We start from the raw sequence: 57671 nt of genomic DNA on the forward strand, positions 1-57671 counted from the left end.
TTTACTATAAGCTCCAGCTCCACGATGTCGTAGCAGCCTGTAGCGTTGTTGGTTACTTTTATGTATACTGTGCCGCTTGCGCTGGTGTGGTTGGCCGGGTTAGGTATCGGCCCACTGCCGCTTACCGCTGCATCAAAGCTGGTAAAGTAGCTTACGCTGTACAACGCAGGGCTGTTAGCACCAAGTACTTCTTCGGCATACGTGGTAAGGTCGAATACGGCCTGCCCATCGGTATCGCTTGCGCCATTGTCGCAAAGCTGGTAAGGCACTGCAGGGGTTACTGCAACAGGGGTTGGGTGTACGATCAATTGCAGCTCGGCAATGTCGAAACATTCAGTTCCTGCCCCTTCTACACGGATGTAAAGGGTTTGTACACCGTTGGTGGTAAAGGCAAATACGTTGGTATAAGCTGCTATTTGGGCTGCTGTAAGTGCATTGGCCTCGTAGGTAGCATCGTTCAGGGTTTCGTGTACGGTAAGTGTTACTGATCCGCCCATGTACGACAGGATATAATCAAGTGCTGTGTTGATGTTGAAGACAGCTACCTGGTCGTTATTAGCATCGCATTCTTCTAATGCCGGTACTACCGGGGCTATTGGCGCAGGAAGCACCTGAAGCTCTGCTGTGGTTATTGATGCACATCCGGTAAGGTCGTTAATTACCCTTACATAGATAGTAGCATTTGGCGAAAGGTATGGCGTTACAAGGCCTGTACCACCTGCTATGGCGGCTGCCTCGGTAGCGTAGTACGATGCTGTAAAGCCTGCTGCACCGCCGGTTACTACCGGCTCTATAGCATCAAGGTCAAACAGGGCCTGGCCCGGTGTTTCTTCGCATGCAAGGAAAGGGTCGGCCGGGGTAATGATTACAGGTAGCGGGTTTACCACAAGGGTAAACGATGATGTCCTGAAACACCCAAAGGTGCTCTCTACCCTTACATAAACGGTTTGTTCTCCGTTTGCTGCCGTTTCGCTTGGATAAGCAGTTGGCGTCTGTATGGCGTTTACACCGGCTACGGCATCGGCCTGCGTGGTGTAATACGTAACTGTGTTATTTAGTTCCGGGTTTACATCGGCTTCGATATCCTTAGTTGTAAGGTCAAAAAGCTCGGTTCCGTCCGGTGAGTTTACATAGTCGCACTGTACAAAATCTGTTATTACAGGGATTACAGGGGTTGGGTGCACTATTAGCTGTAATGGCACTACGGTGGCACAGTTAGTGGCTCCCGTTGATGATACTACCCTTATGTATAACGGTTCGGCCGGTGTTACAGGGGTACTCTCTGTATAATAGCTTACTGCCTCGGCTGCTGTTATTAAGCCAACATTACTGCCGCTTAATGCGCCTGCCTGAGAGGTATAGTACGTTACCGTTAAACCGGTCTGATTACCTATTACCTGCGCACCTGCCTGGGTAAGATCAAATGCTGCGCTAAAATCGTTTACAGGGTTGGCATCGCCTACAGCATAATCACATGCTTCTAATGGAATAGCATCGGCTACTACCGGTGGATTTTCTATAATAATTTCAAATGCATATTCATCAGAACATATTATGGTATTGGCGTCGCCGCTTTGGGCATATATATATAGTGTAACCGATTCTTCAATTACAGTTTCGGCAGGTATCAGTGTACCTGTACCATTTTGGCCGGTATAATAGTTACCAACATTTAAAACAGGCAATACATAACCTCCACATACCTGAACCGGCTCCGGAGTGTCAACTACCGGTTTTTCTAAAATAGTTACTGTAAAATTTTCCTCATCGGTACAGTTATTAGGAGTAGTTCCTGACTCTGCATATATATATATAATTTGAGTTTCTGTAATAGGGTCTCCGGCAGCCAATTGCTGTCCGCCGCCATTTGTTGCAGTAAAGTAATTACCTACAGCAATTTCAGGAAGCAAATAAGGCTCATTGCTACATGCAAAAACATCGGCAGGATCTACAACTACAGGCTGTGGTGTTACCGTTATCTGGAAACTTGAAGTACCGTAGCAATTTACATCGTCTATACTTGTTAAACGTACATATATTGTCTGCGTACCGCTCACAAAACTATCGGCAGGGTTTATTGCTCCTGTATTTGCAGCAGCAGCAGCCGCAGATGTATGGTATGTTACTGTAAACTGAGTAGGGCTCTGAGTTCCGTAAACGGCAGCATCCTGATCGGTTAGATCAAACACCTCGGTACCATTATTATCCGTATCACAAACCTGAATGTTACCCGGTGTACCGGCTACCGGTGCAGGGTTAGCAATAAGGTTAAAAGTTCTTGTATCATAACAACCGGTGTTATAATCTTCTATCCTTACATATATAATTTGATTACCCATAGATTGATAAGCACCCGCAGGTACTAACATAGGAAATCCTTCATCTGCATCAAGCTGTGTTGCATAAAAAGTTACGGTATAATCCTGAGCATTAAGACCCGCCAATATAATAGGCTTATTTAAGTTAAGGTTAAAAGTATATGGACCCGGACCTACCGCACATATTTCAAGATCTATAGGATTACTGATTGGCATTGGCTCGGGGTTAGACACCACAACATCATCTGTTGTATCGGGCAAACATCCGGGATTATTAAAAATAACCGCGTAAGTACCGGGAGCACTTACTGTTAAAGTAGAAGAAGTTGCATCTGGAATAATCTCTCCATTTAAAGTCCACGCATAGGTAGACTGGCTGGTATCTACATCGCCCTCCATTATAGGAGATATAATAGAACTGGTGTTGGGGCAAATAACAAAATCGCCACCTAACGTAAGGGGGCATAAAATATCGCAGGTTGTAGAACCGGCGCCAACTTCGTCTTCGTTATCCTGTACCAAACTAATTGTACCGGGGCTATTATTAAAGTTAGTAATCAAAATAACATAATACTGACCGGCCACTGCATTAGGAATATTTAAATTCTCTGTTGCAGATGCAGAGTAACTACATCCTACTGTGGTAGCGTCATTAAGACTGGCAGGGCCATAAATGGGAGGCGGCCCAAAAAACGGACCCCATGCAATGTAATCTACATCTATAGGTGTACCATTAAATGTTTCCTGATAGATTGTAAATTCAAGCGGGCCTGAATTACCTACCTGAAAATAAAACCATGCAGGGTTAGGTTCGCTACCAAGACATCCATATCCGGCCGCAGACAAAGGGTCTGCAGTGCCCGAGTTAAATGTGTTGTTAAACACAAATGCCCCATCGGCACAAATAGGATCCATTTCGGGAGCCGTATCAGGAACACTTTGTCCCAATACATTAAAGGTTATTAAACCAAGCAATAATAAAAAGTAGAGCTTCTTCATATTAATTAGGGTACAATTTTAAAACGCGAAATTTACAATAAATTGGTTCAAACTGGGTAAAAAAAAATAATTTTTTTTATAAAACAGCCCAACCTTGATTTTCCCTAACAAAAAATGCAAATATTTTTAATTATTTTTATATTACCATTTTTTACATATAATAAGGAGCCCAAAACGACTTTAAAATTCGAATAGCTGCTTAATTCTTAAAATCAACTTTTATAACTATCTTTGCCACCTGATTTTTTTACAGTAAACTTATAAACTGATGATCCATAGCGACGATAACAGAGACGAAATTGGAGAAAACCATATTGCTACAAGCGCAAAAACACCACTTAGGGAAGATGCTTTTGAAAAAAGCGACGACGATAAAATAGCATCTATTAAAAAAGATGTAGAAAACATACTGCTTACTTTAGGTATGGACCTTACAGACGACAGCCTGAAAGGTACTCCTAACCGTGTTGCAAAAATGTTTGTAAAAGAAATTTTTGGCGGCCTTAACCCTGCTAAAAAGCCAAGCTCTTCTACTTTTGACAATAAATATAAGTATGGCGAAATGCTGGTAGAAAAAAACATTACCGTTTATTCTACCTGCGAGCACCACCTGCTGCCTATTGTGGGCCGCGCCCATGTTGCTTACATTTCTAACGGCACCGTTGTGGGGCTGTCTAAAATGAACCGTATTGTTGATTATTTTGCAAAAAGGCCGCAAGTGCAGGAAAGGCTTACCATACAAATTGTACAGGAGCTTAAAAATGTGCTGGGTACCGAAGATGTTGCCTGCGTTATAGATGCAAAGCACCTTTGTGTAAACAGCCGCGGCATTCGCGATATTGAAAGTAGTACGGTTACCTCTGAATTTGGCGGAAAATTTAAAAACGAAAATGTAAGGAGGGAATTTTTGGACTACATTAAACTGGATACCCAGTTTTAGCATTCATTTAAATACCTATATTTTTATATGCACCTATACCAAAACCAGCCTTTAAAGATTTATAATTCGCTTAGCGGAGAAAAAGAAACTTTTACCTCTTTGCACCTCGGTGCTGTTGGCATGTATGTATGCGGGCCTACCGTTTACAGCAATGTGCACCTTGGCAACTGCCGCACCTTTATATCTTTCGACCTGGTTTACCGCTACCTGAAACATCTTGGGTATAAGGTACGTTATGTGCGTAATATTACCGATGTGGGCCACATTGAAGATGATGCCGACGAAGGTGAAGATAAAATTGCAAAAAAGGCAAGGCTGGAAAAGCTGGAGCCTATGGAGATAGTACAACAGTATTCGGTAGATTTTCATCAGATACTGGAACTCTTTAATAACCTGCCGCCGGGTATTGAACCTACGGCTACAGGCCATATTATTGAGCAGATTGAAACTATTAAAAAGATTATTGATAATGGTTTTGGCTACGAGGTAAACGGATCGGTTTATTTTGATGTTGTTAAATACAACAAAGACCATAATTACGGTATACTGAGCAAGCGTAACCTTGACGATATGCTTTCTAACTCCCGCGAATTGAGTGGGCAGGAAGAAAAAAGAAACCCTGCTGATTTTGCCCTCTGGAAAAAAGCAGAACCGGAGCATATTATGCGCTGGCCTTCGCCCTGGGGCGATGGTTTCCCGGGCTGGCACCTGGAGTGTACTGCCATGAGCACCAAGTACCTTGGCAACCATTTTGATATTCACGGTGGTGGTATGGACCTTAAATTCCCGCACCACGAATGCGAAATTGCACAGAACGAAGCCGCTACAGGCCATTCGCCGGTTAATTACTGGATGCATGCCAACATGCTTACCCTTAACGGTAAAAAAATGTCTAAATCTACCGGCAATAATATACTGCCAAGAGAGATATTTACCGGTAACAATTCGGTGCTAAGCAAAGCCTTTGCACCATCGGTAGCACGTTTCTTTATGTTGCAGGCACATTACAGGAGTGTTTTAGATTTTAGCAATGATGCTATTGTGGCTGCCGAAAAAGGCTACAACCGCCTTATGGAGGCCATTAGCTCTACATCTGAAATTACTGCCAATGCAAAATCTACCTTAGATATTGCAGCCTGGAAACAGTTGTGCTATGATGCCATGAACGACGATTTTAACAGCCCTATACTTATTGCCCAGCTATTTGAAGGCGTGCGCTACATCAACCTTTTAAAGGACGGTAAAGAAACGTTGACAGCTGCTGATATCGAACTGCTTTCTAAAACCCTGAACTCTTTTGTTTTTGATGTTTTAGGTTTAAGAAATGAGCAGGCCGAAGAAAACAATAACGAAAAGCTTGAAGGCGTTGTTAACATGCTTATTGCCATGCGCAACGAGGCAAGGGCCAATAAAGACTTTGCACTATCAGACCAGATACGCAATCGCCTAACGGCATTGGGTATCGAGCTTAAAGACACTAAAGAGGGCACAACGTTTACTGTAAACTAACCGTATTTTGAAAGCCGGCAGCATCATAACATTCCCCTTTGTACTGCTCATCCGGTTTTACCAGCTGGCCATTTCGCCGTTGCTGCCTTCGGCATGCCGCTACTCCCCTACCTGCTCGCAATACACCTTAGAGGCTTTGCAAAAACACGGCCTTTTTAAGGGCGGATGGCTTGGCGTAAAGCGCATTGTTAGCTGCAACCCCTGGGGTGGCCGCGGTTACGACCCGGTGCCCGATAAAACCTGCAATCATAAACATTAATATTTATAAAGTAAAACAATGACACACTTTTTAAGCATTACATGGAATCCTGCCGAAGGCCTGCACCTTGGGCCTGTTACCCTTCGCATTTACAGCCTTATGTTTGTTGTGGCGTTTGGGCTTGGCTGGGTTATTATGAAAAAGATTTTTGACCGCGAGGGCGAGTCGGTCGATAAACTCGATAAACTATTTATATACACCCTTGTCGCTACCCTTTTGGGCGCAAGGCTGGGCCACGTATTTTTTTACGACTGGGGTTATTTTAGTCAGCACCCCGAAGAGATTTTGCTGCCCGTTAAATTTAGCCCTAAGTTTGAGTTTACCGGTTTTGCAGGCCTTGCCAGCCACGGTGCTGCGGTAGCCATTATACTTTCTACAATATGGTTCAGTAAAAAGGTAATACACAGGCCGGTACTTTGGGTATTGGACAGGGTTGTTATACCCGTAACCAGTGGTGGTATTTTTGTTAGGATAGGCAACTTTTTTAATAGCGAGATATTAGGCAGCGTAACAAGCCCTGATACCCCTACTGCCGTACGATTTATTAAGGGCGAAGACTTTCTTAAAAAAAGCGATGCCATAGAGATTACCAAAGCTGCAAATCCTACCGAGGCTTATAATCTTATAGAAAAAGACCCGCAATTTGCCACTACACTTGCTAAGATACCATTTAGGCATCCGGCGCAGTTGTATGAGGCGGTTTTATACGTTTTTGTATTTCTTATCATCTTTTACATGTACTGGAAAACCGACTCCCGCAAGCACCATGGCCTTATTTTTGGCGTGTTCTTGGTGTTGCTATGGAGCGTGCGTTTTGTGGTAGAATTTGTAAAAGAAAGCCAGGGTGGTTTTGACAGCCAAGGACTTTTAACCGGCCAATGGTTAAGCATTCCTTTTATTTTGGCAGGTTTTTACCTTATATTTACAGCCAAAAAGCGCACGGAAACATTATAGATACAAAACCGCCTTTAGGGCGGTTTTTTTTATGTCTGCTCCATTTGTAACATAGTACCACGTTGTACGACCAACTGATAAACAAACTTTTTTTAAATGACACACTTTTTAAGCTTTACCTGGAATTTTTACGATGGGCTGGATCTCGGCTTTTATACCCTGCACTACTACAGCCTTATGTTTGTGGTAGCCTTTGGCCTTGGGTGGATTATTACCAAAAAAATATTTGACCGCGAGGGCGAATCGGTAGAAAAACTGGACAAGCTGCTTGTTTACGTTATTGTAGGCACCATGATTGGCGCAAGATTAGGCCATGTTATATTTTACCAACCCGAACTTTTTAAAGAAGATTTTGTGAGTGTATTCCTGCCCATAAAGCTTAACCCGCATTTTGAATTTACCGGTTTTACAGGCCTTGCCAGCCATGGTGCTGCCTTTGCCGTTATTATGGCTGTTATATATTACAGCAAAAAGGTAATACACAGGCCAGTGCTTTGGGTACTGGACAGGATTACACTGTCAGTAGCCTGTGGTGGTATTTTTGTACGATTGGGCAACTTTTTAAACAGCGAAATTTTGGGCAGGATAACCTCTGCTGATACCGCAACTGCCGTTAGGTTTGTACAGGATAAAGACCTGATAAGCCACGGAGCTGCCGTAAGGATTACCGGCGAGGAGAATGCTGCCAAAGCCTACCAGCTAATACAACACGACACACGATTTGCCGATATACTGGCTAAAGTGCCCTTTAGGTACCCTGCGCAGTTATTTGAGGCATTTGGCTACGTTTTTGTGTTTGCCATACTGTTTTATATGTATTGGAAAACCGATGCCCGCAAACACCACGGGTTACTGTTTGGCGTATTCCTGATATTGCTTTGGAGTGTTAGATTTTTGGTGGAATTTGTAAAAGAAAGCCAGGGTGGTTTTGATAGTTTCGGCCTTTTAACCGGCCAGTGGCTAAGCCTGCCGTTTATAGCAGTAGGTATATGGCTGGTGTTTACTGCCAAAAACCGTACGGAGACGCTTTAAACATTTTTATGGCAACCTAAAAAGAAAGTTAAACTGCTTTATTTATAAAACCTAAACAACTAAAATACAGCCTCATAAAACAGTTTTAAAATTTAACTGTTTTATGAGGTTTTTATTTTTTTAATTGAATGTAACTTAATGGTTTTAAAAAAATTCCTTTCTTAGAAATTAATGGCTTATCAATTCCATACCAATTAAAAATCAAAGCAAATTCTTCATAATCAGTTTCAATTTTAAAATTAAGTTGCTTTTTATCTTTACTCCACTTAAAATTAACCAATTGGGTAAATATTTTATTACCGGTTGCCCTTCCGTCTTTAAACTCCCTTATCTCTAAACCAATAGGCAGCTCTGTATTCATTTCTTCAGAAAAATCCAATTTAATATTATTCACATCTGCCTTTACAAAATTTTGGGTATCTATATTTAGCAATGTTGGCAGCGATATGGTTTTCTCAACTTTTTTAGTCCACTTTAGCAATGGTTTGTAAATATTTTCAAATTTCTGCCCTTTGTTCTTTTTATAAAGTTCTTTTACTTTACCCGAAAACAAATTTTGTGCAATAAACCCCCTGCTTGCATTTTGATAGTTCCAGTAAGTAGAGAGTTCCTGTGATCTCTCAGAAAAATGTGCATCTAAAAATAAATCATAAACTGCCCATGTCATATATTCGTTAAACGAGTTAAAATCGGTATAACCCGAATCCTGATCCCAAAATTTTGGGTTAAAATTAGCAGTAACAAGTTCTAAATATTTTGTTGTAATCGGGTTGATGTATTCATGATCTTTTTCTGTAAAAATCCCATGATTAGAGTTGAGCCGGGCATCAATATTTTCATCAGTTTTTACGCCATTAATAAAATTTTCCGATGCCGAAGGAAAGTCGGCAACCAAATTATTACCTAACTCCCTATGGCAATTCATTCTATACACTAATGGAGAAAGAATTATTTTGTAAATTTTATTATTGTCTCGGGTACTATCATCTGCAATATTGGTTTTTAAAAATACCATCGTTTGTTTAACAAAATTATAATCTTCATAATTGTTAGTAACACGATTGTATAATTCGCGATGTTCTTTATAAAATTCCCTAAAGCCTGATTTAAGTATAAAATCATTAATTAAATCCAGGTTTTTATCAAACGGATTATGTCCTTTATTGGCATAAAATTCAAACCTCCTGCTTAATTTGCCACTTTCATCAAAAGAAAAAGCAACCGCATCTGTCCTGAAACTCAAATAATCCGCCCATTTTTCCCTCGAATAATTTACACTATCTAAAAGCGGGTGATTTTTAACCGGTTCAAAATACGCTATTACCTCTTTATAATATTCGGTTTTTTTCTGAACTTCCCATTCATCTGCAACTCCATAATCGGTTAATGCTAAAATAATATTTGATAATTCGTAAGTTTCCGGAATTTCAATTTGTGCCGTTTGGGCTTTGGTTGGCAAATACAAAAAAACTAAGAAGGCAAGAATAATTTTTTTCATAGCAAATGGCTTATTATTGTGTTTAAGGACGTTAGGTTAATAACTTTTGGCTTACAAAATAAAAAATGGTGATATATGTAGAACGTAAATTTATTAAAATAGTATTTTTCTCACGCAATTGATTTAATGCTACCTACTAAACTAAAGTTTATTCTACAATCACAATTGTTTTAATATAAAAAATTTAGCTTAAACAAACCCGGAGAAACCTCTTAGCCCCGGCAGTAGCGGCATCCTGACCTGCTTTTTTGCAGGGCAGATAAAGCGAATGACGGGCGCGACGCCTACTAAAATGCGCTTAGACTACCGCTCCAGATACTAAAAAACAAAGCCCCGACATTATTTGCCGGGGCTTTGTTTTATGTGTGAATAAGCTACTAATCAGTCAGCTTAAAGTTGTATATGATTGTGCCGGTTTGCTTATCGGGCGCATCGGCAGATGCCGTCCAGGTAGTTTCCATTGCTGCAGCTTTGGCCTGGGTTAGCAAGCAGCTTGCCGAATTGGTTGTACCCCTAACGCCCGCTGTGGCGCTAATTACTTTACCCGCAGGGTTGGCATACACCTCTACAACCACCACGCCTTCTTCGTTACAGTTGTATTTTGGTTTTGGCGTACTTAAAGGCTTGCGGCCTGCCATTTTGTAGTTACCTACGCCTGTGCCACGGCCTGAACCGCTTCCGCCGCCTGAGCCACTTCCTGATCCCGGTCCGGTACCTGTACCATTCCCAGAACCCGTTCCGCCACCAGAGCCGCCGCCACTGCCTCCTGTACCGTAATTACCATTACTTAATCCGTTGTTAGATCCCTGGTTTCCTCCGGCCGTTGTATTGCCGCTGCCACCGGTGTTACTGCCATTCATAATAGCATCGAGTGCCGCATTACTGGGTTTAACAGGTGCTTTAGGCTTATCTTCTACCGCCGGTTTAGGGGTTTGCGGCTTTGGGTCACGATTTTTTACAGGTTGTGTATTGGCTACAGCTTCGGCCTTATCATCACTGCTGCCCACAACTTCTTCGGCAGGGGCAGACTGTGCAGGGGGTGCCTTAGCTACAGCATCGCTTTGATATTTGGCACCAAGGCCATTATCGCTATCGCCAAAGTTTACGGCAACACCGCCTCCGCCGCCACCGCCTTCGTCCTCGAGCATTACAACCACTTCCTCTTTTTTGTCATCCTCCTTGTCCACATCAAACTTAAGGACAAACAACAGGAGCAGCACAATAGCAAAGATAGCGGTAGTAATTACCCCTGATTCTTTTTCCTCCCTTGTTAGTTGTACCATATTACGGCTTTTTAGTAGTGGCTATAACAAATTTAAGTTTCTGGCTCTCTCCAATTTCAAGGATATTAACCATATCCTGAACTCTAAGGTCATACGGAAACCTTACAATAACCGTGCTGTCTTTTGTTTGTTCTACATGTTGTGCCAGCCTAATACCAAGCGAATCGAATGCTACAGGGGCCTGGTCAAGATAATATTTATTATCCTTGCCCTCTTCTACCTGTATCGAAAGGCTTATGTGGCTTTTGGTAGTTTGTGCTGTACTGCGTGCTTTAGGCAGGCTTAGCTTTATTACATTGGGGTTGGCCAATGTAGATACGATAAGGAAGAACAGGAACAAAAAGAACATGATATCGCTAAGCGATGAAGCCGCGATTTCTGCATGAAAGCGTTTATTTCTTTTAACCCTCATTATTTACCTGTAGTTATAATAGTTACAAATTGTATGGCCTGTCTTTGCAAACGCAGCGAAAAGTTGTCTATCATCATATTAAAATAGTGATAAGCAGAATAGGCTATAACCCCTACTACAAGGCCAAGGCCGGAACTGATCATCTTTTGGTATAAGCCTTTAGATATAGTATCTATGGTTATCTCTCCTTCTACCGAAATAGTATGGAAGATTACAATAACCCCACCTATGGTACCAATAAACCCTAAGATAGGCGCTATACCGGCCACAAGGCCCAGCCAACCCAATTTCTTTTCCATCATACCAACCTCTACGTTGGTCTGCTTTTCCATCATACCCTCAATTTCGCTAAGTGGGCGTCCTATAAGGCTTATGCCGGCCTCAAGTATATTACCCTCTGCCGTTCCGGCTTTACCTGCCGTCATTTGTGCCATTTCAATTTTGCCTGCACTTAGCTGAAAGCGTATTTCGTTTATAATTGCATCATTGCTTTTTGTTACTTTATTGTAATACATTGCCCTCTCGATAATTACATACAATGTAAAGAACAACAGTAGCATAATGGGTATAACCATTACCCCGCCATTCATTAACATTTCGAAAAACCGGATAGGTTCTGCATCTTTTGCAGCCGTAGTAGCGGCAGCGGTAGTGTCTTTTACAACAGCAGGAATAGTATCCTGTAATAATAAAATTAAATTTGTCATGTGTTACTTTAAAGTTACTTTTTGTGTAAATGGCCAGGAGCATTGGCTCCTTTGTATTTTATAACGAATATATAGTTTTTTGCGTATGCAAATAAATAAAAAACCTGCTTATTTGTATAAGCAGGTTTTAAATATTTTAACAAAAAAGCTTATATAACTTCGTTGTGGCGTTTTTCAATTGCATCTTTATCCTCTTTAGAGTACGTGTCTACAAGTACCGGAGTTGCGATAAATAATGATGAATATGTACCTACTATAATACCTATTAGCATTGCAAATATAAATCCACGGATAGATTCTCCACCAAAGATAAACATGATAAGTAATACCAATATCATGGTTAATGATGTATTTACAGTTCTTGATAATGTAGTGTTAATTGAATCGTTTACAATTTGCTTGAAGCTACCTTTTGTGTTACCTGCAAGGTACTCTCGCACCCTGTCGAATACAATTACGGTATCATTCATGGAGTAACCAATTACGGTAAGGATAGCCGCAATAAAGTGCTGGTCCATTTCCATGTGGAAAGGCATAAACTTGTAAAGTGCCGAGTAGATACCTAATACAAAGATAACGTCGTGCGCTACCGCTGCAATTGCACCAAGGCTGTACTGCCATTTTCTGAAACTTACCATTAGGTAAATAAACACAATTGCCATTGCACCTAATACTGCGTAATATGAGTTGGTTTTAATATCATCTGCAACTACTGCACTTACTTTAGATGCCTGTACTATACCAAGGTTTTTACCTTCGTTTGCGTTAACAAAATGATCGTAAGATATGTTTGTATAGTATTTTTTAAGGCCTTCGTAAAGCATTTTGTTTACTTCGGCATCAGCTTCTACTGTATTTTCTGCAATCTTGTATTTAGTGGTAATCCTTAACTGAGAATCGCTACCAAATACTTTAGCATCTACACCACCTTCAAAAATTTCTCCAAGTTCGTCCCTTACTGTTTCTACAGATACAGGTTTCTCGAATTTAATCTGGAATGTACGTCCACCTGCAAAGTCAATACCCTCATCAAGGCCATTAACGTAGAAAGACACACAGCTAAGGATAACAACTGCCGATGAGAAGATGTAAGTAAACTTCTTAGCTCCAAGGAAGTTGAAGTGTACATTAGTAAACCAGTTTTTAGACATGCCGGTTACAAATGTTAGCTTATCGCCTCTTCTTATACTCCAGTCAAGGAAAATCCTTGTAATGAATATCGATGTAAATAATGAAGTAAATATACCTATTAGTAGTGTAGTTGCGAAACCTTTAACCGGACCCGAACCAAATATTAACAGTACTAAACCTGTAAGCACGTGTGTTACGTTAGCATCGGTAATAGATGACATTGCACCTCTCCAGCTAAATGATGTTCTAACAGCCTCATCTAACGTTTTACCATGACGAATTTCTTCTTTGGCTCGTTCGTAAATAATAATGTTAGCATCTACCGCAGTACCAATTGTAAGTACGATACCCGCAATACCCGGTAGTGTAAGTACAGCACCTAAGCTTGCAAGGAAACCAAAAAGGAAAAGGATGTTAACCAACAAGGCAGCATTTGCATACCAACCGGCTTTACCGTAGTAAACAACCATCCAAAGCGATACAAGTAGTAAACCTACTATAGATGAGTTAATACCGTTATCTATAGCTTCCTGACCAAGGGATGGACCTACAACCTCGCTCTGTACAATATCTGCCTTAGCAGGTAATTTACCGGCTCTAAGGATGTTTGCTAAGTCTTTTGTTTCTGTTACGTCAAACGCACCAGATATCTGAGAGTTACCACCTTCAATAGGACCTGTAGTAACACCCGGTGCAGAGTAAACCACATTATCAAGAACAATAGCAATAAAGCCCTGCTCTCTGTATGCTTTACCTGTCATCTCTGCCCATTTTTGAGCACCGGTAGTATTCATTGTCATAGATACAGCAGGCTTGTTCATCTGGTCGAACGTAGCGCTTGCATCTGTAATTACATTTCCGCCAAGGGGAGCGGCATTTTCTTTATTTCCTTTAAGAGCATAAAGCTCTAATAAGCCGGCACTTTTTCTTACATCTTCTTTACCCCACGAAAAACGCGCATAACGCATATCGGCAGGTAAAAGGCTGCGAATGTCAGATCTTTTAAGGTAGCTGTTAACTTTAGCCGTATCTTTTGTAGATACCACCGCAAGTACAGGACCACCCTGGCTCATTTGCATTCTGTCTAAAAGTGGGTTGTTGCCTTTTTTAGTAGCAGCAGAATCGTTAGCACCTAAAAGTTTCTCGATAGAGTCGTTAGACGCAGGAGCAGTTTCGGCCGTTGTAGCCGTCTCTGTTTTTTTAAGTGTTTCGTTAGCTGTTATAAAAAAGTTTTGAAGGTCTTGTGCTTTGTAAGCTTCCCAAAACTCTAATTGTGCAGTACTTATTAATAGTTTTTTTACACGGTCTATATCTTTAGCACCCGGTAATTCTACCATAATACGGCCAGACTCACCCATTTTCTGGATGTTAGGCTGTACTACGCCAAATTTATCAATACGCTCTGTTAGTACACCAAAGGCACTATCCATAGACTCGCTAACTTTTTTTCTGATAACTTTTTTAACCTGGTCATCAGACATGTCAATATTAACAGTCTCGCTGCCCATGATCCTGTTGGTAAACAGCTCTGGCGATGCAAGTTTTACAGTTCCGTTAGACTCTTTATCAAAAGCAATGAAAAAAGCATCAACATAATCCTGGTTACCTTGTCTTTCTTTTGTAGCCCTGTCTAAAGCTCTGTTAAAAACAGGATTTTTAGAGTTATTAGCTAAGCCTTTTAAAATTTCTTTTACAGAAATTTCAAGCATAACGTTAATACCTCCTTCAAGGTCAAGACCTTTGTTAATTTGCTTATCCCTTACTTCATTGTAGGTATAACCAAAAAAATGAACTTTCTGTTTGCCTATTGAGTCCAGGTACTGAAGTTCTTTTTTAGAATCGCCTTTAGCGAATGCCTTGGCATCATCTTCTATCCCACCCGCAATAAACGTGAAGGAAAGCTGGTAAATACATACTAACGCAAATAGTATTGCGAAAAATTTAATGAGTCCCTTATTCTGCATTATTTGTAAAAATTAATTAGTTCAATTTTTTAAAAACGAGCAAATATATAATTTACGATAAGATTAACCAATTTATTTACAAATTATATCATAAAAAAAAGACTGCCTATGGCAGCCTTCTTGTATTATACGTAAATTCTTATACCAATACCTCCTTGAGGTCGGCATTCATATTCCTAACAGCGTCGGCGCTTTTGGCAAATTTTGCCTTCTCGTCTTCGCTAAGTTTTATGTCTACTATTTGCTCCAGGCCGTTAGCGCCAATTATGCACGGTACACCCATGCAAATGTCGTCCTGGCCGTATTCGCCCTCTAAAAACACAGAGCAGGCTATCATTTTTTTCTGGTCGTTTAAAATACTGTCTACAAGATACGCTACCGATGCCCCCGGCGCATACCATGCCGATGTACCTAAAAGGCCCGTAAGCGTTGCGCCACCTACCATAGTATCTGCCGCTACCTTATCCAGCACATCCTGCTCCAGGAAGCCCGAAACCGGCATACCATTATACGACGCCAGCCTTGTTAGCGGAATCATGGTGGTATCGCCATGCCCGCCTATTACCATACCGTCTATATCGCCAATAGGCTTATCTAACGCTTTAGAAAGGTAATATTTAAATCGGGAGCTGTCTAACGCGCCACCCATGCCTATAACCCTGTTTTTAGGCAGGCCGGTAGCTTTAAGAGTAAGATACGTCATGGTATCCATTGGGTTAGAAACCACCACTATTATAGCATCTGGCGAATGCTTAAGCACATTCTCAGCCACACCTTTTACAATACCTGCATTAATACCTATAAGTTCTTCGCGCGTCATGCCCGGTTTTCTGGGTATGCCCGATGTTATTACCACAACATTACTGTTGGCTGTTTTTGTATAATCGCCTGTAATGCCCGAAACCTTAGTATTAAAGCCCGTATTAGGCGCACATTGCATAATATCCATAGCCTTGCCTTCGGCAAAACCCTCTTTAATATCCAGCAAAACAACTTCGCTGGCAATTCCTCTGTAAGAAATTACATCGGCACAGGTTGCGCCAACATTGCCGGCGCCCACTATTGTTACTTTCATAATGTTACGTAATTGGTTAGGTTAATTGAATAAATATTGCAAAGACACGTTGGTATTTAAAAATTTACCAAAAGCAAGTATGGTTTGCACGTTAAATTTACCAATATTATATTTAATGGCAGCCTCTCCTATGTAATTTATTCTGGTTTTGTAGATAGATTTTAACCTGCTGTTAAGAATTTGCTGTAATGGTATGGTTTCTTCTATGGTTCCGGTCTCGCCGCCCACTTTATATTTTACATCGCTAACGCTGTACATAAAGCTGCCCATAACCTCAAAATTGCCAAATTCTTTAGAGCCGCTTGCCTGTAGTTGGTAGGTATCTACAAGGCCGTTTATCTGGTTGATGCCCAGTGTACCGTAATCAGTTTTTACGTTTAAAAACTCGAACGACACATCTTCTTTAGACCACGCCCCCAGCACGGCAAGGTGTATTTTTTTATCGAATAATGATTTGAAATACTGACTAACATTGTGCTTTAAGCCAAAGCCATACACCTGGTAATCGCTTTTTTTAAGGTTTACCTGCGGCGAATATTTTATAACCAGCTCTGTACCATACAAAAGCCCTAACGAGCCTTGCAGATACGGGTACGCCACCACCTGCATGTTCATGCCCTGCGGGGTTTCGAGCCGTATTTCGCTATCGCCAAGCTGGCCCGAAAGGTATACCTGATCTTTATTACCCAAAGCTGTTGGCACGGTGGCCGATGTACCTTCTTCTAACTGAAAAAAAGTAAAGTCGCTGTTGTAGATGGTAAATTTCCGGTCGCGCTGCGGCGTAAAAAATATATTGGTATGTAGCGCCAGGGTTACATCCCACAGTTCGGGCTTTTTAGGACTCGTAATCCATCCGGAAGCCGCCTGGTATACCGCGGCATCGGTAGCCGGGGTTATGTACTGGTCAGAAAAAAATAGGGCGTCACTAATGAGACGCCCTACTTGTTCTAATTCTTCTGTTTGCGCACCAACCCTGCCCGTGCAAAGCAGGATGGCCGCTATAACTATTGTCTTTATAAATGGCTTATGCGTCAATTTTCGCATAAACAGCATTTTTCTCGATAAACTCTCTCCTTGGCGGAACCTCGTCGCCCATAAGCATCGAGAATATCCTGTCGGCCTCCGGAAGGCTGTCAATACCTACCTGGCGCAGTGTACGGAACTCAGGGTCCATTGTTGTATCCCAAAGCTGCTCTGCATTCATCTCTCCAAGACCTTTATAACGCTGTATAGCAGTACCGCCACCCAGTTTTTCGGTAATGGCATCACGTTGGTTCTCTGTCCATGCATACTCTTTTTTAGTACCCTTTTTAACAAGGTATAAAGGTGGTGTCGCAATATATACGTGTCCGTTTTCTATAAGCTCTTTCATAAAGCGGAAGAAGAACGTTAATATTAAGGTAGAAATGTGGCTACCATCAACGTCGGCATCACACATAATGACTACTTTGTGGTAACGCAGTTTTTCAAGGTTAAGCGCTTTACTATCCTCAGCTGTACCAATGGTTACACCCAGTGCAGTAAATATATTACGAATCTCCTCGTTCTCAAAAACCTTGTGGTGCATGGCTTTTTCTACGTTAAGGATTTTACCCCTTAGCGGAAGTATAGCCTGGAAAGCCCTGTCGCGCCCTTGTTTTGCAGTACCACCTGCCGAGTCGCCCTCTACAAGAAATACTTCGCATTTTGCAGGGTCCTGCTCAGAACAGTCAGACAATTTACCCGGCAATCCGCCGCCGCCCATAACGGTTTTACGCTGAACCATTTCGCGCGCTTTTTTAGCAGCGTGGCGTGCCTGTGCAGCAAGTATAACTTTTTGCACAATTATACGGGCATCATTAGGGTTTTCTTCAAGGTAATTTTCAAGCATTTCGCTTACCGCCTGGCTTACCGGTGCTACCACCTCGCGGTTACCCAGCTTGGTTTTGGTTTGCCCTTCAAACTGTGGCTCAGCAACTTTAACCGATATAATAGCCGTAAGGCCCTCACGGAAGTCATCGCCCGAAATTTCGAACTTAAGCTTATCTAACAAGCCAGAACTATCGGCGTATTTTTTAAGCGTATTGGTTAAACCCCTACGGAAACCCGAAAGGTGGGTACCACCCTCATGCGTATTAATATTATTTACATAAGAAAATATATTCTCTGTATAGCTGGTGTTGTAAATAAGCGCAACCTCTACAGGTACTTCGCCTTTTTCGCTTTCCATACTGATAACGTGCGAGATAATAGGCTCACGGTTACCATCAAGAAAACGAATGTATTCTTTAAGGCCTTCATCTGAATGGAAAACTTCCGACAGGAACTCGCCCTTATCGTCTTTTTCCCTTTTATCAGTAAGGGTTATAGTAATACCTTTATTTAAGAACGACAGCTCGCGCATACGTGCCGCCAGGGTATCATAAGAAAACTCTGTGGTTTGGGTAAAAATGGTATCATCCGGATGAAAAGTTTGCATTGTACCCCTTTTCTCGGTTTCGCCAACCTGCTTAACCGGATACATAGATTTACCTTTCTCGTATTCCTGCTCGTATATTTTACCCTCTCTAAATACGGTAGATTTCATGTGGTTAGATAGCGCATTTACCACCGATACACCCACACCGTGAAGACCACCCGATACTTTGTAAGAGTCTTTATCAAACTTACCACCGGCACCAATCTTGGTCATTACAACCTCCAGTGCGCTAACACCTTCTTTTTTGTGCATGTCTACCGGTATACCACGGCCGTTATCCTCAACGGTTACAGAGCCATCTTCGTTTATGGCAACACCAATGGTATCGCAATGGCCGCCCATGGCCTCATCTATAGAGTTATCTACAACCTCATAAACCAAATGGTGCAAACCGCGAACACCCACATCTCCAATATACATCGAAGGGCGCATCCTTACGTGCTCCATCCCTTCCAGTGCCTGAATACTATCTGCAGAATAATTGTTTTTCTTTACCTCTTCACTCATAAAATTTTATCTTAACGAAATTTTAAGTTTAACGAACAAATATATAAAAACGCAGGCGATATTGCTATTAAAAGCCCTGTTTTAGCACCTAAGTTATTAACAATTTATTAAAGTTTTAATTCTTTTGAGAATATGCCAACACTTATGCTTATTTGTTTAGAAGCGTATATTTTTCGAGCAGTTTTAAACAGTCGGTACAGCCCTCGTTTACAAACAATGCCTTATTTTTCTCATAAATTTCGCGTGCGCCATCGGGCTGATAAAGGCTAAGGTACAAGATGCTGCTGTAAGTAACTAAGTTACAAAGATCGGCCTCTGTAACCAGGTAGCTTTCGCTCTTGCTGCGGTAACGGTCGGCCTGCACTAACGAGTTGGATTTTAAGTAAATATGCGACAGCAAAAAGTTAACATCAAAACTTTCGCCCTTTTCCATAGCAAGGCGGGCATTATCGGTAGCGGCATCGGTATTGCCGGCCTGAAGGTAAATTTGAGCTATGCTGGTGTACGTTTTTTGTGCCCCCTCTACCCCTAACGTTTTTACCGACAACTTTTTAGCTAACACTTCTATAGCCTTGTCGTATTTTTTTTGAAGGTAATATACCGATGCTAAATTATCATACGTTTCGAGCGTATTAAACTCATGGCCTTCTTTATCAGCGGGAAATTCCACGAGCGCCTTGTCGTAATAATCAGTAGCTTCTGCATACTTTTTCTGAAGAAAACTAAGCGTACCCAATGCCGAATACACGGCATATTTATTGGCATTCTTGTCTTTCAGCATTTTAAGTATAGTTTTTTCGCGCTCCTGTATAAACGCTATATCTTTATCGTTAACTGTAAATTTGCTATCGCCCAATGCACCGCCGAATTTTATAAGGCAGCTGGATACCCCGCTAAATTGCTTGATGTTAACCAATACCGGGTCTTTTTTATCAATATACTTATCGTAAGCATCCATATTTACAATGGTGCCGATGTCTATTTTCTTCAGGTCGGATGCCAGGTCTCCGTAAGTACCTAATTTTGAAAGCTTTTCCGAAAAATCATTCAGCATTAGCATAAGGTACGAGTAATGCACATATTTTTTTTCGATAAGCACATTAGTTAGCATTGTCCGGGCATCGGCAAAACGTTGATTTCCAATTAAAAACAGCGGATAAAACACCACCGCAAGCGAGTCGGTCTTGTTTATTTTAAGGGCACGCTCCATATCTTTAGCGCCGTCTTCGCCTACATTTATTTTGAGCAACCCACGGTACGAATAATAACCGGCCGAATCTTTATCCTTTGGCGACAGCGTTAGCTTTTTAAGGGCTTTGTTGTAGTACTCTACCGCTTTGGCACCTTCGCCATTTTGCTGGTAGTACGTGGCTATATTGCCGTAGTTATGGCTGTTGGTACTGTCTTTAGCAAGTTGCGCCATAAGCCCCTCTAAATAACCGGGCGCCAGGCTTTTATCGGGCACAATATCCTTATAAGGCTTTACCAGGCTGGAGGTTATGTTATACGATATATCGCCGTTGAAGTAAAAAAGCGAATCGGCATGGCTTAAAAATTGTTTTTTGGTATACGAACCCCTGAATTTGTATTTGGCTTGCGCAGAGGCATTAAGAATAGTGAACAGTGCTAATAAAAGCAGTAGGTATTTTTTCATGTAAGGGCATTTGAGCGCCGAAATATAAGAATTTGCAGCAACATATAGTTTAATTAACTACAAAACGCCTGTAGGCTTAAAATAGTTTATAAGGTGTGAATTATTTTAACAAGAGATTCTTAAACGCAGAAAACGTCCTGCTGGCGGGCAGGACGCTTTTCCACAAACAAACAAACTAAATTTTACAAACTATAAACCAAACAAACTAAATCATGCTTCTGCTTTGGCAGCCAGCGCAATAGCGGTATCTGCCTGTACGTGGGCGGCATTGGCACGACCACTTGGGTCGGTGTTTGCCTGCCATTTTGGTATCCATTTTCTAACGGTTTGCGCAGCACTAACCTGCGGAAAATGTTTAAAGAAAATACTCCTGTAAAAGTAAGCCTCTTTAGTTGCCGGGGTGTTGTACGGAAAACGTTCTGCCGCTGCATCCATCTCATCATCAGTTACCTGCGCGGCGCAATACTCTATAAGGGTATCTATCCAGTTGTACCCCACCCCATCGCTAAATTGTTCTTTTTGCCTCCACAGCACCTCATCGGGCAGGTAGGGTGTTTCGGGCGTATCAAAGGCTTTGCGCAGAATGTATTTCTCTACGCCGCCGTATGTTTTGGGTTGTTTTTCTTCGGGTTTAATTTTAATGGCCATCTCTAAAAAGGCCTTGTCTAAAAATGGCACACGCGCCTCAAGTCCGTGAGCCATAGTGCTTTTGTCAGCCCTTAGCAGGTCGGCAGTAAAGAGTTTCTGCACCCTTTCGATGGTTTCTTTATGAAATTCTGCCGATGACGGCGCATTCCTAAAATACAAGTAGCCTCCAAATATCTCATCGGCACCTTCGCCGCTCAGCACTACCTTAATTCCCATATCGGTAATGGCCTTGCTCAAAAAGTACATTGGCGTGCTTGCCCTAATCGAGGTAACATCATAAGTCTCTAAATGCCAGATCAATTTATCCAATATTTCGATACCCTGCTCTATGGTAAAGTGTATTTCGTGGTGCTCTGTGCCTAAAAATTCGGCTACTTTACGGGCAGCAACAGCATCGGGCGCCAGGGCATCAAGGCCTATGGAGAACGAATGCAGCGTTTGCCCCGTACCCGCCATTAGCCTTGCGGCGATAGACGATGTAAGCGACGAGTCCAGACCTCCCGACAGCAGCACCCCAATGGGCACATCGCTCATAAGGCGTTTTTCTACCGCCTGTGTAAGTGATTGGCGAATAGCCTCATAGCTAACCTCATCTACCCCTTTAGAGGCGTCTTCCCACTGTGGTCTGTAGTATTTTACAAAGCCGGTTTTAGGCGTATAGTAATGCCCCGGCGGGAAGGTTGAGAACGTTTTGCACTGATCTGCAATGGCTTTCATTTCTGATGCAAAGTACACCCTACCCCTTTCGTCCAGTCCGTAGTATAACGGCTTGACACCCAGCGGATCGCGGCCGGCAATAAAGTCGTCGCCATCTATTACCACAAAGGCAAAAATACCATCTAACATATCGCAAAAATCAGTACCAAACTCCTCATAAAGATGTACAATAACCTCAGAATCAGACGTTGTCCTGAATGTGTGGCTTTTTAGCACGGTATCGCGAAGCTTCTGGTGGTTGTATATCTCGCCATTGTGTATCATCCAGGCATCTTTAGTACCCTGAATTGGCTGTTTACCAGTGTGTAAGTCTACTATAGACAAACGCTCATGGCTTAATATATGCCCTTTTTCTGTTACATGAAGGTCGCTTTCGTCAGGGCCGCGGTGCGACATCCTTTTAGAAAGCTGCTTTACTAATGCTTCGTCTTTTCCTTTACCTATTATTGCTAAAATGCCACACATACCGTATCTTGTTTAAGTTGGATGTTAAAAACAGTTATTTAGTTATTTTCAACAAGACAAAGTTGCATTTTAAGTTTCATTTATAAAACACAAACACACAATATAGTTACATATTGAAACTAAAAACCTAAATAAAACCAATTTTTAAAACTTTAAGGACTGAAAATTTATCCATTAAATTACAATCTCTTTTTTGGGTACAAATATTTCAAAGTATATTTACCGAACTTATTTAATAAATAGATGGTTAATTCTAAAAAAGTAATTGTTGTTTTACCGGCCTATAATGCGGCTAAAACACTGATTAAGACCTATAACGAGATTCCGTTTGACATTGTAGACGATGTTATATTGGTAGACGACAACAGCCCCGACGAGACCTACACACTTGCCAAACAAATTGGCATTCAGCATGTTATAAAGCACGACAAGAATCTTGGCTACGGGGGCAACCAAAAAAGCTGCTATAATAAAGCTATGGAGCTTGGCGCCGATATAATTATTATGCTACACCCTGATTACCAGTACACTCCAAAGCTAATACACTCTATGGTGTACCTTATTGCCAACGATGTTTACCCTGTAGTTATAGGGTCTCGCATACTGGGCAAAGGCGCCCGCAAAGGTGGTATGCCGCTGTATAAGTATATTGCCAACCGCATACTTACGCTATCGCAAAATATATTAATGAACCAGAAACTATCTGAGTATCACACAGGTTACAGATCATACTCTAAAGAAGTGCTGGCCACCATTAACTACAATAATAACTCTGACGACTTTGTTTTTGACAACCAATTTTTAGCCCAGATTTTTTCTAAAGGCTTTGAGGTAGCGGAGATTACGTGCCCAACCAAGTACTTTGAAGAGGCATCATCCATTAACTTTAGCCGCAGCATGAAGTATGGTTTTGGGGTGCTGGGCACCTCTTTTGCCTACTTTTTTCATCATAACACGTTTATAAAGTCACCTCTTTTTAAATAATGAAAAGCTTTTCTACCCCACTTAAAAGAACATTAAGCCTGGCTATATTCTTGTTTATCAACCTTTTGTTTGCTTACAAATACATTAGCCGCGTAACAGAGTATGCCCTGCCAATAGCTATGGCAATAGCACTGGCCGGATTTTTTATGTGGAAAAAGAAAGACTCACTTACCCGATTTACCAGCTATCTGCCTTACGCTGATATAGTTATACTAATCTTATTTACTTTAACATGTGCCTTTGTGTTTAAAAAGATACCTGTAGAAAGCCTTAACGTAGACCGCTGGAGTGTTATAAGCTCTTTTTGGGATAACTACTTCAACAACAAGTATGTATACTTTGCAAAATCGAACATGGGCAACCCCCCGGGGCCCATGCCGTTTTATTATATAGTGGCACTGCCCTTTTATCTTGTGGGCGAATTAGGCTATTTTTCGCTTTTAGGGCTATTCATTTTTTATATAATACTAAAATACAGCAGTATACAAAAACAAAATATAACCATCATCTTACTGTTATTAACCACATCGACTGCCTTTTTGTGGGAGGTAGCCTGCCGTAGCAACCTGTTTGTTAATGGTACACTGGTGCTGGCTTCAATGATTTATTTCGTTAAAAAACAACAACTTAGCAGCTACTGGCACTACGTAATTTCAGGCATATTGGTGGGGCTGTGCATGTCTACCCGAAACGTTTACGCTATACCCTACCTGATTTTATTTCTGTATTACCTTAAAATAAAGCAGGTTAGCTTTATAAACCTGGTTGTTATGGGGTGTATTGCCGTTGCGGTAATTGCGCTTACTTTTGTGCCTTTTGTTATTGGTTATGTAGAAGAATTTAAGGTTATGAACCCATTTATTGTACAGGGCTCTTTCCTGCTTCCTTTTGCGTATACCCTTGTGTTTATTGGACTTTCGGCGCTATGCCCGCTCTTGTGCCGCGATAAAAACGACGTGTTTTTTTATAGCGGACTCATCTTATTTCTGGTAATTGCCTTTTACTTTATGTACCATATTGTAAAATCAGATTTTGCCAGGGCTTTTCACGATAGCCTGGCAGATAATTCTTACTTTATACTGTGCCTGCCGTTTTTACTGTACTACCTTGCAAAAACATCGGGAGAGGCAAAATAAGGCTTAATATTTCACTTTTGGATTTTAAGATCGATAGCGGTTTTGAGATTGTTTAGAGGTAAATTCTATATCAAAACTTCAAAATAATTATACAAAATATACCAATCGGTATATTTTTTAAAAGCAAAGAACCCGAAAATCAAAAATATACCGATTGGTATATTTTTAGCTCACAGGTTGAAAAATTTTTTGAATTGAATTTGAGTTTTATCCGATATGCTGAACCAAATATTTTGTGCTGTTTACAGCTTAAAATTATACCTGCTAATTTTCGGAGTAAAAGGCATCATCATTATCAATAAGCCCTTTGCATAATACCTTAGGAAGCGATGCTATTGCCTTATTAAGTAAACCCTTGTTACGGGCACGTTCGGCACCATCTTCAATGCAATAATTGTAGTTAGCAAACGCGTAGCACATGCGTATACGATTATGGATGTCTAACTCAGGGTCCTGTATCATAAACAGAAGCCTTGCAGCGATATTTTGCCGGTCTTTAACTTCAGATAGTATTTTGCCAATATCGTTTATATTGCCGTAGTAATGGCTTTCGGTTGCCTCATTTATTTTTAGGCACATGCCAATAAGCAAATCGCCGGTATTTATGCCCAGCGTTTCCAGCTCTTTTACATAGGTGTGCCTGCCAGTTTTGCGTTCATCGGTAGTAGTGGGGTATCCAAAGTCAGTATCAATTATATACAGGTGCGCGCACATAAACACATGCCAATTAGCCACCTGTGCTGCCAGTACGGCTATATCCCTAATATGCAGGCGGGGCACAAGGCTAACACGGGGGGCACCAAAAATACGGCGGCTCCTTTTATAATCAAGGGCTGTTTGTTTACTGTAGTAACGCCATATATAATCTTCAAAATCGCTATCGGTAGTACCTTTGGGCGTGTTATTGTATGCCTCGGCAAGCAGTTTTTTAAATTTACTATCGGCTGCATACAGCTTATCGGCCTGTAGCCACTTATCGTTCTGCCAGGTACTCCACCTCATAAAATATTCCTGACTGCCCTCATAACGCCCCTGGTCGGGCTGGCCGAGCCTGGCGTTGGCATAATCTAAAAAGGCGGTCATCTCTACACCCGGCTCATCCAAAAATTCTACATCATACCTTTTTGCATCGTTATAATACACATTATTGTCGCCTACAAAGTATTCTGAATAGTGCACAAGCCGTGCATAGCTACTTTTTAAAGGCATCAATTCAAGAGGGTTAGTAATATAGCAGGCCTCGATATTTTGAGTAGTACTGTCTGCATTAGCGTAATAAGTATACAGCCAACTGCTTTTTACGCTCTTATTATTGGTGTTTTTTTCTGCCTGAAAATGAATTTTAGTGCTAACCGGGCTACCCTGATCTTCTTTGCTAATGGCAAATATTTTCTGTTTTTTATAATTTGTATACGTATTGCGTGTGGCATACATGCTATCCAATACATATAAATGCGGGTATTTTGCCCTTATCTCGGCATAGCCCAAACCGGCATCTATATCCTTTTTAATGCTTATCGACTGCCTGCCGTTAGCGGCTATATAAACATAATAGCCTTGCGGCACAGCATTGTAAGTGGCAGTGGGCTGGTTTTGAAATTGCACTTGTAAAGAATCGGCAATGTGTTTTAGCGTTGCAAGCGCAGCATCGGGATAAAGTAGCCCGTTTGGGTTGTGACCAATGGTGCCCGATTGCCCTAACATAAGGTGACTGATGAGAAGTAGTAAGAATACGTAAACCTTTTTCATACTTCCAAATGTAAGAAAATCAGGCGTTACTCTATTTCCTGAACCAAATATTTGGTGCCGTTTACCTCAAATGTGCTGCCTACTTGCATGCCCATCATTTTTTGGCCTAAGGGCGATTGTGGCGACAGTGCAATTACACTTTTGCCTTCTATAGTAATTTTAGGTAGTGCCGCGCTTACAAACAGTAACAGTCCGTTGGCAGTTACGAGGCTGCCCAGCGAAATTTTGACCGAGGTTATATCGGGGTTTATCTTTTCCAGCACCGATTTTTGTTCTATAAACTCGCCTATTTTGTGGTTCAGCTTTTCCTGCTCCAGGTGCATCATAGACAGCGCCGTTTCGTGCTTGTCTCCCGCCGAACCCTTAGCATCGTTAGAAGCATCCTCTGTAAGGGCCGCTATCATATCTTTAAAGGCATCTATGCGGTCGTCTACCTGCTGCTGGTAGTAGGCAAGTATTTGGTGTTTTAAATTCATTGAAAAATTTAAAGATTGAAGGATTTAAAATTTAAGGATCTGAGGATTGAAAGACCGTAAATTTAAAGAATATAATGGATTTTCGAATTTTTAAATCCTTCAATTTTAAATAAAAAAATCTCCATTTAAAGCTGCGAACAACTAATAAATGAAGATTTTTTATGGCGACTCAATGAATTTTTAAAATCATTAAATCTATTATTTTAAGCAATTAGGACCTACAGAATTTTTAAATCTTTCAATCCTTCAATTTTTAAATCTCTTAGAAATTAAACTTATACGATGCGCCCAGCAAGAACTGGAAGCCCTGCACCGGGTAGTTTACCCATTTTTGATAATCCTGGTTGGCTATGTTGTTTAGCCTTAAGAAACCTGTAAGGCGCTCGTTGTATTTGTAACCCACGTGGGCATTAACATCAAAATAGCTGTCAAGGCTAACGGTTTGGCCTGCCGGCAATACCGTACTTGGTGCCGGTGGAAATACCGACTCGCTTACAAACGTAATATCCTTACGCTCGCCTACAAAAAAGATATTGGTGCCTGCATACCACTTCTCGGTAATGTTTACGTCCAGGTTGGCACCCACCTTAATGGTTGGCAGGTTCCATGCTTCGGCCTGGTCTGTAGTGTAGCTGTTAAACGTACCGTTGATGCCAAAAGATACCGTTTTAGAAAAATCGGCTTTAAGCTCTCCAAAAAAGCTGATGGTTTTAAGATCGTCATACACCACCCCAAACGAGTTACCGTACTGGTAGTTGTTTAAAGGCGCTAAAGCATCGGCATTAATGCCGGGAATGGTGCTTAAAAAGAACGCACGGTTATCTTCGGCCATGTACGACCCGCGAATGTTGTACGACACACTGCTTGCCAGTTTGCCCTTTAAGCCCACGTAAATATCGTACTGCTGGCTGGTTGGCGTTATAAACAGGTTAGGAGACACAAATGGGTTTTGCGTAACAAAATCGGCGTACGAGTTTTGTTTCATGGCACCCTCGGCACCGGCATACGCCACCATAAGGTCGCCCACCACTTTGTAGGATGCTTTTACTTGTGGATAGATATTGATCTTATTATCGCTTTCGCCCTCTATTTTGCTCATAGTATAAAACACACCTGCACCCAACTGAACCGAAAGGTCGTCTTTTTGATACAGCAGGCTTGGCTGCACACCCACGTTAAAGTTGCTGTATTCTATGGGTGTAGGGGTATCATCGCCCATAGTGCCACCCACATAATCGGCCACAAAATCTACCTTAATTTTTTCTTCGGCAACAGCCACATCAAAAGACGGGGTTACAAAAAAGCGGTTCTCGGCAGAGCCATACCCATCCCAAAAACGCTTGTACTGTATTTGCGCATCGTGAAAAAAGCTCTCTTTAGTGCTTATCTTTCCGCCAATATAGGCCGTGTTATAGGTTTGCTTCGGGTCAATACTATTTACCGTTTCCTGTGCGAAAGTGGTATACTCTAACGGAAGCCCGTACCAGTTGTACGCCTGGTTCTGGTAACCAAGATCTGTACTCCAGGTAAACTTTTGCTGGCGGTTGCCGTACGTAAGGTCTATAGCCGTGTTGCTGTATTTGTCATTTAAAATAACATCTTCTATACCACCCTGGCTAGACATGTGGCGAAGCATACCGCCCACATACTCTGTACTGCTAAGGTTCTCGGTAATAAAAAGTTCGGCGTTAACCGTACCGTAATTACCCATGCCCAGCGTAGCGTAGTTATTAAACAGCTTTTCGCGTTTTTCTTTATCTACCGCGGCGGCCTTGCCTTTTGCCGGGGCAAAGGTAGAGGCTACCGGAAACGAGAAGATGTTGTACTTAATTTCCTCTTTCTGTATCTCTTTCTCGTCTTCTATAACGGGGGTTTCTTTAACTTTAAAAGCATCAGATATGGTGGGGGTATAAGGCTTTACAACGTTTACCACCTCTGTGCCTATATTCTCGTCCTTTTTTTGTGCATAAGCGCCCTGCAGGCCTGCAAATGCAGCAATTATGGCTATTTTATATTGAAATTTGATCTTCATGGCGTGTCTTAATTAATTTTGGATAGATGAATTACGGGTTGCCTCCTGGCCTTTAATAACATCAAGTTCTTTTTGCGCATCGGCAATTACATCCGGATACGCTGTAAAGTTCTTGATAACGCTTTCCAGTATGTACGTAGCCTGGAAGCTGTCTTTTAACCCGTAGAAGTTTTTAGCCATTACTATAAGGCCTTTGGCACCAAAATATTTGTAGCCCGAATAATCTTTAGAAAGCTTTTGCACCGCAGTGTTACTCGCCTCAAATTTGCCGTCTTTGTTTTTAAAATAAGCATCGTAATACAAGGCCTCTGCCGCCAGCTCGCCTTTGGCAATGGTAAGCAGCTTGGCGTATGCCGTGCGTGCCTTTGGCTCGTCGTTGGTTTTTACGGCAGATCGTGCCACTATTATCTGGGCATCGCTCTTAACGCGGTCTTCGGTCTTGTTGTTGGCAAGCACCTTATCGGCATATACAACAGCGTTGGCATAATCCTGCTGGTCGTAGTAGCTTTTCATAAGGTTAGACTGTGCAAACGTAATGTTTTGCGGATAGTCGGCCTCGGCCTCTAAACGCTTAAGCACCGGTATGGCCTTGGCATAATCGTTTTTCTTTAAATGAATTTGCGACAGCCTTGCCAGTGCCTGCTCGCTAAACTCGCTTCTTGATTTAGAAATTACAAACTCGTAGTTAGGTATGGCGTTAGTCTCTAACCCTTCGGCATAATACGACTGCGCCAGGTAAAAGTTGGCCTTAAGGGCCGATATTCCGTTAGGAAATTTAGCCACATAGCTGCTTAGCGCAGAAATAGCCTGTTTGGTATTGTTTTGCAGGTATTGCTTTTCGGCAGCCTCAAATGCGGTGTTATCTAGGTCGGCATCGCTAATATCCACAAAGCCCAATGTTTTAACCCAGGCAGCATACTCATCGGTACGGCCATTATCTACATAAATAAGGCGTGCGGTTTGTACAGCCTCCATAGCCTCTGGCGTGTTAGGAAACTCTGCCACCACTTTTTTAAACTTTACTAATGCCTTCTCATCATTCTCGGCATTATAGTAAATAAGCGCCTGGCGCATAATGGCACGGCTAACGTAAGAGCTGCCTTTGTATTCGGCAATAAGCCTGTCATACGCTACAATAGCCTTGTCGGTCTGCTTCTCGGTCACATAGGTGTTACCCATTTCGTACAGCGCATCATCGGCATATTTAGATTTCGGATACGTCTGCACAAATTTTGTCAGGTCTTCTATCTTTTTCTCGTTCCTGGCTACAAAACCGTAGCTAATAGCTTTCTGAAACAGGGCATAATCGCCATCAATGCCCTTCATGTCTATAGCCTTGTTGTAGGCCTCCATTGCCGGCCAGTATTTACCGGCCACAAACTGGCTGTCGCCCAGCCTAAGCAGGGCATCGTTTAGCCTTACATTGTCGCCTTTAGCGGTAGCCACATAATCGGTAAAATATTTAGCCGCCTGGTCGTACTCCTTTAGCTTAAAGTAGGTGTAGGCAATGTTGTAGTTAATGTTTTTATACTCGGGCGTGGTCTTGGCCTCGGCAAAGCCTGCAAACTGCTTAAAGCTTATAAGGGCTTCGTTAAACTGGTCTAACACATACTCGGTTTCGGCTTTCCAAAACGTGGCACGGGCCGTAAAACGGGCATCGCGCTGCTCTGCCAGCGATTTTTTAAATAGTGCCAACGCCTCCTGGTAATTACCATCGGTATACAGCTCCATACCACGGTAAAAAGTTACCTTTTGGTAGGCCACCCTATTTTCTGGCGACTTGCTTTTTTCTAAAATAACAAGTGCCTCTTTGTAGTTTTTAGAGGTTATGTACGAGTTGATAAGCAAATTCTGAATTTCCTGCTTAAACGGTGTGGCAGGATATTTTTCCATAAACGAGCTTAGCACCTCGGGCGTGCTCTGGTACGGGTTACCAATTTCGTAGCTTAGCTTGGCATAGTTTAAATAGGCATCTTCCTGAATTTTCAGGTCAAATTCCATTTCCGATGCGTTTTTAAACGCATTTAGCGCCTGCTGCTTTTTACCTGTTTTAAGGTAGCTTTCGCCCAGGTGGTAATAGGCATTTTGGGCAACGCTGTCGTTACCGCCAATAATTTTATTGAATTCGGCAATGGCATTTTCATAATCGCCTTGTTTGTAGTAGGCATACCCCAGCTGGTAAAAGTCGGTATTGCTCCACTTGCCTTTGGTGCCACGGTAGGCCTTAAGGTAAGGGATTGCCTTATCGTACTGACCCAGGTTAAAGTAGCTTTCGCCGATAATTTTAGAAAGCTCTGATTTTTCGTTGGCATCGCTTTTTGGTATTTGCGGCACGCCCACATCAATGGCTTTTTGAAAGTTGCCCTGCTTAAAGTTCATATCGGCCTGAAAGTACGACATCTTTTCGCTGTACTTTTCCTTATCATCTACAGATTCGAATAACTGCGTAGCCTTCTTGTAATCATCGCCCTCATAGGCAATAAAACCAAGGTAGTATTTGGCCTGCGAGCCGTATTGTTTAGAATTTTTTACTTTTTCAAGATACTTATCGGCCTCCTTTTTATCGCCGGCATTAAAGTAGCTGTACCCCTTCTGGAAGTTGTAACGGTCTCTGTCGGCATCGCCAAGGCTGCTTTCATCTACTTTATCATACCATTCCAAAGCCTCTTTATAGCGGCCCTGGCTAAAGTTGTAGCCCGCCACCTCTATAAACGCCTGGTTTTGCTTGGTGCTGGTTGGGTAATCTTCCACAAAATCTTCCATAAGTGCGCCGGCATCTTTTTGGTTAAGCTTAACCGCGCAGGTGGCAATGTAGTAGGCACAATCTGCCTGTACATCCATATCCCGGTTGTCTGTCTTGGTTTTTTCAAAAAGAATCTGGGCCGCCTGGTACTGCTTGTCGTTATACAATGCTACAGCCTTATCATAATCTTTAAGCTGGTGTGTGTAAATTGTAGATTGCTGTGCCGAAAGGCTTAATCCCCAAAATGGTAGAGAAAACAGCAGTGCCCTGTTGAGTCTGCGCATAGTTAATTTGTTTATTTTATGGTAAGCCAAATATAGTACATCTTATTATTATTTAACGGATGTTTTCTTAGTTTTAGTATAGCCCGTTATTTGCCAAATTGTTTGTTTTAGCCCGTCAAACCTACAAATACAACTAAATAACTTTAAAATTTTAACCCAAAATTAACCATCTTAAAAAGCAATAGCCGCTTTGCGCAAATTAAATTTTGATTACCGCTCTTTACTTATTACTTTTACCACTCTTAACAAATAACCTTATGCCTCAACCTGTATTATCCTTAAAAAATGTAACCGTTTACCAGGAAAATAATGCTGTATTAACAGACATTAACCTGGAAGTTAACCATGGTGAATTTCTGTACATTATTGGTAAAACCGGGTCGGGTAAAAGTAGCCTTATGAAAACCCTTTACGGCGACCTTAAGCTTAGGGAAGGCGATGGCGAATTTGTAGATTATAACCTTGCCAAACTGCGCGAAAGAGATATACCCTACCTGCGCCGTAAAATTGGCATTGTGTTCCAGGATTTTAAGCTATTGCCGGACAGGAGTGTTTACGAAAACCTGTCGTTTGTGCTTAAGGCCACCGGCTGGAACGAAAAACGCGAAATGGACAGCAAAATTAACGAGGTGCTGGATAAGGTGGGCATGAAGAGTGCCGCCAACAAAATGCCGCACCAGATATCTGGCGGAGAGCAGCAGCGTATTGCCGTTGCCCGCGCCCTGCTTAACGACCCCGAGGTTATCCTGGCCGATGAGCCTACCGGTAACCTGGATCCGCAAACCAGTGTAGAGGTTATGCAATTGCTGCGCGAAATTAACCAGAACGGCAAAACCATTATTATGGCTACGCACGATTATGCGCTGATTATGAAGTTTCCTGCAAAAACCCTTAAGTGCGACAGCGGGACCCTTTTTGAAGTGGTGCAAAGAACGGTGTAATGCTCTCTGTACTTATACCTACATACAATTACAACATACTGCCGCTTACAGAGGTGCTTTTAGGCCAATGCTTAAAAGCCAATTTGGTTTTTGAGATTATTGTTGCCGATGATGGCCCCGGCCGGCCTACAGCGCAAACCAACAAAGCTGTTGCCCAGCTGCCCTACTGCCGTTTTATTGAAAACACAACCAACCTGGGGCGCACCCTTACCCGTAAAAACCTTGCCGAAGCCGCACAGTATAACAACCTGCTTTTTTTAGATGCCGATGTTATGCCTGCCGATGAACAATTTATCGAAAGGTATGTGCCGTACTTAAATGGCAGTATTGCTGTTGTGGTTGGCGGATATGCCTACAGGCACTACCCTGCCGATAACAACCACAGGTTGCGACTAAAATATGGCATTAGCAGGGAGCAAAAAACGGCCTCCGAAAGAAATAAAAACCCCTATGGCAGTATATTTTCGGGCAATTTTTTGATTGATAAAAGCACTTTCCTGCAAAATAATTACCCCGATAACCATAACTATTACGGCATGGATATTTACTTTAGCTACAGCCTTTTTATAAAAAAAACAGCCGTGGTGCATATAGATAATCCTATTTATCATTTAGGGTTAGAAAGCGATGCCGTTTTTTTTAAAAAATCTATGGAATCGGTAAAAATACGCAAACAGTTACTGGCGCATAAAGAGGGTATAGGCCAGGTAAACTCGCTTATAAAACATTACAACACCCTAAAAAAACTGCACCTTGCCGGCCTTGCCACACTGGCTTTTAAAGTTACAGAACCCCTGCTTAAAAAGATGATTTTTAAAAAAGATCCTAACCTTTTTTGCATGGATCTTTACCGTTTGGGCTATATTTGTTCACTAAAATAACTATATGTATAGGCTGGCAAAAAAAATTCTATCTAAACTAATACCTACCAAGCAATTAGTAAAGCATGAGGTGTTTTTAAGAAACGCTTATTCAATACTATATACTGGCAGCAGCCATCAATGCCCGGTTTGCAGCAAAAAACTTCGCACCTTTTCTACACTGCCCAACAAAGACCTTTTGTGCCCAAAATGCGGAAGCCTTTCGAGAGACAGGAGGCTGTGGACGGTATTAAACACCGGATTTTTAGATAATAGCCCCTCAGTACTGGACTTTTCTCCGTCAAGGTGCCTTTCCAGGAAAATGAAAACTGTAAAAGGTATAAAATACATGAGTACAGACCTTTCCGGAAATTTTATTGCCGACTTTAAATACGATATTACTCAGTTGGATGTTGCGTCTAACAGCTTAGACCTTATAATTTGCTACCATGTTTTAGAGCATATAGAAAATGATGCCAAAGCTATGGAAGAGCTTTACAGGGTTTTAAAACCTAACGGAAAAGCCCTGATACAAACACCTTTTAAAGAGGGCGATATTTACGAAGATTTTTCTATACAGTCTCCGCAGGAAAGAGAAATACATTTTGGCCAGGACGACCACGTAAGGGTATACTCTGTAAACGGCCTTAAAGGCAGGCTGCAAAATGCCGGGTTTACTGTAAATGCCACTACCTATAAGGCAGATGTTTACCACGGGCTTGCCAATAACGAAACTGTGCTTACAATAACCAAACCGTAGCGGCATGCCATTTTTTTCTGTAGTAATTCCGCTTTACAATAAGCAGTTTGACATAAAGAAAACACTGCAGAGTGTTTACAGTCAGAATTTTACCGATTTTGAAGTGATTCTGGTTAACGATGGCTCTACCGATGGTAGCGAAGCCAGTGCGCTTGCCATAACAGACCCACGGCTTAAATATTATAAAACGGTTAACCAGGGTATATCTGAAGCCCGAAATTTTGGTATTGATAAAGCAACTGCCAATATGGTGGCTTTTTTAGATGCCGACGACCTTTGGTATCCCAACCATCTGGAAGTGCTGTATAAATTGCACCGGTCGTTTCCGGAAGCCGGTGTGGTGGGCACCAATTACGAATTTTTGTATCCGGACAACGTTGTAAAAAAAACCCGTTTTGATAACGTGAACCCTGACTTTTTTGGCCTTGTACCTAATATCTTTGAAATTAGCCTTAAAGACCGTGCCCTTTGGACATCGGCTGTAGCCGTAAAAAAAGATGTATTTGCTGTAGCCGGTAATTTTGATACCAACATTACACTTGGAGCAGGCGAAGATACTGATATGTGGATACGGATTGCCTTAAAATATCCGGTGGCGTACATTGCAGAGGTTACTGCCAGCTATAATTTAAATGCCGGAAACCGTGTATCGCACTCTCAAACGCTTAAACGCAAATTTTCCAGGCTCGATAAATTTAAAGAACAGGAAAAAACCAATAAGCCCCTGCAAAAATTTTTAGATGTTTACCGTGCCTCCTATGCCATGAAACATAAACTGGCCGGAGACAGCGCTACATTTACATTTTACCGCAATGCTATACACAAAGACAACCTGCCTTTAAAAACAAAAATATTGCTTGGCATGCCCTGCTTTATGCTACGCGCTTTGTATGCCGTTACACAAAGGCTTAAAAAGCAAAGTGTACGTATAGATATTTACAATTAGTCTTTTTTAAAGGCTAAAAAATCGTCGTATTCCCTAATGTAGTCATCTTCGTTATACACATCTTCGGCAATAACAAGGCACACCGCCCCAGATGAAAAGTTTTGCAGTTCCCTCCACAAGCCCTCTATTACAAACAGCCCTTTATTAGGCCTGTTAAGCGTATACGTTTTCTTTTGGGCGCCATCATCCAGTATCACATCAAAGCTTCCGCTAAGGGCAATTAAAATCTGTTTTTGGGCAATGTGCGCATGGCCTCCGCGTTCGGCACCGCTGGGCACATCATACAAATAATACACGCGTTTAAAAGCATAGGGCACTATACCCTCCTGTATAAAGGCAAGGTTGCCGCGGGCATCTTCTATAACCGGAAAATCTATTATATGTATATCGTTAAGGCTTGTTTTCATTTTTTTGTAAGGCTTAAAAATTGTTGTTTGCCCTTTAAGGCATTTTTTATGCAAAAGGCTATTTGCTGCGGGCCAATAACCCTGTTTTTTAAATTAAACATAAGCTGTATGCCCAGCCACAGTTTAAATTTGTTGCCAAATATCCGTTTTAAATAAGCACCCCTAATGCGGTAGCTTTCGGCTAACGATATGTTATCGCTGTCTTTAAACGTTTTGTGGGTAACAATAACTTCGGGCTCATGGCAAATTTGATAGCCGGCGTGGTAAAGGTCGTTTATAAAAATGGGTTCTTCACCCAACGGAAAGGTACTGCCCAATCCAAAATTAGTATCTAACAAAATACCCGATTGCCGCACAACATTTATATTAAGGGCAATTTCCCACGAGGTGCTGTTTAGGCGTTGCAGCGCATTTAGTTTGGCAAGCGGCTTTTGCGGATATTTTCTAAAGGGTACACCCTCAAAGGTTGTGGTAATATATTTAATGGCTGCCGCATTGCTAAAGCGGTTAAAGCCCTGTGCTACTTTTTGATCAAAATTAGGCACAAAAACAAGGTCGTCATCGGCTATTAAGCCAATTTTATGGGCGGCATTGGCTACAAGTACATTGCGGCTGCGGCTCAAACCACGCTCAAAACAATTTATTATTCGTATATTAGGGTATGCAGATGATAAAATAACATCCTGGCTGGTCTGGTTAACGATAAGTATATTAAAATCAGAAAAATGGGCAAATGGAAACATAGGCAGTAAGAAATCGAGGTTATCCCGGTTCATGGTAGATAACAAAATTTCGACATCTGATTTCTTAAAAGCTTCAACCATTTATTATAAATTTACAGCAGGCAAATATAAAAATTTAAAATTCATAGATGCGAATACTTTTGGTTGGCGAATACAGCAGGCTGCACAACTCTTTAAAAGAAGGGCTAACCCAACTTGGGCACCAGGCTGTAATTGTGGGCACCGGCGATGGCTTTAAGCAATATGGCACTGATTTTTCTATTGCCCCAAAATTTGTAAACAGTAACGGTTTGTTTCGTTTTTTTGTAAAAGCATTCCATAAAATGGGCATTAACCTGGAGGAGGCCGAAAAAGGCTGGCGCTTTTATAAGCTGCTGCCAAAACTAAAGGGTTTTGATTATGTTCAGCTAATCAATTCTAATGCTATAGAAACCTACCCGTGGCTTGCTAAACGGCTCTATAAAAAACTGCTGCAGCAAAATGGCCCTATGAGCCTTTTAATTTGCGGAGACGACACCCCTATTGTTGATTATTGCCTTACCGGAAAATTAAAATACTCCATACTAACGCCCTACCAAAACAACAAAAGCCTAAAAAAAAGCTATGCCTACACTTTAAAATACACCCAAAACAACTACCGCAGCCTGTTTGAATGGGTTAAAGATAAGGCCGCCAACATTATAACATCCGACCTTGATTATGAGGTGCCCATGAAGGCTTTGGGGTACACAACTACGTTTATTCCTAACCCCATAAATACCGATGCCATAGCTTTTAAACCTGCCGTGGTGCACAACAAAGTAATTATATTTTTAGGCATTAACCGCCACAGCTACACAAAAAAGGGATTATCTTATTTTGAAGATGCGCTAAAAATTATAGCCGATAAATATCCGGATGCTGTTGAACTTATTGTTACAGAAAACATTCCGTATAACGAGTATGTAAAGCTGTATGACAGCGCCCATATACTGTTAGACCAGGTATATGCCTACGACCAGGGGTATAACGCCCTCGAGGCTATGGCTAAAGGCAAAGTGGTTTTTACCGGTGCCGAAACCGAATTTACACAACATTACGCCTTAACCCAGGAGGTTGCCATTAACGCCGTACCCAACACAGATACCCTGGTTACCGACCTGAGTTTTTTTATAGAAAACCCCGATGCCATTACGGCCCTTAGCCAGCGTGCCCGCACGTTTATAGAAAAAGAGCATAATTATCTGGTTGTAGCTAAAAAGTATTTAGGGGTGTGGGGTGCAAATTAAATTGCTTATAATTTTAGAGCACTTAGTTGCTCCGGCTGTGTTAAGATGATCTGTATCATAAAAATCGCTGTTTGTAAACCTCGAATCCTGAAATAGGTTAACATAAACTACATGTTTACCATCGGCAATTTTGTTGCATTGGTACATTATAGCTTTAATTTTTTCCTGATCTACGTTATGCGCATAGTAGCTTGTAACCGGCATGGTAACCAGTAGTACTTTTATATTTTTAGATTTACAACGCGCAATAATATCCTGCAATCTTTGCACATTTTTTTTAAAATCAATAGAGCCGTCTTCGTGCTTTTGGGCTATAATTTTTCCCATGTGCTCATTATTCTCCCCTTCGCCAATGCCATCCCTCCTGCCCCAGCCAGATGTGTTACAATCAGCCAAAGTTTTGTTGGCGCTGTATTTTTTTAAACTCTCCAGGGTTAAATTAAACCTTGGCACCAGGGCAAGGCTGTATTTTCGCGGATTAAATATTGATATACCCGGCACATCCAGATCCATTTGCGCAGCATAAAAATATTTTCGCCATTGGTCTTCCACGTTATCATCCTGCAGGCTTAAAGTAAAATAGTCTACATTTAAAACTATTGTTTTAAGGTTTTTAAAATCAGCGGTATACTTATTAAATAAAAGCTCGTCAAAATACAGGCTCTGGCTTATGTTGGATATATTAAATGTTTTTTTGCAAAAATACTCAGGGTTAAGCCCGTAAAAAGAATGAGAGTTGCCAAACACTAAAACTTTGGCATCATAATTTTTACTTATATTTTGATGTTTAAAAGTATAGTTATTAGGCACGGTCCTGTAAAAAAATTCCAGGCCGGCCCATACTAACAGTATCGGTATCAAATACAGGAATAACCTTTTTAAAAATTTCTTCATAGCTTAAAACTGAAAATATATAAACTGCTGCTCTTTACCTATAAAGTAAAAAATAAGAACTAATAATATATAATAAAGTAGCGCCTTTGCAATTGCAGGCAGTTTAACACACAGGCCATCTAAGGCAAATTCGTGTTTTCTGCCAATCCATTCTAAAACTATAAAAAATAGCAGTACTGCTATTAATTTTTTAGGAAAGAACATCGGAACCGAAAACAACGATCCAGAAAATAGTATGCTTATGTATTTAAATGCATCATAAATAGTTGCCGCCCTAAAAAAGATCCATGCAAAAACAACCAGCCCAAAAGTAATAAGCATATGGGCACCATCTTTAAAGTTGAGTATAGCAACAGTATCTAATTTATTTTTTTTATTGGTACCCCTAAGCAACGACGGTAAAAAATAGCAGGCATGTAAAAAACCCCATGCAATAAATGTAAGGTTGGCACCATGCCAAAAGCCGCTTAGTAAAAATATTACAAACACGTTTCTAACCTGTTTGGGTACAGCAACCCTTGAGCCCCCCAGTGGTATATAAACATAATCTTTAAACCAAGATGATAACGATATATGCCACCTGCGCCAAAACTCGGCAATATCTCTCGAAAAATATGGGTACGAAAAGTTTTTAATTAAACCAATGCCCAAAAGTTTAGATGTACCCGATGCCATATCTGTATAGCCGGAAAAATCGCCATAGATCTGGAAGGCAAAAAACACGGCCCCCAGCGCAAGGCTGCTGCCGTTATAATCCTGAGTGTTGTTAAAGGCCATATTGGCATATTGGGCACAATTATCGGCAATAACAAGTTTTTTAAACAGCCCCCAGAGTATCTGGCGCACGCCGCTTACTGCTAAATTGTAATCAAAACTTCGGGGTGCTCTTATCTGCGGCAGTAAGTGTGTTGCCCTTTCTATAGGGCCTGCCACCAACAACGGAAAAAAACTTACAAATAATGAATAGTCAACAATATTATTTACCGGCTTTATACGCTCTTTATAAATATCTATTACATAAGACAGGCCATGAAAGGTATAAAAAGAAATGCCCACCGGCAGGATTATATTTAGGGTCCAGCCCGATAGCTTATAGCCAAAAACAGAAAAAACATCTGAAAATGATGCTACAAAAAAATTAAAATATTTAAAGAAACCCAGAAACCCAAGATTAACTAAAATGCTTATCCACAGCCATATTTTTTTTTGGCTTGCCCCGGTTGCATTATGTATTTTTTTACCTGTGTAATAGTCTAATAAGGTAGAGAACATTAGCAAAAACATAAACCGCCAGTTCCAACAGGCATAAAAATAATAGCTGGAAATTAGCAAAAATGCATTTTGCAGGCTTAGTTTTTTATTAAACACAAACCAGTATCCAATAAATACTATCGGAAAAAAAATGGCAAAATCAAGCGAATTGAACAGCATTAAAATAGTATTTTGTAAATATAAAAGCCTTTATTTAGATGCGCTAAATTAACTTTTTCCTAAAATAAAATGCCAGCACCAAAAAGTAAAAAAAGTACGTAATGGCGTGTGCCATAACAGCACCTTCGGCGCCAAAATAATCTACCAGAAAATAGCTGGAAATATAAAGCAGTGCAAAAGAAAATACCTCGGTAAAAATAAACGCTTTGGTCATTTTTTTAGCAAAAAACTCGTAGCCCAAAATTAACGAACATACCTTAAAAAAGTCGCCGCAAAGCTGCCATACAAAAAGGTTTTCCATAGGCAGAAAATTTTTAGCAAACAGCACCCTGATTATAAACTCGCGCAATACGTACACCAACAGCAAACCCGCTCCAAACACAGGCAGTATAAGCTTATAATAGCTTTTAAATACGGCTTTGGTTTCGGCATTGGTATGGGCCTTACTTAGCTTTGGCAAAAAATATACGGTAAGCATAGTGGTGGCAAACATAAGGTAAAAATTGGCTATGCGGCCCACGGCATCCCAGTAGCCGGCCTCGTTGGCGCTGTAGCCGCCCGTAATCATATTACGTATGGCAATGTATATAACAGGGCCCAAAACCGCCGTTACAAGGCTCATAAAGCTGTACGACAGCAGTCCGTTAAAAATGGTTTTATCAAAATATTTTTTCCTGAGAAAAGTAAACCCCGGAAACAACCGCTGCATGTGGTACGCCGAAAAAAAGAACAGTATAGACGGGTAAACCGTAAGCCCCAGCAATGCGCCCGACAGCCCCATTTGCCATATTAGCAGCGCGGTAGAAAGTACGCCTACTATATTGCCATATATATTTAAATAAATAACCTGCTTATAATTGCCCAGGCCGTTAAGCACCGCCAAAAAAATTAAGTTACCGGTGTACATGGGCAGCGTTATACCAAGTACCCTAAACACCCAGGCATACTGTGTGCTACCCAGTATGTAGGCGCTCCAGTACGTTGCGGGTAGTATAAAAATTAGCATTAGCACGGCTATTGCTATAAAAATGCTTAAAAAAGTAGTGGCTAAAATTCGGTTAAGCTGCTCTTTGGCAGTGCTGTTTTCGGCCGTATATTTTATAATGCCGTTTTGCATGCCAAAGGTACTAAAAGCATCTACAGATGTTAGCAGGTTGCGCAGGTTACCGGTTACGGCCATACCGCTGGGGCCAATAAAAAGAGCTATCATTTTAGAACCCAAAAGGCCACCCGCAACGCGCACCAGCAAGCTTAACGAATTAAGCGATGACAGGCGGAACAACGGACTTTTAAGTATATTTTTTATGAAACCCAAGCGTAACTGTTTTGAATGCCAAATTTAGATAAAAACATTATCTAATAACGTATGATTAACGGTTTGCACATCATAAAAATCCTGAAACATTGTGCGGGCACCAAAACCTTCTTTCCAAAATGCCAGGCCGGTATTGAGTTTCCTGCCCTGCTGCTCGTTCGAATTTCCAAAATCAAAATATTTTTTACCTGCATACTGCTGTGTTACAATATGGTGGTATAAAAAATCGAGGCTGCCGTTCTCGCCCTTATCCTCTCCCCCGGCAATATATTGGGCGTGGGCAAGGGTGTCGCTTTCAAAAATAACGGTGCCTGCGGCAATATGGTTATCCTGCCAAACGGTAAACAGTTTAACATTATCAGGAAACAACGTTGCCAGCTTTGTAATCTCCTCTGCCGAATGCACCGGCTTTGTACCGTGCCTGCTTTGTAAAACAGGCTCTAAAACTTCTTTCCAAAACTCGGCAAAATCATAAGATCGTTGTACGGTAAAGCCGTTGGCAATGCCTTTTTTAACGCCTTCCATTCGGTTAGCTGCTACTTTTAAGGCTGCCGAATTGTCTCTAACGGCAATGGCATCGCGCCTTGTAAGCACGGCATTGGTTAAAAACAGGGCATAATCAATTTCCTGGGAGGGCTGCTTGTGGTAAATAGCCGGTATACTTTTTATATGAAGCGTAGTTACCCCCACCTCATGTAAATGCTGCAAAACCGATTTAAAAACCTGTAAAGCAGCAGCAAGTTTTATTTTATTGCTAAAGATGAGTCCGCCATAGGTAAGCCCCTGGTGCGAATACACCGTATCATCAACCTTGTTGGCCGGTAATAGGGCTACAAGCTTTGGCCCATCAAACACCATAAGCGAGCAGTCTGTAAAGCGGTCGCTGTGGTATTCCATAAAATCACGGTTAAACAAAAAGGTACCGTTTTTAGACTGGGCAACAAAAGTATTCCATTGTTTAAAGTAAGATGCTGTATAGTGTAAAACAGTGTACATTATTGTTTTCTTTGCAAAACCACATTACCATCATTATCTATAAGCCTGTGTAAACCCTGAGGGTCTGACATGTTTATGTAACTGCCGTTTTCCTGTAAATTATCAAGGTATTTTTTATCTTTTGCTAAGAAAGCAAATACTGTCCTGAATAAATTTACCGACGATTTTAACCCGCCATCATATTCTGTAAAGGCAGGGTTGTTCCATTTAATGGCCAGCCCGGCACCAAATACGGCGCGTACCAGCGTAGGGTTATTTATTTTTTTTGTGCTTTGCCCGGTATATTCCAAACCAACAAACCCACCATGATCTGCACCTATTATAATAAGCGCATTAGGGTCTTTGCTTTCTATAAGCTTAATGGTTTTGGTTAGCCAGATGTTAGCACTTTTAAGCTTATCAAAATAAAAATCTTTTTCGCCCTGCACACCTTCAGAATATACCTTAAGGCCATGAATGTGCCCCGGTGCCATTTTTTCGATAAAATAAAAATTACCAGATTCTGATGGTTTTATAACTTTAGCCAGGGCCGCATCTATATCTTTTACGTCTTCCCAGCCATCTTTTATGTATGGAAGGCTGGCATAATCTATATTACAATAATCGTATGCCAGGTTGGGCCTGTTAATAAGCAGGTAGGGCTTTTCGGTTAAAAAATGGGTTTTATAATTGTTGTGTTTTAGCACCTGTAAAACTGCATTATTACCCACAATTATATCGCGTGCGCCATATACATTAACGTCTCTTTCTATGTAATGCTGTTTCATGCTAAACATAGACGAGTTAGACAACAGCGTAGAAAAATAGTTAGACCTAAAATTATCGTAAAGCGTAAAACCACTTTGCTTTAAAAAACCTTGAAAAACCGAATTGTCAAAATTATGGTTGCTATCGCTAAGGTTTTTAAAGCTTGCATAACCATCGGGCTGTATGTAATAAATATTAGGGCGCTCTTTAAACACCGCATTAGTTATGTTATCGGGCTGTTGTTTCCATGCTGACGATGATCGTACAGCCGCGTTAACCACCTGTGCGATAGGCATAAGGTTAAAAACCGACATAAAAAATAGCAGCAGTATAAACAGCTTGTAATATTTTTTTAACCAAAACGATGCTGCAATTGCCAAAACGGCTATTGCCAAAAAAGCCGGCTTTTTATAGGAGCCTACAAAACTTAGCTGAAGTAAAAAAAAGCCCATAAAAAGCGCAATACCTACAAAAAGAAACTGCCTTTTGTAGTTATGCAATTTAAAAACACCCAATATTTTAAAACCGGCATACAGCACTACTACGGGCAGCAACATATAATATGCTACAAAAAATGCCAGCTGTTGCCACGAATTTGCCAGGCTAAAGTTTTTAGAATAGTAATACAGTATCATGTAAAAACCTATGCTAATACCCGCCAGTACAGGCACATCTTTAGGCGAGTCTATAAACTTAAATATTTTATTTTTAAATTTTTCCAGCATTTTATTTTACGGCTTCTATTACAGGCTGCCCTGCATTATTAATGTATTTGTATACACCCGATGGCCTTAGCGTACGCATGTAGCTGTTGTTTTGCTGATAATTTTTAAGATAATCTTTATCTTCCGAAAGCACAGCAAACACCGTCCTAAACAGGTTTACCGATGTTTTTAAATCGGCATCATAGTCGTTATAAGCGGGGTTGTTCCATTTAATGGCCAGCAGGGCACCATACATCGATTTGTTGAGTTTGGTATCGGTTATAAGATTTTCTGTTTTGCCCATATACTCAAAACCGGCAAAACCACCATGATCGGCACCAACAATTACAATAGCATTGGGATCGGCTTTTGTAATAAGGCTAAGTATTTCTTTAAGCCAGATGTTGGCCTCTTTAATACGCTCAAGATAAGCAGCGCGTTCGCCATCAATACCTAATGATGGCGCATTGTTATTAATATGCCCGGGTGTCATTTTTTCGATAAAGTAAAAATTACCCGTTTTTTTATTTTTGTTTATTTGCAATCTAAGGTCGGCGGTAACATCGCGTTGCGACGACCAGCCATCCTGAAAATACGGCAACTCGTTATAATCAAAATTACAAAAATCGTAACCCATTTTTGGCCTGTTGATTATAAGGTAAGGCCGCTCTGTAATAAAGCTAGTTGTGTAGCCATTGCTTTTAAGCCCCCTAAGCACTGGGTTGTTGCCAATAATAACGTTCCTGGCGTTGTACGGGTCCATATCTTCCTGCGCATAATGGTGCTGCATGGCAAACATAGACGAGTTAGACAACAGCGTAGTGTGGTAATTAGACCTAAAACCGTCATAAACCTTAAAACCCGATTGCTTAAGGTAACCATCAAAATCAGAATTGTCAAACTTGTAATTATCGCCCTTTAAATTCTCTGCATTGGTGTAGCCATCCGGCTGAATGTAATAAATATTGGGCTTTTGCTTAAATACCGCTTTGTCTATAGTATCGGGTAGTTTTTGCCATTCGGCAGAAGCTGTCTCGGTACTTACAATAATACCCGTAACTGCATACAAATTAAACAACGATAAAAATAATAGCAGTATAACAAACAATTTATAGTACTGTTTAAACCAGAAAGATACAATGGCACTTAAGCCAATTATACCCGCAAGCGCCACTTTTTTAGATAGCGGCACATGCACGATCTCTATAATATAATAGCTTAAAAAAGCTATCATACCTACAAACAAAATATTTTTTTGATAGGCTTTAAACGGAGTAAACCCCACAATTTTGTAGGCTGCAAATAACACCACCGCCGGCAATATAGCATAGTAGCCTGCCAGATAAAGCAATTGCTGCCAGGAGTTAGCCAGGCTGTAATTTTGGGCATAATAAAATAATACCATATAAACCCCAACACTAAAACCGGCAAGCAGCGGTACATCTTTAGGTGCGTTTATAAAACCCAATATTTTTTGCCTTTGCTTTTCTATCATGTGGTTACTTTCGTTTTAGTAAGTATAGCGTTCTGTGGGTATTGGGTATTTGTTGTTTTTCTATTACGGTATAAAATTGGGCGTAATCTTTTTCAAAATTATCGCGGTTGTAGTAGTCAAAATATTCGGCAAACTCGCGCTTGCTTTTTAGCAGGAAACTAACCCACGAGTCTTCCCTGTCCGGAAACTCGATAATAAGGTATGGCGTTAGGGAGGCAAACATTTGCGCCGACATAGCAAACGGCACATTACCCGATAACGAGATATGATGAATTAGCGCCAGCGCAAGGGCAACATCGTATTTATTATTGGCAATACGCTCCTGCAAGGGTGCGCGCTCTTTATTATTAAAGCCAATGCCGGGTGCCGGGTTAAGCAAATCGCTAACCAGGGGCAGCAGGTTGTGCTCTTTATTTTTAAGCACCTGCTGGTAGTTGTAATCTACGGCGTTAGGGTCTATATCGGTAACTAAAATCTCTTTGGCATCATCTTTTAAAACACGCGAAAAAGTACCATCGTTACCCCCAAGGTCTACTACCTTTTGTCCACCTATAGACTGGTACCATTTTTTAACCAGCTGCTTTTTATGTTCAAAAGCCTCGGCATCATAATTAGTAATGGCGTAGTAGTCCTTCCACTCGGTTTTTTCGTTAAGGGTAAGGTCTTTTATATAATTGTAAAGCGAGTCGATAATTTTTAGCTGGCTCGCCTTAGGTATGTTTACTTTCTTTTCGGTACCGCCTTCGTCGCTGCTGTATTTGGCATCGTACTTGGCCGTTAAAAAAATATTGGTGTATACCGTAGCATTAAAACGCGCAGTAAACGGCAACAGTTTGGCCACCTTTTGCAAAGGCATACCATCTATATGTTGCTGCAGGGTTTTAAGCATGTCGTTACCATAATATTTGGCAAGCAGTAACGGCCCAAAAAAGTGCATTAAAAACTGTTTGTAAGCCCTCCAGGGTTCGCCTTCGGTATATACATCAAAAGACAGCGTATCTACAAAAACCGGCGCACCATTGTTAAAGGTAATATTAAAGGCCGTGGCATCTTTTAGGGTATAACCGTTTTGCAGGCAGTACTTTTGCAGTTTAAGCGTGTGCAGTGCCGCATGCTTGTATTGTGTAAAGCTCCACTCGTACGGGTACGAAAAAAACGGGATATTTTCCGGCTGTATAAGCACATGGCTGGCATCGGCTGCTACTTCGGTGTGCTTTACCAGCAGTCCGCTGTCAAACAGCTTTTTATAAAAGCCACTATTGGTTAACGACTGGTACTGGTTAAAATAAACGGGATTAATGTTTCTAAAAACTACCCCATCTTTAACTAAAATATAGCCCGATGGGTCGCGAAAAGAAGATGCGTGCCTATTTGTTGTCTCCGTCATTGGTTTTATTATCTTCTATATCTATATTGCCCATTAAGTCCTGCTCTTCTTTTTTACCAAAAAGAGATTTTACTTTAATCGAAATTCTTTTGTAAAATAAAGCTACCGATGCAGCCCCTGCTACCACTAACTGAACGATTAGTGCACCGGTACCCGGATCGAAATATAAAAACGGAAGTTTCATAACATATTTTTTTAGTCCGGTAAAAATAAAAAAAATAATTTGGTAAGGGCATTTAATAATAACATTGCTGTGTTTTATTGTTGTTTTTACTTAAAAAGTTTACTTTAACCTTATTTTTGTTAATTTTAGAAAAAATTAACTGCCGTGAAACAAAAGTTACTATTACTATTTATTGTACTTATTAATTTTTTTACTGCTAAGGGCCAGCAAATTGGCCTTTACGAGCAGTTTAATGGCCGGTACGACTTTACTTTTTTTGGTAACACCCTAAATCAGGGCGAAAATGGTACTGGAATGCCGTGTGCCATTAACACATCGTCCAGCGCTACGCTAAGCCTTGCTCCTAACGATACCATGCTGGCCGCCTACCTGTATTGGGCAGGATCTGGCACCGGAGAGTTTAATATTACCTTTAACGGCAACCCTATTTCTGCCGAACGTACCTTTGCCCTTTCTTACAGTGGCCGCAACTATTTTAGCGCCTTTGCCGATGTTACTTCTATAGTATTGGCTCAGGGCAATGGCAGCTATACAGTATCTGATTTTGACCTGACCGATGTTATTAACGATAATATTAATAATATATATTGCGGCAATGCTACCAATTTTGGCGGATGGGCCATTATTGTGGTGTACGAAAACGATGCCCTGCCCCTTAACCAGCTTAACCTGTACGACGGACTGCAAAACGTGCCCGACGAAATTAATATTACCCTGCCCAGCCTTAATGTTATAGATAATGATGGGGCTAAAATAGGCTTTCTTGCCTGGGAGGGCGATGCCTTTATATCGGTTAACGAAACCCTTAGAATGAACGGCTCTGTATTAAGCAGCCCACCATTAAACCAACCCAACAATGCCTTTAACGGCACTAACAGCTTTACAGGCGCCAGTAACCTGTACAATATGGACCTTGATGTGTATGATGTGCAGAACTATATTGCCATTGGCGATGAAAGTGCCGAAATTCAGCTAACATCGGGTCAGGATTTTGTTATGATCAATGCTATTATGACAAAGCTTAACAGCCAGCTGCCCGACGCTACCATTGTTTTAGACGAGGTTACCAAAATATGCAGCCAGGGTATAATAGAGATAGACTACACCGTTTATAACGTTAACAGTACCGATGTACTGCCGGCCAACACCCCTATTGCCATATACCTTGACGGAGACCTTATTGCCACCGCAGCCACCACCGGCCCAATACCTATTGGCGGCAGCGAGCCGGGTAGTATAACACTAACCATGCCCGTGGGCATTACCGGAGATGTAGAGCTGCTTTTTGTGGTAGACGACCTGGGCAACGGCACCGGCGGCATTGTTACCGAAACCAACGAGAACAACAACTCGGTTATGATTACCACAAGCCTTTGGCAGCTACCAGAACTTAACCCTGCCGATATTACGGTTTGCGAAACCTTTAACGGCTCTGGCGTGGGTATTTTTGATTTCTCTGCCTACGAAGATTCGCTTAAAAACAACCCTACCGATGTGGTTACTTTTCATTATACTGTAGCCGAAGCCGAGAGTGGCGATAATGCCATTGGCAACATTTCATCGTTCCCATCTACAAGCAACCCGCAGGAAATTTTTGTACGCCTTTTTGATGAAAACGGCTGCCTGGGCATTGGCTCGTTTTTACTGATTGCCGAAGACTGCCTTTTCCCTGATGGTACCGTGGTTATAAACACTATAGACCAGGCCTGCGACTCCAGGGATATTACCGTGCATTATACCATTAACAACTTTAACAGCTTTGATGTTTTGCCCGTTGGCACTGTTGTAAATGTGTACATTAATGGTGTAGTTATAAATACCTTTACCCTGCAAACGGCTATACCTGTCGGCGGAAGCCAGCCCGGTCAGCTGCTGTTGCAAATACCTGCTAACGTCCCGCTCAACTTCGATCTTACCTTTATTGTAGACCCTGCTAACGTCGTTGAAGAAACGATTGAAACCAACAACAGTTTTACCATACAGGTCGGCTTATGGGTATCGCCAATATTGCAGCAGCCTGCCGATGTTACCGCCTGCGAAACTGTTAACCACTCCGGCATTGGTATTTTCGATTTTTCGGGCTACCTGCAATCGCTTAAGGTTAATGCTACCGATGTGGTTACCTTTCATGAAAGCCAGGCCGATGCCGATACCGGCGCTAACGATATTACATTGCCACAAGCGTATTCATCGGCCACCAACCACCCTATTTATGTAAGGCTGGAAGACGAAAATGGCTGTTATGATACCGCCGTTTTTAACCTTATTATCATAGACTGCTATTTCCCAGATGGTACTGTAGTGGTAGAAGAGGTGTACAAGCAGTGTAACTCGCGCGTTATACACGTGCACTATACCGTAAACAACTTTAACGCTACCGATGTGCTGCCTGCCGCAACACCTGTAAGCATTTATGCTAACGGACAGTTTTTAGAATATACCGAAACCCTTGAAGATATTGAAATTGGCGAGAGCGAGAGCAATTACATTACCCTTACCATACCTATTGGCATTCCGCTTGATTTTAACCTTACTTTTGTGGTTGACGATGTTGGCGACGGCTCCGGTAACGGTATTGTTATAGAGCTGGACGAAACCAATAATTCCAACACCCTGCCTACAAGCCTGGTGCTATCGCCCGTGCTGCAACAGCCTGAGGATATTGTAAACTGCGATGCCGGCTTTGGTATTGGCACGTTCGATTTTTCGGGTTATGCCGATAGCCTTACAAATTATGACAATGAGGTGGTTACGTTTTACACCAGCCAGCCCGATGCCGACCAAAACCTGAACCAGATTTACAACAGTAATAACTATACTATTACCACCAGCCCCGAGCGTATTTATGTGCGCTTAGACAATGGTACCTGCCACACCACAGCATCGTTCCTGCTGTCTACCAAAAAGTGCGCACCCGTTACCTTTAATTATGTTACCCCTAACGGAGATGGCATTAACGATGGCTTTTTTGTAGAAGGATTGCGCAACGTGTTCCTTAACTTTAAAATGAAAATTTATAACCGTTGGGGCACGCTTATATGGACGGGCGACCACAGCAAAGCCGACTGGGATGGTATTGCCGATGTACAAAAAGTAGGCTCTGAAGGCACTACAGTACCCGCAGGCACGTACTATTTTGCACTTGAATTAAACGACCCTGATTTCCCTGAACCTATTGTAGGATGGGTGTATGTAACGAAGTAGATTTTGAGAGATAATAGATGATAGACATTAGCAGCTACAATAGAGACGTTGCATGCAACGTCTAAACATCCATACTGATCATATCCTAACTCAAACCCTGTTATTTACAAACGTTTTGTATTTATATCTCTAATTAACCAACATAATTTAGATGCTGCTTAATTTTAGACGTTTCATGTAACCTCTCTACGGTAAATTGTGCTATCAAAGCGTCTATTATCTATCATCTCAATTCTAATATCTCAATTCTAATATCTCAATTCTCTCGCTTAGCCCCATAAAAAAAGCCCTGGCTGATAATCCGGGGCTTTTTTAAAAAAAAATATTTCAAATTGTGTACTAGATATTAATTTTCAGATGACGGGGAAGGTATAACAATTACCTGCCCGGCCTGTAAGCCATTTCTAAGCTTCTTTTTATTGTATTGGGTAATCTCTTCAATTGTAGTGTGGTATTTTCTTGCAAGGCCCGTAAGCGTTTCGCCGTTTTGTACTTTGTGCTGCACTTTTACGCGTTCAGCAATGCTTGTCCCCGTTGCAGTGGGTTCAGCTTCATCCTCTGTTAAAACAAGCGGTGTAATAACCTCTGCTGATGCCGTTTCTGTAGCCGTTGCCAATGGGCCAACTTCAGGCACTTTAACCTCAGCAACCGGAGCGGCAACAACCGGAGTTTGAGCAATCTCAGCCGTAACAGCAACAGGAGTAGCAATAACCGGGGTTGCAGCAGCAATGGCAGCATCTTCGGCAGCCTTAGCTGTATTAGACGGTATTTTAAGCGTTTGCCCCGCCTGTAAACCGTGCTTTAACGCTTTTTGATTTACAGCAGTAATTTCTGGTATTGTAGTTTTGTATTTGCGGCATAGCCCATGCAGTGTTTCGCCACTAACAACGTGGTGCGTAACGGTAACCGGTGCGGCAGCAGCAGCAACAGCAGTTTCATCTTCTAAAGGTGCAAGCGGGGTAACATAAAGCTCCCTGCCCGGCACAATGGCAAGCATGGTACCCGGTACAAGGCCGTTAGCCAGTTTTTCCTGGTTCATGGCCGTAATAGCCTCTACAGATGTATTGTGCTTGTAAGCGATCTCTATAATTGTATCGTCTCCTTTAACCGTATAAATTACCCTGCCAGGCACATTAGCGTTAGCAACAGGTGCCGCAACGGTTTTCGCCGGTGCAGATGATACTGTAGTAGCAACAGGTGTTGTAGCTACTGCACTTGGCGCTGCAGTAACAGCAGTAATTGCAGGTAAATCGGCTAATTTAGATTCGGGTTTACTTGGTTTGTTGGCAGCAGAGGCAATATCAGTATTTTTTGCCTTCATTTCAATTTTATCTTCAGCCTTTTTAGGCTTACTCATATCTACCGTTCTGTGCATCGGTATCTTTAGGCTCATACTTTGGCTAAGACCATCTACCGCGGTAGGATTATATTCGTAAACGTCCTGTGGTGTAATCTTGTATTTTCTGGCAACCATAACCACAGTCTCCCCCATTGTAACCGTATGGCTAACAAATACTTCTTCTATGTTTTCATCGGCTGGTTTAGAAGCTCCGCTTTGCGCATACGAAAAACCCGCCATTAGAAACATTGCCATTACAGCAATACATCTTTTTTTCATGATATGAGAATTATTGTAGGTTGTGAAATGTAAAATTAAGAAAATTTTATGATATCAGCCAAAACAAAATAGTTAAATATTAAATATTCAGTATCAGTCAGTTAAAAGACTATAATAAGCGATTAAATGCTAAAATCCCGCAGTATTCCTACAAAAATTCAATTTTGATAAACGTTAATTTAACGGATTATCCACAGTTAACGTTTAAATATGTACAGGCGTGAGCCAAAAAAAAGCCGGATACAAGTATCCGGCTTCTTAAAATCTATTCCCACTCAATGGTTGCAGGTGGCTTAGAGCTTATGTCATACACAACCCTGTTAACACCTTTTACTTTATTAATTATCTCGTTAGAAATTTTCATCAGGAACTCGTACGGTAAATGTACCCAGTCGGCTGTCATACCATCGGTACTTTCAACCGCCCTAAGTGCCACTACTTTTTCGTACGTACGCTCATCGCCCATAACCCCTACACTGTTAACAGGCAGCAGTATAGCACCGGCCTGCCAAACTTTATCGTAAAGGCCATGCTCGCGAAGTCCGTTAATAAATACAGCATCAACTTCTTGCAATATTCTTACTTTCTCCGGCGTAATATCACCAAGAATCCTTATAGATAACCCCGGACCCGGGAATGGGTGGCGGCCTAAAAGCTCCGGGTCTATGCCCAATGTAGCTCCTACCCTGCGCACCTCATCTTTAAACAGCATACGCAATGGCTCTACCACCTGAAGCTTCATAAAATCGGGCAAACCGCCAACATTGTGGTGCGATTTAATTGTAGCCGATGGCCCTTTTACAGAAACCGACTCTATAACATCGGGGTAAATAGTACCCTGTGCCAGCCATTTAACATCTTCTAACTGGTGCGCCTCATCATCAAAAACCTCGATAAATACGCGGCCAATAGTTTTACGTTTAGTTTCAGGGTCAGATATGCCCGCAAGTTGCGACAGGAAACGGTCGGCTGCATCAACACCCTTCACGTTTAAGCCCATATCTTTATATTGGTGCAATACGCTTTCAAACTCGTCTTTGCGCAGCAATCCGTTATTAACAAATATACAGTACAGGTTTTTGCCAATAGCCTTGTTTAAAAGCACGGCAGCCACGGTAGAGTCTACCCCGCCACTAAGGCCAAGTACCACTTTATCGTCCTGTATTTTAGCCTTAAGTTCGGCCACAATATCCTCCACAAAAGAGTTTGGCGTAAAGCTTTGCGGCACTTCGGCAATTTTTACCAAAAAGTTTTCCAGCATTTGCTTTCCGTCGGTACTATGATATACTTCTGGGTGGTATTGTATAGCGTATGTAGTTTCGCCCTCTATTTTGTAAGCGGCATTGGCTACATCTTTAGTGCTTGCAAGCACAACGCCATTGGTAGGCAGTTTTTTAATAGTATCGCTATGGCTCATCCACACTTGGCTGTTAGCGCTAACGCCTTCCAGAAACGGTTCGCCCTCTTTAATATAAGATAGGTTAGCACGGCCATACTCGCGTATGTTGCTTGGCGCAACCTCTCCGCCATCAAAATGGGCAAGGTATTGCGCACCGTAGCAAACGGCAAGCAAAGGCAGTTTACCGCGAATTTGGGTCAGGTCAGGATGCGGAGCATCTTCGGCCCTTACAGAGAAGGGGCTGCCCGATAAAATTACGGCTTTGTATGATGATAAATCTGTTGGGGGGTTGTTGTAAGGAAAAATTTCGCAGAAAATGTTTAACTCGCGAACCCTACGCGCAATAAGCTGTGTGTATTGCGACCCGAAATCTAAAATTAGTACGTTGTGTTGCATGTGCAAAAATAGTTATATTTTCTTAAATTGAAAATTTGATTTTTGGATTTTTAAAATATTAAATTTTTGGATGGTTTGGCAATTGGATTTTCAGATTTTTACATAATTAGATGCATACCTATTAAGGTAAACCTGTATATTTGAAAGAACCAATAATTACACAATGCGAGTATTTGTACTACTGCTGTTTGCATTTTTTACCTTGCAGGCGTTTGCATGCAGCTGCGCCGAAAAACCAACCGTTAAAGAAGGCTGGGAAATGTCTGCCGATGTTTATACAGTAGAGGTTATAAGTGTAGACAGCACATCGTTATATTCGGTATATGGCGGGCATGTTTATCTTTTTAAGGTTAAGATTTTACAATCATATAAAAATCAACTTGAAAAAGGATACGAAATACGAAGCATCTATGCCGATCCTGGCAGTACGTGCGACTATCTATTTTTTAAGCCGGGAGAAAAGTACCTTATCTATACCCGTAACAATACCGGTATTGTAGCTAATGTTTCTATTTGCTCCAGAACTAATAAGCATAGCGCCATTAAAGCAGCTGAATTACAGGAGTTGCAAACGCTTTATGCTACAGGCAAAAATCAATCAAATGAAATTGAGATGCAATCAGTTATAAACTCCAAAGAGTACGACTCCTTAAAAATGCAAACTGTAACTATACGAGTGTTGTCTGATAAAATTGAGGCGCTCTACTATACTATTGGCGCGGTAGTTTTACTTTGCCTTATCTTAATAGTGCTTTACATTAAAACAAAAAGACAATATAAACCAAATACCTCTCCTAAATAACCTACTAATCACATCATCATAAAGGGGTTACGTATTAAAAAAATGTTTACCTTTAGCACTTAACCCTTACTGTATGAATAAATTAGTAGTTGTTTTGTTGCTTCTGCTGGGTGCAGGTGCAAAGGCTCAAACCGATGAATTGGTTAAACCCGATTACAAGGCTATCGAAAAGAACAGTAAGGATAAAAATTCGCCCCTGTTTTTTGACTCCCTCCTGGAACGCTTTAACCGCGCCGATACCACCCTTACGGTAGAAGACAAACGGCATTTGTATTTTGGATATTCCTTTACTAAAAAATATTCGCCCTATGGCAGTAATGCCGAGGCACATAAAGATCTTACCACCCTACTTAACAAACCGGGCAGCCACAACCGCAAAGACCTCGAAAAGCTTATTGCCCTTTGCGATAAAATTTTAAAAGAAGACCCTTTTAGCATCAAAATTCGCGAGTACCGCCTCTTCTTCTTAAAAACCCTTGGCAGGACCGAAGAATTGCTGAAAGAAGATTTCAGGCTTAACTGTGTGTTAGATGCCATACTAAGCACCGGCGATGGTACCAGCACCACCAATTGCTTTTATGTTATTAGCGTGGCTAACGAGTACGAGATAATCAACATACTGGGTTTTAACTTTAATGGCGAACAGGCGCTTATAGAAAATAACTACGATTATTTAGAACTCGAAAAAAACGCCTATAACATAGCCGGTTTTTATTTTGATATCAGCCGATCGCTCCAATCACTCAAATTTTAGCTAACGTATTGATTCACAAAAAACAAGCATTTTAGTCCGTCTTAACGTATTTAAAACCAATTGTTAAACATTTGGTATAGTTATATTAACGTAGTGCCAATTAAGATAAGCTTAAGGCATACCGTGCGTAATTTTATGGTAGAATAGTAGCAGACAGATATTAAACTACAAAAAATTACTGCCATGAAAAAGATTTTTACCCTATTGGCTTTCCTTTTAGTTTTAGGAGCCAATGCACAACAACAAGAAACTGTTAGCCCTGATTACGCATCGATAGAAAAAAATATTAAGGATACTAATTCGCCTTACTATTATGCTAATTTAATGAAACGCTACAACGCTGCCGATACGGGTATGACTATTGAAGAAAGAAGGCACCTGTATTATGGTTTTGCCCTTTTGGATAAAAAGACCGATGAGGCGCAGCTTAAAGGTATTCAGAATAAATTAAAAGAGACCCTGCATAAAGCCGACCCAACCAACGCCGACTTTGAGAATGTTGTGGCTTACACCGGTACGTTGTTACAGGCTTACCCTTTTAGCATTAACATGAAAGAGTACCGCATTTACTGCCTTAAAGCCTTAAACCGCTACGAGGAGGCTGCTAAAGAAAAAGCACAGACCGATATTATTATAGATGCCATGCTTAGCAGCGGAGACGGTACCAGCCCGGAGAATTGCATACACGTTATAGATATTGCTAACGAGTATGAGCTGGTAGGCATTCTTGGTTTTGAAACTAAAGGCGAAGAATACCTTATTAGCAACAAATACAACTACTTAGTTATAGATAAAAACTCGTATGATTTACCTGGCCTGTTCTTTGATGTTAATACAGCAAAAGCAGTTACCGGTTTATAATATTACCCTTCTTTATAAAAGCCTGCAATTAACCATATTGCGGGCTTTTTTAGTAAAGCCCCTTTCTTAAGGATTTGGCTATAAAGGAAAAAGATGTAAATTCGCAGCATGATGACACCCAACGATATCGAAACGGTAAAGCAATTACTGGCTTCGCCAAAAAAAATAGTTGTAATACCCCACCGCAATCCAGATGGAGATGCCATGGGCTCTACCCTTGGATTATACCACTTTTTACTGCTTAAAGGCCACCAGCCTGTTGTAATGGTTCCTAACGAGTTTCCTGATTTTTTAGCGTGGCTGCCCGCCAGCGAAACGGTTAAAATTTTTGAAAGGGATATAGAAACCTGCACTAAATTACTTAAGGAGGCCGAACTTGTTTTTACGCTGGACTTTAATGTATTAAGCCGCACCGGCGATTGCATGGAAGCCGTGCTTAAAAGCCTTACGGTTCCGTTTGTAATGATAGACCACCACCAAAAGCCAGATACCTACGCCACAGTAACCTTTAGCGATACCAGTTATGGCTCTACGTGCGAGATGATCTACCATTTTATACAGGGTCTGGGCGATAGCAACCTTTTAAATAAAACCATTGCAAGCTGCCTTTATACGGGTATTGTGACGGATTCAGGTTCGTTCCGCTATCAGTCTACCACAGGCACCACGCACCGCATTGCGGCCGAGTTTATAGATCTTGGCATAGATAACAGCGCCATACACAGTTTGCTGTTTGATAACCATTCGCACAACCGCATACAAATTTTGGCAAGGGCTTTGCAGAACATGAAGGTGTTACCGGCTTATAAAACATCGTACAGCAGCCTTAGCCAGGAAGAGCTTAACAGCTTTGGCCACAGCAAAGGCGATACCGAAGGCATTGTTAACTATGGCCTTAGCATGAAAGACATTAATTTTACGGCCTTTTTTACCGAAAATAAAGACGAGGGCATTATAAAAATATCGTTCCGCTCTAAAGGCGATTTTGATGTTAATGCTTATGCGCGCGAGCATTTTAGCGGTGGCGGGCATATTAATGCCGCCGGTGGTAAAAGTACGCTGTCTTTAGAGGCTACCATACAAAAATTTATTGCTACTTTAGCAACCACAAAAATTGACTGATACCATGAAAAAGAGTATATTATTGACGTTTTTGCTTATGACGCTTGTAATTACAGGCTGCTCTAAGCCACAGGCGCGTATGCCAATATCGCACACGTCGGGCACGTTTATGAAAGAGTCTATTAAACGCAATAAGAAACTTATAGCTAACGAGGAGTCGCAGATAGATTCGATCATAAAAAGCAACCCCGGTACTAAGTACCTGGCGTCTGACAAAGGCTACTGGTATTTTTATGAAAATGAGGTTACTGCCGATACCATTACCCCTAAACGTGGCGATGTTGCCTTTTTTGATTATGATGTAAAAGATATTAAAGGCAATATTATTTATAGCGAAACAGAGCTGCGACCGCAGGTGTACCTTGTAGATAAAGAAAACATAATGATGGGCTTGCGCGATGGCATAAAGCTTATGAACAAGGGCGAAAAAGTTACGTTCCTTTTCCCGTCGCACATGGGCTTTGGCTATCATGGCGACAATAAAAAAATTGGCATTAACCAAC

General features: G+C 41.4%; 44 protein-coding genes and 1 pseudogene (1 of these 45 running past the window's edge). 18 read left to right on the forward strand and 27 right to left on the reverse strand.

Going from position 1 to position 57671, the window contains the following annotated elements; translation table 11 throughout:
• Positions 1 to 3317, reverse strand: a pseudogene (locus G509_RS0109775) (hypothetical protein); the annotation flags it as partial.
• A gap of 268 nt (positions 3318 to 3585) precedes the next feature.
• On the opposite strand from G509_RS0109775, the gene folE reads away from it, so the two are divergent.
• From folE to lgt (G509_RS0109800), 5 genes are all read left to right on the forward strand, one after another.
• Positions 3586 to 4257 carry a GTP cyclohydrolase I FolE gene (gene folE / locus G509_RS0109780; protein WP_026991365.1) on the forward strand — a complete coding sequence of 224 codons (672 nt, stop codon included), beginning with the start codon at positions 3586 to 3588 and terminating at the stop codon, positions 4255 to 4257.
• 27 nt (positions 4258 to 4284) lie between these two features.
• Positions 4285 to 5766 carry a cysteine--tRNA ligase gene (gene cysS, locus G509_RS0109785; protein ID WP_026991366.1) on the forward strand — a complete coding sequence of 494 codons (1482 nt, stop codon included), beginning with the start codon at positions 4285 to 4287 and terminating at the stop codon, positions 5764 to 5766.
• A gap of 7 nt (positions 5767 to 5773) precedes the next feature.
• A complete protein-coding gene (gene yidD / locus G509_RS0109790) occupies positions 5774 to 6025 on the forward strand; it encodes a membrane protein insertion efficiency factor YidD (RefSeq protein WP_394363566.1) in 252 nt (83 codons plus the stop codon).
• Between the two features lie 18 nt (positions 6026 to 6043).
• Entirely contained in the window at positions 6044 to 6979 is a 936-nt protein-coding gene (lgt, locus tag G509_RS0109795; RefSeq protein WP_026991368.1) for a prolipoprotein diacylglyceryl transferase, read from the forward strand.
• 96 nt (positions 6980 to 7075) lie between these two features.
• Positions 7076 to 8011 (forward strand): prolipoprotein diacylglyceryl transferase, encoded by a 936-nt coding sequence (gene lgt, locus G509_RS0109800; protein WP_026991369.1) that lies wholly within the window; start codon positions 7076 to 7078, stop codon positions 8009 to 8011.
• A 112-nt stretch (positions 8012 to 8123) separates the two neighbouring features.
• Here lgt (G509_RS0109800) and G509_RS0109805 read toward each other — a convergent pair whose 3' ends face one another.
• The 10 genes from G509_RS0109805 to asnB all read right to left on the reverse strand — a co-directional run bounded on the left by G509_RS0109805 (position 8124) and on the right by asnB (position 22530).
• The gene (locus tag G509_RS0109805; protein WP_026991370.1) at positions 8124 to 9509 is read right to left on the reverse strand and encodes a DUF4932 domain-containing protein; all 1386 of its coding nucleotides are present in this window, start codon (positions 9507 to 9509) and stop codon (positions 8124 to 8126) included.
• Between the two features lie 377 nt (positions 9510 to 9886).
• Complete coding sequence (locus tag G509_RS0109810; protein ID WP_026991371.1) at positions 9887 to 10792, reverse strand: hypothetical protein; 906 nt, start codon at positions 10790 to 10792, stop codon at positions 9887 to 9889.
• A 1-nt stretch (position 10793) separates the two neighbouring features.
• Positions 10794 to 11204 carry an ExbD/TolR family protein gene (locus G509_RS0109815; protein WP_026991372.1) on the reverse strand — a complete coding sequence of 137 codons (411 nt, stop codon included), beginning with the start codon at positions 11202 to 11204 and terminating at the stop codon, positions 10794 to 10796.
• Complete coding sequence (locus tag G509_RS0109820; RefSeq protein WP_026991373.1) at positions 11204 to 11911, reverse strand: MotA/TolQ/ExbB proton channel family protein; 708 nt, start codon at positions 11909 to 11911, stop codon at positions 11204 to 11206. Before G509_RS0109820 ends, G509_RS0109815 begins: the two co-directional genes overlap by 1 nt.
• Before the next feature lie 149 nt (positions 11912 to 12060).
• Positions 12061 to 15006 (reverse strand): protein translocase subunit SecDF, encoded by a 2946-nt coding sequence (gene secDF, locus G509_RS0109825; RefSeq protein WP_026991374.1) that lies wholly within the window; start codon positions 15004 to 15006, stop codon positions 12061 to 12063.
• Positions 15007 to 15145: 139 nt separating this feature from the next.
• The gene (locus G509_RS0109830; protein WP_026991375.1) at positions 15146 to 16081 is read right to left on the reverse strand and encodes a malate dehydrogenase; all 936 of its coding nucleotides are present in this window, start codon (positions 16079 to 16081) and stop codon (positions 15146 to 15148) included.
• 21 nt (positions 16082 to 16102) lie between these two features.
• Complete coding sequence (locus tag G509_RS0109835; RefSeq protein WP_035738840.1) at positions 16103 to 17125, reverse strand: DUF6588 family protein; 1023 nt, start codon at positions 17123 to 17125, stop codon at positions 16103 to 16105.
• Positions 17106 to 19046, reverse strand: a complete 1941-nt coding sequence (gene gyrB, locus G509_RS0109840) for a DNA topoisomerase (ATP-hydrolyzing) subunit B (protein ID WP_026991377.1) — start codon at positions 19044 to 19046, stop codon at positions 17106 to 17108. The genes G509_RS0109835 and gyrB overlap by 20 nt, the downstream gene beginning before the upstream one ends.
• Positions 19047 to 19194: 148 nt before the next feature.
• On the reverse strand, positions 19195 to 20700 hold the full coding sequence (locus G509_RS0109845; protein WP_026991378.1) for a tetratricopeptide repeat protein: 1506 nt from the start codon (positions 20698 to 20700) through the stop codon (positions 19195 to 19197).
• A gap of 210 nt (positions 20701 to 20910) precedes the next feature.
• Entirely contained in the window at positions 20911 to 22530 is a 1620-nt protein-coding gene (asnB, locus tag G509_RS0109850) for an asparagine synthase B (protein WP_026991379.1), read from the reverse strand.
• Positions 22531 to 22773: 243 nt separating this feature from the next.
• Here asnB and G509_RS0109855 point away from each other — a divergent pair, with 243 nt between their 5' ends.
• Positions 22774 to 23514: a glycosyltransferase family 2 protein gene (locus G509_RS0109855; RefSeq protein ID WP_026991380.1), complete on the forward strand. Its 741-nt coding sequence runs from the start codon at positions 22774 to 22776 to the stop codon at positions 23512 to 23514.
• Complete coding sequence (locus tag G509_RS0109860) at positions 23514 to 24650, forward strand: hypothetical protein (RefSeq protein WP_026991381.1); 1137 nt, start codon at positions 23514 to 23516, stop codon at positions 24648 to 24650. Before G509_RS0109855 ends, G509_RS0109860 begins: the two co-directional genes overlap by 1 nt.
• A gap of 264 nt (positions 24651 to 24914) precedes the next feature.
• Here G509_RS0109860 and G509_RS0109865 read toward each other — a convergent pair whose 3' ends face one another.
• From G509_RS0109865 to G509_RS0109880, 4 genes are all read right to left on the reverse strand, one after another.
• Complete coding sequence (locus G509_RS0109865; protein WP_131450738.1) at positions 24915 to 26399, reverse strand: hypothetical protein; 1485 nt, start codon at positions 26397 to 26399, stop codon at positions 24915 to 24917.
• A 26-nt stretch (positions 26400 to 26425) separates the two neighbouring features.
• Positions 26426 to 26875 carry a hypothetical protein gene (locus G509_RS0109870; protein WP_026991383.1) on the reverse strand — a complete coding sequence of 150 codons (450 nt, stop codon included), beginning with the start codon at positions 26873 to 26875 and terminating at the stop codon, positions 26426 to 26428.
• 262 nt (positions 26876 to 27137) lie between these two features.
• On the reverse strand, positions 27138 to 28907 hold the full coding sequence (locus G509_RS0109875) for a porin family protein (protein WP_026991384.1): 1770 nt from the start codon (positions 28905 to 28907) through the stop codon (positions 27138 to 27140).
• 12 nt (positions 28908 to 28919) lie between these two features.
• A complete protein-coding gene (locus tag G509_RS0109880) occupies positions 28920 to 31934 on the reverse strand; it encodes a tetratricopeptide repeat protein (protein WP_026991385.1) in 3015 nt (1004 codons plus the stop codon).
• 257 nt (positions 31935 to 32191) lie between these two features.
• Here G509_RS0109880 and G509_RS0109885 point away from each other — a divergent pair, with 257 nt between their 5' ends.
• From G509_RS0109885 to G509_RS21815, 4 genes are read left to right on the forward strand one after another with little or no spacing between them, the layout of a single operon-like run.
• Positions 32192 to 32875 carry a cell division ATP-binding protein FtsE gene (locus G509_RS0109885; RefSeq protein WP_026991386.1) on the forward strand — a complete coding sequence of 228 codons (684 nt, stop codon included), beginning with the start codon at positions 32192 to 32194 and terminating at the stop codon, positions 32873 to 32875.
• Positions 32875 to 33756, forward strand: a complete 882-nt coding sequence (locus tag G509_RS0109890) for a glycosyltransferase family 2 protein (RefSeq protein ID WP_026991387.1) — start codon at positions 32875 to 32877, stop codon at positions 33754 to 33756. The genes G509_RS0109885 and G509_RS0109890 overlap by 1 nt, the downstream gene beginning before the upstream one ends.
• Before the next feature lie 4 nt (positions 33757 to 33760).
• Entirely contained in the window at positions 33761 to 34495 is a 735-nt protein-coding gene (locus G509_RS0109895) for a class I SAM-dependent methyltransferase (protein ID WP_026991388.1), read from the forward strand.
• Positions 34496 to 34499: 4 nt separating this feature from the next.
• Entirely contained in the window at positions 34500 to 35441 is a 942-nt protein-coding gene (locus G509_RS21815) for a glycosyltransferase family 2 protein (RefSeq protein ID WP_051200109.1), read from the forward strand.
• On the opposite strand, the gene G509_RS0109905 is transcribed toward G509_RS21815, so the two are convergent.
• Both G509_RS0109905 and G509_RS0109910 read right to left on the reverse strand, forming a co-directional pair.
• Complete coding sequence (locus G509_RS0109905; protein WP_026991389.1) at positions 35438 to 35848, reverse strand: sugar 3,4-ketoisomerase; 411 nt, start codon at positions 35846 to 35848, stop codon at positions 35438 to 35440. The two genes, G509_RS21815 and G509_RS0109905, sit on opposite strands and share 4 nt — an antisense overlap.
• Positions 35845 to 36672: a glycosyltransferase family 2 protein gene (locus G509_RS0109910; protein WP_026991390.1), complete on the reverse strand. Its 828-nt coding sequence runs from the start codon at positions 36670 to 36672 to the stop codon at positions 35845 to 35847. The genes G509_RS0109905 and G509_RS0109910 overlap by 4 nt, the downstream gene beginning before the upstream one ends.
• Before the next feature lie 47 nt (positions 36673 to 36719).
• Between G509_RS0109910 and G509_RS0109915 the strand changes: the two genes are divergently transcribed.
• Positions 36720 to 37859 (forward strand): glycosyltransferase family protein, encoded by a 1140-nt coding sequence (locus G509_RS0109915; RefSeq protein WP_026991391.1) that lies wholly within the window; start codon positions 36720 to 36722, stop codon positions 37857 to 37859.
• Here G509_RS0109915 and G509_RS0109920 read toward each other — a convergent pair.
• Genes G509_RS0109920 through G509_RS0109955 form a run of 8 tightly spaced genes read right to left on the reverse strand, consistent with a single transcriptional unit; the run spans position 37836 to position 47012 of the window.
• Positions 37836 to 38753 carry an SGNH/GDSL hydrolase family protein gene (locus G509_RS0109920; protein ID WP_026991392.1) on the reverse strand — a complete coding sequence of 306 codons (918 nt, stop codon included), beginning with the start codon at positions 38751 to 38753 and terminating at the stop codon, positions 37836 to 37838. The two genes, G509_RS0109915 and G509_RS0109920, sit on opposite strands and share 24 nt — an antisense overlap.
• 3 nt (positions 38754 to 38756) lie before the next feature.
• Positions 38757 to 40184, reverse strand: a complete 1428-nt coding sequence (locus G509_RS0109925) for an MBOAT family O-acyltransferase (protein WP_026991393.1) — start codon at positions 40182 to 40184, stop codon at positions 38757 to 38759.
• 43 nt (positions 40185 to 40227) lie between these two features.
• Positions 40228 to 41499 carry an O-antigen translocase gene (locus tag G509_RS0109930; RefSeq protein ID WP_051200111.1) on the reverse strand — a complete coding sequence of 424 codons (1272 nt, stop codon included), beginning with the start codon at positions 41497 to 41499 and terminating at the stop codon, positions 40228 to 40230.
• A 24-nt stretch (positions 41500 to 41523) separates the two neighbouring features.
• Positions 41524 to 42495, reverse strand: a complete 972-nt coding sequence (locus G509_RS0109935; protein WP_026991395.1) for a GNAT family N-acetyltransferase — start codon at positions 42493 to 42495, stop codon at positions 41524 to 41526.
• Complete coding sequence (locus G509_RS0109940) at positions 42495 to 43967, reverse strand: hypothetical protein (protein WP_026991396.1); 1473 nt, start codon at positions 43965 to 43967, stop codon at positions 42495 to 42497. The genes G509_RS0109935 and G509_RS0109940 overlap by 1 nt, the downstream gene beginning before the upstream one ends.
• A gap of 1 nt (position 43968) precedes the next feature.
• On the reverse strand, positions 43969 to 45441 hold the full coding sequence (locus tag G509_RS0109945; RefSeq protein ID WP_026991397.1) for an alkaline phosphatase family protein: 1473 nt from the start codon (positions 45439 to 45441) through the stop codon (positions 43969 to 43971).
• Positions 45442 to 45445: 4 nt separating this feature from the next.
• Positions 45446 to 46828: a class I SAM-dependent methyltransferase gene (locus G509_RS0109950; RefSeq protein WP_026991398.1), complete on the reverse strand. Its 1383-nt coding sequence runs from the start codon at positions 46826 to 46828 to the stop codon at positions 45446 to 45448.
• On the reverse strand, positions 46809 to 47012 hold the full coding sequence (locus G509_RS0109955; protein ID WP_026991399.1) for a hypothetical protein: 204 nt from the start codon (positions 47010 to 47012) through the stop codon (positions 46809 to 46811). Before G509_RS0109955 ends, G509_RS0109950 begins: the two co-directional genes overlap by 20 nt.
• A gap of 144 nt (positions 47013 to 47156) precedes the next feature.
• Between G509_RS0109955 and G509_RS22840 the strand changes: the two genes are divergently transcribed.
• The gene (locus G509_RS22840) at positions 47157 to 50216 is read left to right on the forward strand and encodes a T9SS type B sorting domain-containing protein (protein WP_051200114.1); all 3060 of its coding nucleotides are present in this window, start codon (positions 47157 to 47159) and stop codon (positions 50214 to 50216) included.
• 346 nt (positions 50217 to 50562) lie between these two features.
• On the opposite strand, the gene G509_RS0109965 is transcribed toward G509_RS22840, so the two are convergent.
• Positions 50563 to 51834, reverse strand: a complete 1272-nt coding sequence (locus tag G509_RS0109965; RefSeq protein WP_026991400.1) for a LysM peptidoglycan-binding domain-containing protein — start codon at positions 51832 to 51834, stop codon at positions 50563 to 50565.
• Between the two features lie 265 nt (positions 51835 to 52099).
• Positions 52100 to 53629, reverse strand: coding sequence for a glutamine-hydrolyzing GMP synthase (guaA, locus tag G509_RS0109970; protein WP_026991401.1), 1530 nt, complete (start codon positions 53627 to 53629; stop codon positions 52100 to 52102).
• A 163-nt stretch (positions 53630 to 53792) separates the two neighbouring features.
• On the opposite strand from guaA, the gene G509_RS0109975 reads away from it, so the two are divergent.
• The 5 genes from G509_RS0109975 to gldI form a co-directional block, all read left to right on the forward strand.
• Positions 53793 to 54431, forward strand: a complete 639-nt coding sequence (locus G509_RS0109975) for a hypothetical protein (protein ID WP_026991402.1) — start codon at positions 53793 to 53795, stop codon at positions 54429 to 54431.
• Between the two features lie 73 nt (positions 54432 to 54504).
• Complete coding sequence (locus tag G509_RS0109980) at positions 54505 to 55185, forward strand: DUF4919 domain-containing protein (RefSeq protein ID WP_026991403.1); 681 nt, start codon at positions 54505 to 54507, stop codon at positions 55183 to 55185.
• Between the two features lie 183 nt (positions 55186 to 55368).
• Positions 55369 to 56046, forward strand: coding sequence for a DUF4919 domain-containing protein (locus G509_RS22845; RefSeq protein ID WP_026991404.1), 678 nt, complete (start codon positions 55369 to 55371; stop codon positions 56044 to 56046).
• A gap of 108 nt (positions 56047 to 56154) precedes the next feature.
• Positions 56155 to 57168, forward strand: a complete 1014-nt coding sequence (locus tag G509_RS0109995) for a DHH family phosphoesterase (RefSeq protein WP_026991405.1) — start codon at positions 56155 to 56157, stop codon at positions 57166 to 57168.
• A 4-nt stretch (positions 57169 to 57172) separates the two neighbouring features.
• A protein-coding gene (gene gldI, locus G509_RS0110000) for a gliding motility-associated peptidyl-prolyl isomerase GldI (RefSeq protein WP_026991406.1) crosses the window boundary here: on the forward strand, positions 57173 to 57671 show its 5' portion. Its footprint extends 62 nt past the window's final position; 499 of the gene's 561 nt are visible here — the first part of the coding sequence; it begins with the start codon at positions 57173 to 57175; the stop codon falls past the right edge of the window.

The sequence above is a fragment of the Flavobacterium subsaxonicum WB 4.1-42 = DSM 21790 genome, from assembly GCF_000422725.1.
In the GTDB taxonomy this organism is placed as follows: domain Bacteria; phylum Bacteroidota; class Bacteroidia; order Flavobacteriales; family Flavobacteriaceae; genus Flavobacterium; species Flavobacterium subsaxonicum.

Excerpts from the sequence above, each read along its gene's own strand:
- G509_RS0109880 (WP_026991385.1), bottom strand. The coding sequence starts at position 31,934 with ATGCGCAGACTCAACAGGGCACTGCTGTTTTCTCTACCATTTTGGGGA.
- lgt (WP_026991369.1), top strand. The coding sequence starts at position 7,076 with ATGACACACTTTTTAAGCTTTACCTGGAATTTTTACGATGGGCTGGAT.
- G509_RS0109810 (WP_026991371.1), bottom strand. The coding sequence starts at position 10,792 with ATGGTACAACTAACAAGGGAGGAAAAAGAATCAGGGGTAATTACTACC.
- guaA (WP_026991401.1), bottom strand. The coding sequence starts at position 53,629 with ATGCAACACAACGTACTAATTTTAGATTTCGGGTCGCAATACACACAG.
- G509_RS22845 (WP_026991404.1), top strand. The coding sequence starts at position 55,369 with ATGAAAAAGATTTTTACCCTATTGGCTTTCCTTTTAGTTTTAGGAGCC.
- G509_RS0109875 (WP_026991384.1), bottom strand. The coding sequence starts at position 28,907 with ATGAAGATCAAATTTCAATATAAAATAGCCATAATTGCTGCATTTGCA.
- asnB (WP_026991379.1), bottom strand. The coding sequence starts at position 22,530 with ATGTGTGGCATTTTAGCAATAATAGGTAAAGGAAAAGACGAAGCATTA.
- G509_RS0109955 (WP_026991399.1), bottom strand. The coding sequence starts at position 47,012 with ATGAAACTTCCGTTTTTATATTTCGATCCGGGTACCGGTGCACTAATC.
- G509_RS0109910 (WP_026991390.1), bottom strand. The coding sequence starts at position 36,672 with ATGGTTGAAGCTTTTAAGAAATCAGATGTCGAAATTTTGTTATCTACC.
- G509_RS0109885 (WP_026991386.1), top strand. The coding sequence starts at position 32,192 with ATGCCTCAACCTGTATTATCCTTAAAAAATGTAACCGTTTACCAGGAA.
- G509_RS0109805 (WP_026991370.1), bottom strand. The coding sequence starts at position 9,509 with ATGAAAAAAATTATTCTTGCCTTCTTAGTTTTTTTGTATTTGCCAACC.
- G509_RS0109950 (WP_026991398.1), bottom strand. The coding sequence starts at position 46,828 with ATGACGGAGACAACAAATAGGCACGCATCTTCTTTTCGCGACCCATCG.
- G509_RS0109845 (WP_026991378.1), bottom strand. The coding sequence starts at position 20,700 with ATGAAAAAATACCTACTGCTTTTATTAGCACTGTTCACTATTCTTAAT.
- lgt (WP_026991368.1), top strand. The coding sequence starts at position 6,044 with ATGACACACTTTTTAAGCATTACATGGAATCCTGCCGAAGGCCTGCAC.
- G509_RS0109940 (WP_026991396.1), bottom strand. The coding sequence starts at position 43,967 with ATGCTGGAAAAATTTAAAAATAAAATATTTAAGTTTATAGACTCGCCT.
- G509_RS0109865 (WP_131450738.1), bottom strand. The coding sequence starts at position 26,399 with ATGAAAAAGGTTTACGTATTCTTACTACTTCTCATCAGTCACCTTATG.
- G509_RS0109915 (WP_026991391.1), top strand. The coding sequence starts at position 36,720 with ATGCGAATACTTTTGGTTGGCGAATACAGCAGGCTGCACAACTCTTTA.
- G509_RS0109860 (WP_026991381.1), top strand. The coding sequence starts at position 23,514 with ATGAAAAGCTTTTCTACCCCACTTAAAAGAACATTAAGCCTGGCTATA.
- cysS (WP_026991366.1), top strand. The coding sequence starts at position 4,285 with ATGCACCTATACCAAAACCAGCCTTTAAAGATTTATAATTCGCTTAGC.
- G509_RS0109820 (WP_026991373.1), bottom strand. The coding sequence starts at position 11,911 with ATGACAAATTTAATTTTATTATTACAGGATACTATTCCTGCTGTTGTA.
- G509_RS0109920 (WP_026991392.1), bottom strand. The coding sequence starts at position 38,753 with ATGAAGAAATTTTTAAAAAGGTTATTCCTGTATTTGATACCGATACTG.
- G509_RS0109855 (WP_026991380.1), top strand. The coding sequence starts at position 22,774 with ATGGTTAATTCTAAAAAAGTAATTGTTGTTTTACCGGCCTATAATGCG.
- G509_RS0109965 (WP_026991400.1), bottom strand. The coding sequence starts at position 51,834 with ATGAAAAAAAGATGTATTGCTGTAATGGCAATGTTTCTAATGGCGGGT.
- G509_RS0109995 (WP_026991405.1), top strand. The coding sequence starts at position 56,155 with ATGATGACACCCAACGATATCGAAACGGTAAAGCAATTACTGGCTTCG.
- folE (WP_026991365.1), top strand. The coding sequence starts at position 3,586 with ATGATCCATAGCGACGATAACAGAGACGAAATTGGAGAAAACCATATT.
- G509_RS0109895 (WP_026991388.1), top strand. The coding sequence starts at position 33,761 with ATGTATAGGCTGGCAAAAAAAATTCTATCTAAACTAATACCTACCAAG.
- G509_RS0109975 (WP_026991402.1), top strand. The coding sequence starts at position 53,793 with ATGCGAGTATTTGTACTACTGCTGTTTGCATTTTTTACCTTGCAGGCG.
- G509_RS0109835 (WP_035738840.1), bottom strand. The coding sequence starts at position 17,125 with ATGCGAAAATTGACGCATAAGCCATTTATAAAGACAATAGTTATAGCG.
- gyrB (WP_026991377.1), bottom strand. The coding sequence starts at position 19,046 with ATGAGTGAAGAGGTAAAGAAAAACAATTATTCTGCAGATAGTATTCAG.
- G509_RS0109815 (WP_026991372.1), bottom strand. The coding sequence starts at position 11,204 with ATGAGGGTTAAAAGAAATAAACGCTTTCATGCAGAAATCGCGGCTTCA.
- G509_RS0109830 (WP_026991375.1), bottom strand. The coding sequence starts at position 16,081 with ATGAAAGTAACAATAGTGGGCGCCGGCAATGTTGGCGCAACCTGTGCC.
- G509_RS0109870 (WP_026991383.1), bottom strand. The coding sequence starts at position 26,875 with ATGAATTTAAAACACCAAATACTTGCCTACTACCAGCAGCAGGTAGAC.
- G509_RS21815 (WP_051200109.1), top strand. The coding sequence starts at position 34,500 with ATGCCATTTTTTTCTGTAGTAATTCCGCTTTACAATAAGCAGTTTGAC.
- secDF (WP_026991374.1), bottom strand. The coding sequence starts at position 15,006 with ATGCAGAATAAGGGACTCATTAAATTTTTCGCAATACTATTTGCGTTA.
- G509_RS0109945 (WP_026991397.1), bottom strand. The coding sequence starts at position 45,441 with ATGATAGAAAAGCAAAGGCAAAAAATATTGGGTTTTATAAACGCACCT.
- G509_RS0109980 (WP_026991403.1), top strand. The coding sequence starts at position 54,505 with ATGAATAAATTAGTAGTTGTTTTGTTGCTTCTGCTGGGTGCAGGTGCA.
- G509_RS0109890 (WP_026991387.1), top strand. The coding sequence starts at position 32,875 with ATGCTCTCTGTACTTATACCTACATACAATTACAACATACTGCCGCTT.
- G509_RS0109905 (WP_026991389.1), bottom strand. The coding sequence starts at position 35,848 with ATGAAAACAAGCCTTAACGATATACATATAATAGATTTTCCGGTTATA.
- G509_RS0109925 (WP_026991393.1), bottom strand. The coding sequence starts at position 40,184 with ATGCTGTTCAATTCGCTTGATTTTGCCATTTTTTTTCCGATAGTATTT.
- G509_RS0109935 (WP_026991395.1), bottom strand. The coding sequence starts at position 42,495 with ATGTACACTGTTTTACACTATACAGCATCTTACTTTAAACAATGGAAT.